The sequence below is a fragment of the Pseudomonas sivasensis genome (genome assembly GCF_013778505.1).
GTDB classification, from domain to species: domain Bacteria; phylum Pseudomonadota; class Gammaproteobacteria; order Pseudomonadales; family Pseudomonadaceae; genus Aquipseudomonas; species Aquipseudomonas sivasensis.
This window is the reverse complement of the sequence record NZ_JAAOWU010000001.1, coordinates 625,278-681,009: the sequence shown is the minus strand read 5'-3', so window position 1 is coordinate 681,009 and position 55,732 is coordinate 625,278. Positions and strand designations below refer to the sequence as shown.

Here is a 55,732-nt window from a genome sequence, read left to right as displayed (position 1 = left end):
AGCACCGTTGCCGGAATAACGCTGATGGATTGTGGGATATCGCGCAGGGCCGTGTCGGTTTTAGTCGCACTGGCTGAACGCGTGGCGCGGTAGCCCTTCACTGGGCCGGTTGCGGATTCATAGGCGTCGGTGGTGACGCTGATGGTATCGAGTTCGACGGTGGTTTCTTCGGCAAAAGCGGGATCAAGCAGCAAGCCCAAGGCCAGGCCAGCTAAGGGGGCAATTCTTCGAGACGGCATGATAGAGCGTTCCAATAGCGATATTGAAACAATATAACATGACCAATGAGAATGAATCGCTATGAAATGTTGGCTTGTAGGTGCCCGCGAACGGGCACCTGAGCGAAGCGGCTTATTCCTCTTCTTTAACCGGAGCCGGCGGCGGGCGCAGTCCGATTTCCGCCGACAACTTGATCTCTTTGCCGTTGCGCATCACCAGGATCGTCACCTTATCGGTCGGCTTGATCCGTGCCACCTGGTTCATCGATTTGCGACCATCACCCGCCGGTTCGCCGTTGATGCTCAGGATCACGTCACCCAATTGCAGCCCGGCTTTTTGTGCCGGACCGTCGCGGAAGATCCCGGCGACCACAATGCCTGGGCGCCCGGTCAGGCCAAACGACTCGGCCAGTTCCTTGGTCAGCGGCTGCACTTCGATCCCCAGCCAGCCGCGAATCACTTGGCCGTGCTCGATGATCGACTTCATCACTTCCATCGCCAGCTTCACCGGGATCGCAAAACCGATGCCCTGGGAACCGCCCGACTTGGAGAAAATCGCCGTGTTGATACCGGTCAAGTTGCCATTGGCATCCACCAGCGCGCCGCCGGAGTTGCCAGGGTTGATCGCCGCGTCGGTCTGGATGAAATCTTCGTAGCTGTTAAGCCCCAGCTGGTTGCGTCCGGTGGCGCTGATGATGCCCATGGTCACCGTCTGTCCCACCCCGAACGGGTTGCCGATGGCCAGTGCCACATCACCCACCCGCAGTCCATCGGAGCGGCCGAGAGTGATGGACGGCAGGCTTTTCAAATCGATCTTCAATACCGCCAGATCCGTTTCCGGGTCGCTGCCCACCACACGAGCCAGGGTCTCGCGACCATCACGCAGGGCCACCACAATCTGGTCGGCGCCGGTGGTCACGTGGTTGTTGGTGAGGATGTAGCCCTCGGGGCTCATGATCACCCCGGAACCCAGGCTGGATTCCATGCGCCGTTGCTTGGGCCCGTTGTCGCCGAAATAGCGGCGGAACTGTGGGTCTTCAAACAGCGGATGCGCTGGTTTGTTGATGACCTTGGTGGTGTACAGGTTGACCACTGCCGGAGCGGCAATGACCACTGCGTCCGCGTATGTCACCGGGCCTTGTACCACCGCGCTGGTTTGCGGTGCCTGTTGCAGGTTCACATCAAGGCTCGGTAAGCCCACCCATTGGGGGAAACGCTGAATAATCAGCATCGCGATCAGCACGCCAGCCAACAATGGCCATCCAAAAAAACGCAGTGCCTTGAGCATCAAGTAAGTCCTGACAGGTTGCAGGGGGCGGGAGAGCGCCCATAATGTCGCGCATTATACGAGGCTGCGAGCGCCTCGGAACGGGATATTTAGGAGTCTTTTATGGCCGTCCCCCTTACCACCCTCGTTGAGGAAGCAGACCGCTACCTCGGCAGTGCAAAAATCCCCGACTACTGCCCCAACGGCCTGCAAGTTGAAGGTCGCCCGCAGGTGATGCGCATCGTCAGCGGCGTGACCGCCAGCCAAGCCCTGCTGGACGCAGCCGTCGAAGCCCATGCCGATTTGATCCTGGTGCACCACGGTTATTTCTGGAAAGGCGAAAACCCCTGCATCACCGGCATGAAGCAACGGCGACTGAAAACCCTGCTCAAGCACGACATCAGTTTGCTGGCCTACCACCTGCCGCTGGACCTGCACCCTGACGTCGGCAACAACGTGCAGCTTGCCAAGCAGTTGGACATCACCGTCGAGGGCCCGCTGGACCCAAGCAACCCCAAGATCGTCGGCCTCGTCGGCTCCCTCGCCGAACCTTTGTCGCCCCGTGACTTCGCCCGCCGCGTACAGGACGTCATGGGCCGCGAACCGCTGCTGATCGAAGGCAGCGAGATGATCCGCCGCGTCGGCTGGTGCACCGGCGGTGGCCAAGGCTACATCGACCATGGGATTGCCGCCGGCGTCGATCTGTTCCTCAGCGGTGAAGCTTCCGAGCAAACCTTCCACAGTGCGCGGGAAAACGACATCAGCTTCATCGCCGCCGGGCACCACGCAACCGAGCGCTACGGTGTGCAGGCTTTGGGAGATTATTTAGCGCGACGTTTCGCCCTGGAGCATCTGTTTATCGATTGTCCCAACCCGATTTGAGCGCCAAACCTGGGGGCATATTCTTATATCGTTTCGATCTAGCTGGCTCCCTGAATAGAAGAAGGTGCTGTGCTAGCATGCCTCGCTCGAACACGGCCCGCTGGCCGTCCATAAGATCGTTTTTCCGTGAGTAGCCATGGTCGACAAACTGACGCATCTGAAACAGCTGGAGGCGGAAAGCATCCACATCATCCGCGAGGTCGCCGCCGAGTTCGACAACCCGGTGATGCTCTACTCGATCGGTAAAGACTCCGCCGTGATGTTGCATCTGGCACGCAAGGCCTTCTTCCCGGGCAAACTGCCGTTCCCGGTGATGCACGTCGATACCCGCTGGAAATTCCAGGAGATGTACGCGTTCCGCGACAAAATGGTCGAAGAACTGGGCCTGGACCTGATCACCCACGTCAACCCCGATGGTGTTGCGCAGGGCATCAACCCGTTCACCCACGGCAGCGCCAAACACACCGACATCATGAAGACCGAAGGCCTTAAGCAGGCATTGGACAAGCATGGTTTCGACGCTGCCTTCGGCGGTGCCCGTCGCGATGAAGAGAAATCCCGTGCCAAAGAGCGCGTGTACTCGTTCCGCGACAGCAAGCACCGCTGGGATCCGAAGAACCAGCGCCCCGAGCTGTGGAATGTCTACAACGGCAACGTCAACAAGGGTGAGTCGATCCGTGTGTTCCCGCTGTCCAACTGGACCGAGCTGGACATCTGGCAGTACATCTACCTTGAAGGCATCCCGATCGTGCCGCTGTACTTTGCCGCCGAACGCGATGTCATCGAGAAGAACGGCACGTTGATCATGATCGACGACGACCGCATCCTCGAGCACCTGTCCGACGAAGACAAAGCCCGTATCGTCAAAAAGAAAGTACGTTTCCGTACCCTTGGCTGCTACCCGTTGACGGGCGCGGTGGAGTCCGAAGCCGAGACGCTGACGGACATCATTCAGGAAATGCTCCTGACGCGAACTTCCGAGCGCCAGGGCCGTGTCATCGACCACGATGGTGCAGGCTCGATGGAAGATAAAAAACGTCAAGGCTATTTCTAAGGGGCTGTCATGTCGCATCAATCTGATTTGATCAGCGAGGACATCCTCGCCTACCTGGGCCAGCACGAGCGCAAAGAGATGTTGCGCTTCCTGACCTGCGGCAACGTCGACGACGGCAAAAGCACCCTGATCGGGCGCCTGCTGCACGACTCCAAGATGATCTACGAAGATCACCTGGAAGCCATTACCCGCGATTCGAAGAAGTCCGGCACCACCGGCGATGACATCGACCTGGCGTTGCTGGTCGACGGCCTGCAGGCCGAGCGTGAGCAGGGCATCACCATCGATGTTGCCTACCGCTACTTCTCCACCGCAAAGCGCAAATTCATCATCGCCGACACTCCTGGCCATGAGCAGTACACCCGCAACATGGCTACCGGTGCCTCCACCTGTGACCTGGCGATCATCCTGATCGATGCCCGCTACGGTGTGCAGACCCAGACCCGTCGCCACAGCTTCATCGCGTCGTTGCTGGGCATCAAGCACATCGTCGTTGCCATCAACAAGATGGACATCAATGGCTTTGACCAAAGCGTATTCGAGTCGATCAAGGCTGATTACCTGAAGTTCGCCGACGGTATCGCGTTCAAGCCGAGCACCCTGGCATTCGTGCCGATGTCGGCGCTCAAGGGTGACAACGTGGTGAACAAGAGCGAGCGTTCGCCTTGGTACACCGGCCAGTCGCTGATGGAAATCCTCGAAACCGTCGAGATCGCCAACGACCGCAACTACACCGACCTGCGTTTCCCGGTGCAGTACGTTAACCGTCCAAACCTTAACTTCCGCGGTTTCGCCGGCACCCTTGCCAGCGGCATCGTGCATAAGGGCGACGAAATCGTTGTTCTGCCATCGGGCAAGAGCAGCCGCGTCAAATCCATCGTCACCTTCGACGGTGAACTGGAGCACGCCGGCCCAGGTCAGGCCGTGACCCTGACCATGGAAGACGAGATCGACATCTCCCGTGGCGACCTGTTGGTGCATGCCGACAACGTGCCGCAAGTGACTGACGCCTTCGATGCCATGCTGGTGTGGATGGCCGAAGAACCGATGCTGCCGGGCAAGAAATACGACATCAAGCGCGCCACCAGCTATGTGCCGGGTTCCATCACCAGCATTGTGCACCGCGTGGACGTGAACACCCTGGCCGAAGGCCCGGCGAGTTCGTTGCAACTGAATGAGATTGGCCGGGTCAAGGTCAGCCTCGACGCCGCCATCGCGTTGGACGGTTACGACAGCAATCGCACCACGGGCGCGTTTATTGTCATCGACCGTTTGACCAACGGCACCGTCGCCGCGGGCATGATCATCGCGCCGCCTGTTACCCACGGCAGCGCGGCGCAGCACGGCAAGTTGGCTCATGTGGCCACTGAAGAACGTGCCCTGCGCTTTGGTCAGCAACCGGCCACCGTTCTGTTCAGCGGCCTCTCGGGCGCTGGCAAAAGCACCTTGGCCTACGCGGTTGAGCGCAAGCTGTTCGACATGGGCCGTGCCGTGTTCGTACTGGATGGTCAGAACCTACGCCACGACCTGAACAAAGGCTTGCCTCAGGATCGTGCCGGGCGTACCGAGAACTGGCGTCGTGCTGCTCACGTGGCGCGTCAGTTCAACGAGGCCGGCCTGCTGACCCTGGCGGCGTTCGTTGCCCCGGATGCCGAAGGCCGTGAACAGGCCAAGGCGCTGATTGGCAGCGACCGCCTGCTGACCGTCTACGTGCAAGCGTCGCCGTTGGTGTGCGCCGAGCGTGATCCGCAAGGTTTGTACGCTGCCGGAGGGGATAACATCCCTGGTGAGTCCTTCCCGTACGACGTGCCGTTGAATGCCGATCTGGTACTCGACACCCAGGCTCTGTCGTTGGAAGAGAGCGTCAAGCAAGTGCTGGAGCTGTTGCGTCAGCGCGGCGCGATCTAAACTTCGCGGCCACAAAAAAGCCCGCCACCGAGTGATCGGTGGCGGGCTTTTTCACATCTTCAAGATCGGGCGCGGTCAAATGTGGGAGGGAGCTTGCCCCCGATAGCGGTGGGTCAGCTACGGCTGCATCAACTGATACTCCCTCATCGGGGGCAAGCCCCCTCCCGCAGGTTGATCATCGCTTGCTTGGGAATTCGGTGTGAAGCTGCTCCAGCAACGCATCCTTGGTTTCCCACAGCTGGTTAATCCACCCCTGGAACGCCAGCCGATACTCCGCATCCTGCTCATAATTCCTGCCGACGAACTCGGCTGGAATCTGCACCTCTTCAAACTGCACCACCACGTCCTGCACCTTGCCGCAGAGCAAGTCCCAATACCCAGGGCGTCCGCCAGGGTAGTGAATGGTCACGTTGACCAGTGATTTCAGCTGTTCCCCCATGGCATCCAACACAAACGCGATTCCGCCCGCCTTGGGTTTGAGCAAGTAGCGAAACGGCGACTTCTGCTGGGCATGTTTGCCCGTCCTAAACCGAGTGCCTTCGGCAAAGTTGAAAATCCCTACCGGGTTTGCGCGAAACTTCGCACAGGTCTTACGGGTGGTTTCCAGGTCTTTGCCTTTCTTCTCCGGGTGCTTCTCCAAGTAGGCCTTGGTGTAGCGCTTCATGAACGGAAAGCCCAACGCCCACCACGCCAGACCAATCACCGGCACCCAGATCAATTCCTGCTTGAGGAAGAACTTCAGCGGGCGAATCCGTCGATTGAGCACGTATTGCAACACCATGATGTCGACCCAGCTCTGGTGGTTGCTGGTCACTAGGTACGAGTGCTGATAGTCCAGCCCTTCAAGGCCTTTGAGATGCCAACGCGTTCGCTGTACCAGGTTCATCCAGCCCTTGTTGTTGGTTACCCAGGCTTCGTGGGTGTGGTTCATCAGCCATTCGCTGAAGCGTTTGGCAAACGGTAGCGCCTTGAACAGCGCGACGATGAACAGGAATGAACACAGCAGTATCGTGTTCAGTGCCAGCAACAGCGAAGCGATGACCCCGCGCACGGCGGCAGGTAGAAAATCCAGCATTTAGATATCCATTGGTCGGTTGGCGGCTTGGATCGCAGTCAGTGCGATGGTGTACACGATGTCGTCGACCTGGGCACCACGGGGCAGGTCGTTGACCGGTTTGCGCAGGCCCTGCAGCATCGGGCCAAGGCTTACGCAGTCGGCGCTGCGTTGCACGGCTTTGTGGGTGGTGTTACCGGTGTTCAGATCGGGGAAGACGAACACCGTGGCTTTGCCGGCGACCTGGCTGTTGGGCGCCAATTGCCGCGCTACGTTTTCGTTGGCGGCGGCGTCGTATTGCAGCGGGCCGTCGATCAGCAGCGAGCTTTGCTGCTCGTGGGCGAGCAGGGTGGCCTCGCGGACTTTTTCCACTTCTTCTCCGCTGGCTGAATCACCGCTGGAATAACTGATCATCGCCACACGTGGGGTAATGCCGAATGCCGCCGCCGAATCGGCGCTTTGCAGGGCGATTTCCGCCAGCTCCGCAGCGCTTGGGTGCGGGTTCATCACGCAGTCGCCATAGACCAGCACCTGCTCGGGGAACAGCATGAAGAACACGGACGACACCAGGGTGCAGCCCGGCGCCGTTTTGATCAGCTGCAGGGCAGGGCGGATGGTGTTCGCGGTGGAGTGGATAACGCCAGAGACCAGGCCGTCCACTTCGTCCAGCGCGAGCATCATCGTGGCGATCACCACGGTGTCTTCCAATTGTTGCTCGGCCATTGGCGCGTTGAGGCTCTTACTTTTGCGCAGCGCGACCATCGGTTCGACGTAGCGTTGGCGGATTAGGTCCGGGTCGAGAATCTCAAGGCCTTCAGGCAATTCGATGCCTTGGGCGCGGGCGACGGCTTCCACGTCTGCCGGCTTGGCCAGAAGCACGCAGCGCGCGATGCCCCTTGCCTGGCAGATAGCGGCGGCTTGCACGGTCAGCGGCTCGCTGCCTTCGGGCAGCACAATGCGTTTGTTGGCAGCCTGGGCGCGTTGGATCAACTGGTAGCGGAACACCGCCGGTGATAGACGCATCTCCCGCGGCGTGCCGCAGCGCTGGTGCAGCCAGCGCGCGTCGAGGTGGCTGGCGACGAAATCGGTGATGATCTCCGCACGCTCGCGGTCATCAATGGGGATTTCCTTGTTGAGGTTGTTGAGCAGGTTAGCGGTCTCGTAGGAACCGGTACTCACCGACAAAACCGGCAGCCCAGCCTGGAAGGCGCCGCGGCACAGATCCATGATGCGCGGGTCGGGCAGGGTATCGCTGGTCAGCAGCAGGCCGGCCAGGGGTACGCCGTTGATCGCGGCCAGGCTGACGGCGAGGATGATGTCGTCACGGTCGCCGGGGGTCACCACCAGCACGCCGGGCTTGAGCAGCTCTACGGTGTTACGCATAGTGCGGGCGCAAATGATGATCTTGGTCATGCGCCGAGTTTCGTAGTCGCCGGCGTTGAGGATCTGCGCGCCCATCAGGTCGGCTACGTCGCGGGTGCGCGGCGCGTTGAGTTCCGGCTGGTACGGGATGCAGCCCAGCAGGCGGAAGTCACCGCTGCGCAACAGCGGCGAATGTTCTTTCAGGCGCGCCGAGAAAGCTTCCATGCTTTCGTCGGTGCGTACTTTGTTGAGGATTACGCCGAGTACCTTCGGGTCTTTCGGGCCGCCGAACAACTGGGCCTGCAATTCCACGCGGCCTGAGAGTTCGGTAAGCACTTCGTTTTCCGGAGCGGAGACTAGAATCACTTCAGCATCCAGGCTCTTGGCCAAGTGCAGGTTGACCCGCGCCGCGTAGCTGGCGTTGCGGGTCGGCACCATGCCTTCGACGATCAGCACATCCTTGCCCACCGCGGCCTGCTGATACAGCGTGATAATTTCTTCGAGCAGTTCATCCAGCTGGCCGTCGCCTAGCATCCGCTCTACATGGGCGAGGCCCAGGGGTTGTGGAGGCTTCAGGCCGTGGGTGCGTGCCACCAGTTCGGTGGAGCGTTCTGGGCCGGTGTCGCCAGGATGCGGTTGGGCAATCGGCTTGAAGAAGCCGACTTTCAGCCCGGCCCGTTCAAGGGTGCGCACCAGCCCTAGGCTGATGGAGGTCAGACCCACACCAAAATCGGTGGGCGCGATAAAAAAAGTCTGCATGCGAATTCTCTGGAGGTGCATGGCTTCGGTGGCGCTCTATGGCTGAGTGCCTACCGGGAATCAGGCGTCAAGGTTATCGTTATTCGGCGCTTGCGCACACCAGCCGCAGGCAAAGGGCTGGCCTATTTTTTCCAGGCGCTGTGCGGGGTCGAGTACCCACGCGCGGGATTGCCACGGCGGCTGGTGGCGCAGGTGCTGGGTATGGCCGCATGACAGCTCGGCCACCCAATGCCCTTCTTCGTCCGAATGAAAACCGATGATCATGACCGTTGATTGGTCCCGTCCGTCCGGGTTCCGTTCGCTTTCGGGCAAATCCTTGTTTAGACTTGTCCGTTCTTCATTCTTATGCAAAAGGTCTCGCCCCATGACGATCGCCGCTAACAAGGCTGTCTCCATCGACTATACCCTGACCAACGACGCTGGTGAGGTCATCGACAGCTCCGCCGGCGGCGCGCCGCTGGTCTACCTGCAAGGTGCAGGTAATATCATCCCAGGCCTGGAAAAGGCCCTGGAAGGCAAGGCAGTTGGTGATGAACTGACCGTAGCCGTAGAACCTGAAGATGCCTACGGCGAATACTCTGCTGAACTGGTCAGCACTTTGAGCCGCAGCATGTTCGAAGGCGTTGACGAGCTGGAAGTGGGCATGCAGTTCCACGCTTCCGCGCCGGACGGCCAAATGCAGATCGTGACCATCCGTGATCTGGACGGCGACGACGTAACCGTCGACGGCAACCACCCTCTGGCTGGTCAGCGCCTGAACTTCCAAGTAAAGATCGTTGCCATCCGCGACGCTTCCCAGGAAGAAGTTGCTCACGGCCACGTTCACGGTGAAGGCGGTCATCAGCACTGATTGATGCGTTAATCAGCTGATAGCAAAAACGCCCCGACTGGTTCGGGGCGTTTTTTTGTGCCTGAAATCATCACAGCTCCATCTGTGGCAAGGGGCAAGCTCGCTCTCGCATGTGTTTTCAGGCACAAACAAAAATGCCCCGGACCTTTCGGTACGGGGCATTTCCTAACTGTTTCGCAACCAAGGTTACGTAGCAGTTGTTACCACTTAGGCTGCAGCAGCAACGCTCAGAGCCTTGATGTGGCCATTCAGGCGGCTCTTATGGCGAGCGGCCTTGTTCTTGTGGATGATGCCTTTATCGGCCATACGGTCGATAACTGGCACAGCCAGAACGTAAGCTGCTTGAGCTTTTTCAGCGTCTTTGGTGTCGATGGCTTTAACTACATTCTTGATGTAGGTACGAACCATGGAACGCAGGCTGGCGTTGTGGCTGCGACGCTTCTCAGCCTGTTTTGCACGTTTTTTGGCGGAAGGTGTGTTGGCCACCGTCGAGCTCCTCGAAAGACTTTTTAGGAAATAGCAAACAAAATAGGCCGCGAATCATGCCGATGACTTGATGTGTTGTCAAGGGCGGCTGATGCGAACTGCTGAGTGGTCGATCTGAAGAGGCGGGTGATTTATTTCCGGCGCTTGACCTGTAAACTCGCGAGCTTTGGCTCTGTGCTGTTGCAGGCGCGCAGTATCGCATAAGTGGGCGCTTTGTTCGCCTGCTCTTTATCTATAGGCGCAAACTCTTTCAATGAATCTGCTCAAATCGTTGGCTGCCGTCAGCTCTATCACAATGATCTCCAGGGTTTTGGGGTTCGTGCGTGACACCCTGCTGGCGCGCATTTTTGGCGCCAGCATGGCCACGGATGCCTTCTTTATTGCCTTTAAGTTGCCCAATCTGCTGCGCAGGATCTTCGCTGAAGGCGCATTTTCCCAAGCGTTCGTGCCGATTCTGGCTGAATACAAGACTCAGCAGGGCGAGGAAGCTACTCGTACCTTTATTGCCTACGTTTCGGGCCTGCTGACCCTGGTTTTAATGCTGGTGACCCTCCTCGGAATGCTCGCCGCTCCCTGGGTGATCTGGGCGACGGCCCCCGGTTTTGCTAATACGCCGGAAAAGTTCGCGCTGACCACTGATCTGCTGAGAGTGACCTTTCCTTATATATTGCTGATTTCCCTGTCATCCCTGGCCGGGGCGATCCTCAATACTTGGAACCGGTTTTCGGTGCCGGCGTTCGTGCCAACGTTGCTAAACGTCAGCATGATTATTTTCGCGCTGTTTCTCACGCCGTACTTCGATCCGCCGGTCATGGCCTTGGGTTGGGCGGTGCTGGCCGGTGGTCTGGCGCAATTGCTCTACCAACTGCCGCACCTGAAAAAGATCGGCATGCTCGTGCTGCCTCGCCTGAATCTGAAAGACACCGGCGTCTGGCGCGTGATGCGCAATATGCTGCCGGCGATTCTCGGCGTGTCGGTCAGTCAAATTTCCCTGATTATCAACACGGCCTTTGCCTCGCTGCTGGTATCGGGCTCGGTGTCGTGGATGTATTACGCCGATCGTCTGATGGAGTTGCCTTCCGGCGTGCTCGGCGTGGCCTTGGGCACAATTCTGCTGCCGACCCTGGCGCGTACCTACGCAAGCAAAGACCGCCAGGAGTACTCGCGCATCCTCGATTGGGGCCTGCGCCTGTGTTTCGTCCTGGTGTTGCCGTGCGCCCTTGCGCTGGGAATCCTGGCCGAGCCGCTAACGGTCTCACTGTTCCAATACGGACAGTTCGACGCCCATGACGCCTTGATGACGCAGCACGCGCTGGTTGCTTACTCCGTTGGCCTGCTCGGCATCATCGTGATCAAAGTGCTGGCGCCTGGCTTCTACGCCCAGCAGAACATCCGCACCCCGGTCAAAATCGCGATTTTCACGCTGATCGTCACGCAACTGCTCAACCTTGTGTTTATCGGCCCGTTGGCTCACGCCGGCCTGGCCCTGGCCATCAGTGCGGGCGCCTGCATCAACGCTGGACTGCTGTTTTATCAGCTGCGCAAACAGCAGATGTTCCAGCCGCAGCCGGGCTGGGGCATGTTTGCCCTGAAATTGCTGGTGGCGGTGGCAATGATGTCGGCGGTTCTGCTTGGGTTGATGCACTTTATGCCAGCGTGGGACCAAGGCCATATGTTAGATCGCTTCATGCGCCTGGGTGCGCTGGTGGTCGCCGGTGTGGTGGTGTACTTCGGTATGTTGCTGCTGCAGGGTTTCCGCCTGCGCGATTTCAATCGCAAGTCGCTGAGCTAGAGAGTTTGCTGCGATAAAACAGGTGTTTTATCGATTCCATCCACCTTGCCCTGCGCTGTTGCCTGTCGTCCGGGGCTGGGTGTGGTTATAATCGACCACTTTATGAGCAAGAAGCGCGTTATGCAGCTGGTTCGAGGTCTCCACAACCTGCGCCCCCAGCATCGGGGCTGCGTCGCCACTATTGGCAACTTTGACGGTGTTCACCGTGGTCATCAGGCTATCCTGGCCCGGCTGCGCGAGCGTGCGGTCGAGTTGGGCGTGCCCAGCTGCGTGGTGATTTTTGAGCCACAGCCGCGGGAATATTTCACTCCGGAAACGGCGCCAGCCCGCTTGGCTCGCTTGCGGGACAAGCTGCAACTGCTAGCTGAAGAAGGTGTGGACCGCGTCCTCTGCCTGGCTTTCAATCAGCGCTTGCAAAGCCTCAGCGCTGCCGAGTTCGTTGACCGCATCCTCGTGGATGGCCTGGGCGTACAACATCTGGAGGTCGGCGACGACTTCCGTTTTGGTTGCGACCGGGTTGGGGATTTTGAATTCCTACAGCACGCCGGCGTCATCCAGGGCTTTACCGTCGAAGCCGCGCAAACCGTCGAATTAGATGGCCTGCGCGTGAGCAGTACCCAAGTGCGTAATGCGCTGGCGGCTGCCGACTTCGTCTTGGCTGAGCGTTTGCTCGGTCGCCCGTTCCGCATTGCCGGGCGGGTGCTGCACGGCCAGAAGCTGGCGCGCCAATTGGGCACGCCAACCGCCAACGTGCAACTCAAGCGCCGTCGTGTGCCGCTGACAGGGGTTTACCTGGTTAGCGTCGATATTGACGGCCAGTCGTGGCCGGGAGTCGCCAACATAGGCGTCAGGCCCACGGTTGCAGGTGATGGCAAGGCCCACCTGGAGGTTCACCTTTTGGATTTTGCCGGTGATTTATACGACCGGCGTTTGACGGTGGTTTTCCACCAGAAGCTGCGTGAAGAGCAGCGTTTCGCCTCCCTTGAGGCGTTGAAAACGGCGATCAATGCGGATGTCGCCGCCGCCCGTGCACTAGCCGCACCTAGCGCCCATCGCTAACCGAAGAGCCTTAAATGACCGACTATAAAGCCACGCTAAACCTTCCGGACACCGCCTTCCCAATGAAGGCCGGCCTGCCACAGCGCGAACCGCAGATCCTGCAGCGCTGGGACAGTATTGGCCTGTACGGAAAGTTGCGCGAGATTGGCAAGGATCGTCCGAAATTCGTCCTGCACGATGGCCCTCCTTACGCCAACGGCACGATTCATATCGGTCATGCGCTGAACAAAATTCTCAAGGACATGATCCTGCGCTCGAAAACCCTGTCGGGCTTCGACGCGCCGTATGTGCCGGGTTGGGACTGCCACGGCCTGCCGATCGAACACAAGGTCGAAGTGACCTACGGTAAGAACCTGGGTGCCGATAAAACCCGCGAACTGTGCCGTGCCTACGCCGCCGAGCAGATCGAAGGGCAGAAGTCCGAGTTCATCCGCCTGGGTGTGCTGGGCGAGTGGGACAACCCGTACAAAACCATGAACTTCAAGAACGAGGCCGGTGAAATCCGTGCCTTGGCCGAAATCGTCAAAGGCGGTTTCGTGTTCAAGGGCCTCAAACCCGTGAACTGGTGCTTCGATTGCGGCTCGGCCCTGGCTGAAGCTGAAGTCGAATACGAAGACAAGAAGTCCTCGACCATCGACGTAGCCTTCCCGATTGCTGACGACGCCAAGCTGGCCCAGGCGTTTGGCCTGGCTAGCCTGAGCAAACCGGCTGCCATCGTGATCTGGACCACCACCCCGTGGACCATTCCCGCGAACCAGGCGCTGAACGTGCACCCGGAATTCACCTATGCCCTGGTGGACGTCGGTGATCGCCTGCTGGTACTCGCCGAGGAAATGGTCGAAGCGTGCCTGGCTCGCTACGAACTGCAAGGTTCGGTGATCGCCACCACCACCGGTTCCGCGCTGGAGCTGATTAACTTCCGTCACCCGTTCTATGACCGTCTGTCGCCGGTGTACCTGGCTGACTACGTCGAGTTGGGTTCGGGTACCGGTGTGGTTCACTGCTCGCCCGCCTATGGCGTGGACGACTTCGTGATCTGCAAGAAGTACGGCATGGTCAACGATGAGATCATCAACCCGGTGCAAAGCAACGGTGTTTACGTGCCTTCGCTGGAGTTCTTCGGCGGCCAGTTCATCTTCAAGGCCGATCAGCCGATCATCGATAAGCTGCGTGAAGTCGGTGCGCTGATGCAAACCGACACCATCAAGCACAGCTACATGCACTGCTGGCGTCACAAGACCCCGCTGATCTACCGCGCCACCGCGCAATGGTTTATCGGCATGGACAAAGAGCCGACCAGCGGCGACACCTTGCGTGTGCGCTCGCTCAAGGCCATCGAAGACACCACGTTCGTCCCGGCGTGGGGCCAGGCGCGCCTGCATTCGATGATCGCCAACCGTCCGGACTGGTGCATCTCCCGTCAACGCAACTGGGGTGTGCCGATCCCGTTCTTCTTGAACAAGGAAAGCGGTGAGTTGCATCCGCGTACCGTCGAACTGATGGAAGTGGTGGCCCAGCGTGTTGAACAGGAAGGCATCGAAGCCTGGTTCAAGCTGGACGCCGCCGAACTGCTGGGCGAAGAAGCGCCGCAGTACGACAAAATCAGCGACACCCTCGACGTATGGTTCGACTCGGGCACCACCCACTGGCACGTGCTGCGCGGTTCGCACCCGATGGGCCACGAGACCGGTCCGCGTGCCGACCTGTACCTGGAAGGCTCGGACCAACACCGTGGCTGGTTCCACTCGTCATTGCTGACCGGTTGCGCCATCGACGATCACGCCCCGTATCGCGAGCTGCTGACCCACGGTTTCACCGTCGACGAGACGGGCCGCAAGATGTCCAAGTCGCTGAAAAACGTGATCGAACCGAAAAAGATCAACGACACCCTGGGCGCCGACATCATGCGTCTGTGGGTTGCGTCTACTGACTACTCGGGCGAGATCGCCGTATCGGACCAGATCCTGGCCCGCAGCGCCGATGCCTACCGTCGTATCCGTAATACCGCGCGCTTCCTGCTGTCGAACCTGACCGGCTTCAACCCGGCCACCGATATCCTGCCGGCCGAGGACATGCTCGCCCTGGACCGTTGGGCTGTGGACCGTACCCTGTTGCTGCAGCGCGAGTTGCAGGAGCACTACGGCGAATACCGCTTCTGGAACGTGTATTCGAAGATCCACAACTTCTGCGTGCAGGAGTTGGGTGGTTTCTACCTCGACATCATCAAGGACCGCCAGTACACCACCGGCGCCAACAGCAAGGCACGCCGCTCGGCGCAGACCGCTCTGTATCACATCTCCGAAGCGCTGGTGCGCTGGATCGCACCGATCCTGGCCTTCACCGCCGACGAGCTGTGGGAATACCTGCCGGGTGAGCGTAACGAGTCCGTGATGCTCAACACCTGGTACGAAGGCCTGACCGAACTGCCGGCCGATTTCGAACTGGGTCGCGAGTACTGGGAAGGCGTGATGGCCGTCAAAGTAGCAGTGAACAAGGAGTTGGAAGTGCAGCGTGCGGCCAAGGCCGTCGGCGGCAACCTGCAGGCCGAAGTCACCCTGTTTGCCGAGGAAGGCCTGACCGCCGACTTGACCAAGCTGAGCAACGAACTGCGCTTTGTACTGATCACCTCGACTGCAAGCTTGGCGCCATTCGCCCAGGCCCCAGCGGACGCCGTGGCCACCGAAGTACCGGGCCTCAAGCTCAAAGTGGTCAAGTCGGCCTTTGCCAAGTGCGCTCGTTGCTGGCATTGCCGTGAAGACGTCGGCGTGAACCCTGAGCATCCAGAAATCTGTGGTCGTTGCGTCGACAACATCTCGGGTGAAGGCGAGGTTCGCCATTATGCCTAATACCAGTCGTTTCGGACGTCTGGGCTGGCTCGTACTGAGTTTGTTGGTCCTGGTCATTGACCAGGTCAGCAAGGCTCATTTCGAAGGCTCCCTGGAAATGTTCCAGCAAATCGTGGTGATCCCGGATTACTTCAGCTGGACCCTCGCCTACAACACCGGCGCCGCTTTCAGCTTCCTGGCTGACGGTGGCGGCTGGCAGCGCTGGTTGTTCGCGCTGATCGCCGTGGTGGTCAGTGCGGTGCTCGTGGTCTGGCTCAAGCGCCTGGGCCGCGATGACACCTGGCTGGCCGTCGCCTTGGCCTTGGTTCTGGGCGGCGCGCTGGGTAACCTGTACGACCGCATTGCCCTGGGCCATGTGATCGACTTTATCCTGGTGCATTGGCAGAACCGTCATTATTTCCCTGCGTTCAACTTTGCCGACAGCGCCATCACCGTTGGTGCAATCATGCTGGCGCTGGATATGTTCAAAAGTAAGAAAACCGGAGAGACCGTCAATGACTGATCAGGTATTGGCTGAGCAACGCATCGGCCAGAACACGGAAGTCACTTTGCATTTCGCATTGCGCCTGGAGAATGGCGACACGGTCGACAGCACGTTCGACAAGGCCCCGGCGACCTTCAAGGTCGGCGACGGCAATCTGCTGCCGGGTTTCGAAGCGGCTCTATTCGGTTTCAAGGCTGGCGACAAGCGCACCCTGCAGATCCTGCCGGAAAACGCTTTTGGTCAGCCTAACCCGCAAAACGTGCAGATCATCCCGCGTTCGCAGTTTCAGGACATGGACCTGTCGGAAGGCCTGCTGGTGATCTTTAACGACGCCGCGAATACTGAGCTGCCTGGCGTGGTGAAAGCGTTCGATGACGCGCAAGTGACCATCGACTTCAACCACCCGTTGGCCGGTAAAACCTTGACGTTTGACGTTGAAATCATCGACGTTAAAGCGCTCTAACTGACGAAACACACTAAATGTGTGGATCGGACTTGTGTGAGGGGGCTTGCCCCCGATAGCGGGGTATCAGTCAAAGTTTTTTACTGACCCATCACTATCGGGGGCAAGCCCCCTCCCACCTTTGATCTTCATTGTCAGTTGAGTAGCTTCAATACTGACCCATAGTAGCTGCAAGACACGAGGCACAGCATGCAAATCAAACTCGCCAACCCCCGTGGCTTCTGCGCCGGCGTGGACCGTGCGATCGAAATCGTCAATCGTGCCCTGGAAGTTTTCGGTCCGCCGATCTACGTGCGTCATGAAGTCGTCCACAACAAGTTTGTGGTCGAAGACCTGCGCGCACGTGGCGCCATCTTTGTCGAAGAACTGGAGCAGGTGCCGGACGACGTGATCGTCATCTTCAGTGCTCATGGTGTTTCCCAGGCCGTGCGTACCGAAGCGGCGGGCCGGGGCCTGAAAGTGTTCGACGCGACTTGCCCGCTGGTTACCAAGGTGCACATCGAAGTCGCGCGCTACAGCCGTGATGGTCGGGAATGCATTCTGATCGGTCATGCCGGTCACCCGGAAGTCGAAGGCACCATGGGCCAATACGACGCCAGCAACGGCGGCGCCATCTACTTGGTGGAGGACGAGAATGACGTCGCCAGCCTTCAGGTACACAACCCTGATCGTTTGGCCTTCGTGACCCAGACAACCTTGTCCATGGACGACACCAGCCGTGTGATCGACGCGCTACGCAGCCGCTTCCCGGCCATTGGCGGCCCGCGCAAGGATGACATCTGCTACGCCACCCAAAACCGCCAGGACGCGGTCAAACAATTGGCTGACGAGTGCGATGTGGTTCTGGTGGTCGGCAGTCCTAACAGCTCCAATTCCAACCGCCTGCGTGAGCTGGCTGAGCGGATGGCGACACCGGCGTACCTGATCGACGGTGCCGAAGACATGCAACGCAGTTGGTTCGATGGCGTCGAGCGTATTGGCATCACTGCGGGTGCTTCTGCCCCTGAAGTGCTGGTGCGCGGTGTTATCCAGCAACTGCACGCCTGGGGCGCTACCGGCGCTGATGAGCTGGCAGGACGTGAAGAGAACATCACTTTCTCCATGCCCAAGGAGCTGCGCGTTCGCTCATTGCTTTGAACGTCAGGGTGCCGGATTAACTTCGGCACAACGCCTGTTCGGCTTTATCGCTACGCAGGCTGATACGCCCACTAGGCGCCAGCACCAACTGGTGCAGGCTTTGCGCCGAGTCCCTGGCGCATACGTGCACAGTGCCAGCACGAAAACCTCCCCCTGAAAACACCGGCTCGCCTGAACTGCTGAAGCGCACCTGGCTTTTGACCGGCCCATTCCCGACTATCGGCACGCGCCCGCTGTCTTGGCGCTCCAAGAGCACGGGGTTGTCGTCGTCCTGATGGCCGTGTCCGCTCACATCCAATATCACCCGCCAACCCTTGCTCCAGTCCTCGTCCAGTGCGTGGATGACCACCGCACGGTTACGCGCGATGGCTTCAGTGCGTGCGAAGCGAAGCCCGCTGGTAAGTGATTGTGCCGCGCTTTGTCGCAGCTGTGACTCCAGCAGGCCCATGAAATTAGGTGCTGCCAGATGCAGCAGAGTGCCGCTCACAAGGAGTCCAAGCAGCAGTTCGATCAGGGTAAAACCTCGCTGTTCCATCGGCTTTCTCTCCGTGGGCGTGTTTAGGAAACAGGTCTAGGCATAGGTATAGCGTCCGTTTCTGGGAGGCGAATGATGGCCTATAGGTCCAAAGTATTTCCCTTTGTGCCGTGGGCAGCACGGGCGAAAAACCGACGCTAGTCTTGGATCGCACAGCGGGATTTCCTGCTTTCTTCGGCCTTCGACACGGATGACGACGGTAATGCTTTCCTGCCTTAACACCTGTTTTCCCCATGCTTTTGCGCGATGCCAGACCGGCATGACGTTGATCGAGGTACTGGTGGCGATGCTGATTCTCACCGTGGGCCTGTTAGGCGCAGTGGTGCTTCAACTAAATGCCCTCAAGTACACCGAAAGTTCGAGGATGACCAGTCAGGCCAGTTTTATTGCCTACGATATGCTCGACCGAGTCCGCGCCAATTCCGGTGCGGACTACTCATTGCGCCACGGAGTGCGGGCCCCCAGTACTGGGAACGTCAGCGTGCGTGATTTGGACCTCCATGATTTCGAATCCAATATTCGCGCCTTTGCCGGGGAGGGTGCCAAAGGTTCAGTGGCGGTCAGCACAAATGAAGTGACTGTCAGTATCAGTTGGGATGGCAGCCGAAGTGAGAACACGCCTGGCGCGCGGGAAACCTTGTCCCTGACCAGTCGCATCGACAATGAACCAGGGGTAATGCAATGAGGCCTCTGGTTAGCGGTTTCAGCCTGGTGGAATTGTTGCTGGCACTGGCCGTCGGTTTGGTACTGGTGATTGGAGGGAGCCAAGTGGTGATCAGCTCCCGAGTTACCTACGCCAGCCAGCAGGCTTCCATGTTGTTGCAGGATGACGCGCGGTTTGCGCTGGGCAAGATGATTCAGGACATTCGTCAGGCTGGGATGTTTGGCTGTTTGGCCACGGAAGTTATTGATAACGCGCCGCCAGCCTTTGAACAGCCCGTGCGCTGGACTGCCGGGGGTAGCTCAAAGTCGCTAACGCTGGTCACCACTGATGTCGGCCGAGGGGTTGGCAGGCCAGACTGGACGGTGCTGTCCGACTGCACGACTAACGCTCAAGCCTATGCAGGGAATCCACCTGCCCCTGATCCTGGACAGATTCGTTTTGCGATTCGACAGCTGACTTACACCTTCGAGACCAGCCAGTTAAAGGTCAGCACGCTCGCAGCGCCGGCCAAGGCGGTGCTGGTGGATAACGTGCGGGATTTCGATATCAGTTTCGGCGTGGCTGCCAGGGCGTCATCACCGCGGGTTGTGGGCTACGACGCCATGCCATCCGATGAGGCCTTGATCCGCAGCGTGCGCATCCGCATGACGCTGCAGGACCCCACTGGGAAGGTGAGAGATCAAACCTACAGCGTGGTGGTGGCTCTGCGAAACCGTGTGGGGTAGGGCAGCCATGAAGAGTGCTGGAGGTATTTCTTTACGACAAAGAGGGATAGTCCTGCTGATAAGCCTGGTGTTTCTGCTGTTGTTGGCGTTGATCGGGTTGTCGTCCATGCAGGGGGCAGTCACCCAGCAAAAAATTGCCGGCAGCCTGTGGCATCGCAACCAATCGTTTCAAGCAGCAGAAAGTGGCTTAAGGCTGGGGGAGGAAGTTGTGAGGCGAAAGGGTGCGGATTTGCCGCAGTGCCATTCGATTGTTGCCTGTGGGCCTCCGGATGAGGCGTTGTCGGTGGTCGCGGCCGGTACCAGTCCTGTTTCATCAGTTAACTGGGTTGCCATCAAAGGGGGGCTCTACGGTATTCAATCCCTTGGTCCGAGCGTAGGGCTGGCGAATTTGCCACCGCAAACCCCAGCAACGTTGTACCGGGTGACGGCGATTGGGATCAGTGGTCAGTCACGCACGGTATTGGAGACCGTGTACGCGCGAGTGGACGAAGCCAGTGGCTCGCGTTTTAGGCGAGTGTCTTGGCGACAACTTCAATAAGGAGCAATGGAATGGGCATGGACAGCCAGGGATTTACCCTGATCGAGTTACTGATCGCTGTGGCGATTATCGCGTTTCTGGCCGGGATCGCTTACCCCGGGTACACCGGCCATGTGAAAAAAGTCTATCGCGCGGAAATTGTCGCGCTGCTGACTGAGCAAGCTCAGCTACTGGAGCGCTTTTATACGAGGAACGGCACTTTTATTGACGCAAGCGGCGTCAGCACGGGCAATGATCGCTATAGAATCACCGCTGCGTTGAACCCTCAGGATTTCTACTTGGTCGCTACGCCGGGCGCCGATTCGTTGATGGCTGGTGACCCTTGCGGTGGCTTCAGCCTCAGCAGCACCGGTCTACGGGCCAATCCGGGTGCTGCTCCTGAAATGTCGCGCCAGACATGCTGGGGGCAATGATGAGGTGGCTGGATGATTGGGCGCCGGGCGCGTCTGTTCCTATTTTATCGGCTGGATCAAATGATGGCTAAGCAACAGCAAGTGGTGATTGTCGGGGGCGGAGTCATTGGCCTGCTGACGGCGTACAACCTGGCGAGCCAGGGGCAGGCGGTGGTCCTGTTGGAGCGCGCCGGCGTTGGGCAGGAGTCTTCATGGGCGGGCGGTGGCATTGTTTCGCCGCTGTATCCGTGGCGCTACAGCCCGGCGGTCACTGCTTTGGCCCATTGGTCCCAGGATTTTTATCCACAACTGGGTGAGCGCCTGTTTGCCGCCACCGGCGTGGATCCGGAGGTTCATGTCACCGGCTTGTACTGGTTGGACTTGGACGACGAGGCTGAAGCGCTGGCGTGGGCGATCCGTGAAGGTCGGCCCCTGACCAAAGTGGATGTTTCGGCCGCCCATGATGCGGTGCCGGTGCTGGGCGACGGATATTGCCAGGCAATCTATATGGCGAATGTGGCCAATGTGCGAAACCCTCGCTTGGTTAAATCCCTTAAAGCCGCGTTATTGGCGATGCCTGGCGTAATCGTTCACGAACAGTGCGAAGTCACCGGATTTGTTCTGGAAGGCGACAATGTGGTGGGCGTAAATACGGCAGAGGGGCCGATTGTGGGCGCGCATGTAGTGTTGGCGGCAGGAGCGTGGAGCGGTGAGTTGCTTGGCACGCTGGGCTTGGCGCTTCCGGTGGAGCCGGTCAAGGGGCAGATGATTTTGTACAAGTGCGCCTCGGACTTCCTGTCGAGCATGGTCCTGGCCAAGGGGCGTTACGCCATCCCCCGGCGCGACGGACACATTCTCATCGGAAGTACCCTTGAACATGAGGGCTTCGACAAGACACCCACCGAAACTGCGCTGGAAAGTCTCAAGGCCTCGGCTGTGGAACTGATTCCCGCTCTTGCGGATGCCGAGGTGGTTGGGCATTGGGCCGGTTTGCGCCCCGGTTCACCGGAAGGCATTCCCTATATTGGCCAGGTGCCCGGCTTCAAAGGGCTGTGGCTCAACTGCGGGCACTACCGCAACGGCCTGGTTCTGGCGCCGGCGTCCTGTCAGTTGTTTGCAGACTTGTTGCTGGGGCATACGCCGATTATCGACCCCGCACCTTACGCGCCTGAAGGTCGGATCAGCGCTGGATAGACTTCGGTCCCTGCTCCAGATGCGCCTGGGTGCAATACCACTCCTGGCGTGAGCTTAGGGCGCGATCCTGTGGCAGGTGCACGCCGCAGTGGGCGCAGCGCACCATCAACGCAGCGCTTGGCTCGCTTGTGCGTCGCTGCTTGGTGGCCGGGCTTTTGAATTTGCGCCAGAACCATACCGCTGCAGCAATAACGGCAATCCAGAACAGAAGACGAAGCATGATGGGCGGTTTCTCGATAAGGAATGCGCCAGTTTAGCCAAGGACGTGGCAAGCGCACAGCGCAATAATACTGCCCAATAAAAAAGGAGCCCCGAGGGGCTCCTTTTTGCGTTGCGTCGACAGATCAGTCGAACACACCGAAGGTCATGTAGCTGAACCAGGAGCGGTCCTGATTGTTGCCCAGGGCCTCTGGCTCTTCTTCTTCGATCACGTCGCCGTTCTCGTCGTGCGGCTTGAGCTCCGAAGGAATGGCTTCCTTGGCGTCCTGGTACTGCTTGATCACGTCCTGATTGGCGCGGGTTTCGCCCGGCGGCAACGGTGGGCGCGACTCGATCAGGCCCAGGGTGTATTTGCTCAGCCACGAACGGTTGTCCGCTTCTGCAACCTGAGGCACGAACTGGCCGTCTTTCAGGCTCGGGTGATCCGGGTAGTTGAGCTTCAGGGTTTCCAGGCTGGTGTTGGCCAGTTCGTCCAAGTGCAGACGTTGGTAGGCCTCGGTCATCACTGCCAGGCCGTCACCCACGGAAGGGGTCTCCTGGAAGTTTTCTACTACATAGCGGCCACGGTTGGCAGCAGCGACATACGCCTGACGGGTCAGGTAGTAGTGAGCTACGTGGATCTCGTAAGACGCCAGCAGGTTGCGCAGGTAGATCATGCGCTGCTTGGCGTCCGGGGCGTAGCGGCTGTTCGGGTAGCGGCTGGTCAGCTGGGCGAACTCATTGTAGGAGTCGCGGGCCGCACCTGGGTCACGCTTGGTCATGTCCAGCGGCAGGAAGCGCGCCAGCAGGCCAACATCCTGGTCGAACGAGGTCAGGCCCTTGAGGTAGTAGGCGTAGTCCACGTTCGGGTGTTGCGGGTGCAAACGGATGAAACGCTCGGCGGCGGACTTGGCGGCTTCCGGTTCGGCGTTCTTGTAGTTGGCATAGATCAGCTCAAGCTGAGCCTGGTCGGCATAGCGCCCGAACGGATAACGCGACTCCAGTGCCTTCAGCTTCGCTGTGGCGCTGGTGTAGCTATTATTGTCCAAGTCTTTCTGTGCCAGTTGGTACAGCTCGACTTCGCTCAGGTTTTCGTCGACGACTTCCTTTGTTGACGAGCAAGCAGCAGTCATGGCGAGGATGGCGATCAGCAGCAGGTGTTTCACTTGCATGGCGGCTTGCGTCCCTATGACGGCCGCTGTCTTGGGCGGGGCCGTCCTGTTATGATGAGCGCCCCGTTGAAAGCCTCGGGGCAAAAGACGCCGTATTTAACCACAAGCGCGCAGCCGAAACCAAAGGCTGTGCCACGCCTAGTCTGAGCATGTCCGATAAAATTGAACTTCGCGCAGAGGTGCCGTCCGAATTGGGCGGCCAACGCCTCGATCAAGTCGCCGCACAATTATTCGCTGAGCACTCGCGCTCGCGCCTTTCCGCCTGGATCAAAGACGGCCGCCTGACTGTGGATGGAGCGGTTATCCGCCCGCGAGACATAGTCCATGGCGGTGCGATTCTTGAGCTGACTGCCGAGCAGGAAGCCCAGGGAGAATGGGTCGCCCAAGACATTGAGCTGGATATCGTCTATGAAGACGACGACATCCTCGTCATCAACAAACCCGCAGGCCTGGTGGTTCACCCGGCGGCCGGGCACGCTGATGGCACCTTGCTCAATGCCCTGTTGCACCATATCCCGGACATCATCAACGTGCCGCGCTGCGGTATCGTGCACCGTCTGGACAAGGACACCACCGGCCTGATGGTGGTTGCCAAGACCATTCAGGCGCAGACGCAGCTGGTTACGCAGTTGCAGAGCCGTAGCGTCAGCCGGATCTATGAGTGCATCGTGATCGGCGTGGTCGTCGCGGGTGGCAAGATCAACGCCCCTATCGGTCGCCACGGCCAGCAGCGCCAGCGCATGGCGGTAATGGAGGGCGGCAAGCAGGCCGTAAGCCACTACCGTGTATTGGAGCGTTTCCGTTCCCACACCCACGTTCGGGTCAAGCTGGAAACCGGTCGTACTCACCAGATTCGCGTGCACATGGCCCACATCAACTTCCCGTTGGTCGGCGATCCTGCCTACGGTGGTCGCTTCCGCATTCCGCCTGCGGCCAGTCAGACAATGGTTGAATCGCTCAAGACGTTCCCGCGCCAGGCACTGCATGCACGCTTCCTGGAACTGGATCATCCGACGAGTGGTAAGCGCATGAGCTGGGAATCGCCACTGCCGGACGATTTTGTCTGGTTGCTGTCACTGCTCAAGCAGGACCGTGAGGCGTTTGTTGGATGAGTGACTGGCTGATACCTGACTGGCCCGCGCCGGCTCGGGTAAAGGCCTGCGTTACCACCCGTGCGGGCGGCGTCAGCCTGGCGCCGTTCGACAGCCTCAACTTGGGCGATCATGTAGAGGACAGCCTGGAGGCCGTTCTTGAAAATCGCCGTCGTCTTAGCGACGCTTTTGATATTCAGCCGGCCTGGCTGCGCCAAGTTCACGGGGTGACCGTGGTTGAGGCTGATCCTGGCCGCACGGCTGAAGCCGATGGCTGTTGGACCAGCAACCCAGGCATCGCTTGTACCTCTATGACTGCCGATTGCCTGCCCGCGTTATTCTGCAACCGCGCAGGGACTCGTGTCGCAGCGGCCCATGCCGGTTGGCGCGGGTTGGCGGCTGGCGTGTTGGAAGCGGCTTTCGAAAGTCTGGATACCGCTCCTGCCGACGTATTGGTCTGGTTGGGTCCGGCAATCGGTCCTCGATCCTTTGAAGTCGGTCCGGAGGTGCGTGAAGCCTTCATGCAGCAACTGCCGACCACTGCCCAAGCCTTTGTGCCGAGCCGTAATCCTGGCAAGTTCATGGCCGACATCTATCAACTGGCTCGCCTGCGCCTTGCCGCACGGGGTGTCACGGCTGTTTACGGTGGTGGTTTGTGCACCGTGACCGATCCGCGCTTCTTTTCTTACCGGCGCAGTCCGCGCACCGGTCGATTTGCCTCCCTTATCTGGCTCGAACGCTAGACTCTCCTGACTTACGTCAACTGTCCGTAGCTTGAATCTTCCAGAATCCACCCCATCTATAAGGGTATCTGGCAGGTTTCTTCATTCAGGAATGTTTTATAGCTCCGGCCTGCTCAAAAGGAAGGTGACTAATGCGTATTGATCGTTTAACCAGCAAATTACAGTTGGCGTTATCGGACTCCCAGTCGTTGGCGGTGGGTCTCGACCACCCGGCCATTGAGCCTGCACACTTGATGCAGGCTCTTCTGGAACAGCAAGGTGGTTCTATCAAGCCCTTGCTGATGCAGGTGGGCTTTGATGTCAGCAGCCTGCGCAAGGAGTTGAGCAAAGAGCTCGACCAGCTGCCAAAAATCCAAAATCCAACCGGCGACGTGAACATGTCGCAGGATCTGGCGCGCCTGCTTAACCAGGCCGACCGCCTGGCCCAGCAAAAGGGCGACCAGTTCATCTCCAGCGAACTGGTGCTGCTCGCCGCCATGGACGAGAACAGCAAGCTCGGCAAGTTGTTGCTGGGCCAGGGCGTGAGCAAGAAAGCCCTGGAAAATGCCATCAACAACCTGCGTGGTGGCGACGCGGTGAATGATCCTAACCACGAGGAGTCGCGCCAGGCCCTGGACAAGTACACCGTCGATCTGACGAAGCGCGCCGAAGAAGGCAAGCTTGACCCGGTCATCGGCCGCGACGACGAGATTCGTCGCACCATTCAGGTCCTGCAGCGTCGCACCAAGAATAATCCTGTGCTGATCGGTGAGCCTGGTGTGGGTAAAACCGCGATTGCCGAGGGTTTGGCCCAGCGCATCATCAATGGTGAAGTGCCGGACGGCCTTAAAGGCAAACGCCTGCTGTCCTTGGACATGGGGTCGTTGATCGCCGGTGCTAAGTTCCGCGGCGAGTTTGAAGAGCGCCTGAAATCTCTGCTTAATGAACTGTCGAAGCAGGAAGGGCAGATCATTCTGTTTATCGACGAACTGCACACCATGGTCGGCGCCGGTAAAGGCGAGGGGTCGATGGATGCTGGCAACATGCTCAAGCCAGCTTTGGCTCGCGGCGAGTTGCACTGCGTAGGTGCAACGACGCTCAACGAGTACCGTCAATATATAGAGAAGGATGCAGCCCTTGAGCGTCGCTTCCAGAAAGTGCTGGTGGAAGAACCGAGCGAAGAGGACACCATCGCCATCCTGCGCGGTTTGAAAGAACGCTATGAGGTCCACCACAAGGTGGCGATCACTGACGGTGCGATCATTGCTGCGGCCAAATTGAGCCATCGCTATATCACCGATCGTCAGTTGCCGGACAAGGCCATCGATTTGATCGACGAAGCGGCCAGCCGCATTCGTATGGAAATCGACTCCAAGCCGGAAGTGCTCGACCGCCTGGATCGGCGCCTGATTCAACTGAAAGTCGAATCCCAGGCTTTAAAGAAAGAAGAAGACGACGCTGCGAAGAAACGCCTGGAAAAACTCCAGGAAGAAATTTTGCGGCTTGAGCGCGAGTATTCGGACTTGGAAGAGATCTGGACCTCGGAAAAAGCCGAAGTGCAGGGCTCTGCGCAGATCCAGCAAAAGATCGAACAGTCCCGTCAGGAACTGGAGGCTGCACGCCGTAAGGGCGACCTGAACCGCATGGCCGAATTGCAGTACGGTGTCATCCCGGACCTGGAGCGCAGCTTGCAAATGGTCGACCAGCACGGCAAGAGCGAGAATCAGTTGCTGCGCAGCAAGGTGACCGAGGAAGAAATCGCCGAAGTCGTCTCGAAGTGGACCGGCATTCCTGTGTCGAAAATGCTCGAAGGCGAGCGCGACAAGCTGCTGAAGATGGAGCACCTATTGCACCAGCGCGTGATCGGCCAGGAAGAGGCGGTCGTAGCGGTGTCCAACGCGGTACGGCGTTCGCGGGCCGGCTTGTCCGACCCGAACCGCCCGAGCGGCTCGTTCATGTTTCTCGGCCCGACCGGCGTGGGTAAGACCGAGCTATGCAAGGCGCTGGCTGAGTTTCTCTTTGATACTGAAGAGGCCATGGTGCGGATCGATATGTCCGAGTTCATGGAAAAACACTCGGTGGCTCGCCTGATCGGTGCTCCACCAGGCTATGTGGGCTACGAGGAGGGCGGTTACCTGACCGAAGCCGTGCGGCGTAAGCCTTACTCGGTGATCCTGCTGGATGAGGTCGAGAAGGCGCATCCGGATGTATTCAACATCCTGCTGCAAGTGCTGGAAGATGGTCGGTTGACGGACAGTCACGGGCGTACCGTTGACTTCCGCAACACGGTGATCGTGATGACCTCCAACCTGGGTTCCTCCCAGATCCAGGAGTTGGTAGGTGATCGTGAGGCCCAGCGTGCTGCGGTAATGGATGCGCTGACCACACACTTCCGCCCGGAATTCATCAACCGGGTCGACGAAGTAGTGATCTTCGAGCCCTTGGCGCGTGATCAGATCGCGGGCATCACCGAGATCCAGTTGGGCCGCTTGCGCGGTCGTCTGGCAGAACGCGAGCTGTCGCTGGAGCTGAGCCGCGAGGCGTTAGACAAGCTGATCGCAGTCGGTTACGACCCGGTGTATGGTGCACGGCCTTTGAAACGTGCGATCCAGCGCTGGATCGAAAACCCGCTGGCGCAGTTGATCCTTTCAGGCAGCTTTATGCCAGGCACCAGCGTAGAGGCGACTGTGGAGAACGACGAAATCGTCTTCCATTAAGCCCGGATTGCAGCGTTATGAGAGAAGGTCCCGCATCGCGGGACCTTTTTTTTCGTTAGGGCGTTGAACTGTAAGGAAAAGGCTTGTAAAGTGCGCCCCGCAGCAACGTCAGCCCACGGGTTTCTTCTCCCCAAGAAGAAATCAGAAAGAAGCGCAAATCATTGTCTTAAAAGCAATTTAAAGGGTTGACAGGGGTTTTTAAGATTGTAGAATAGCGCGCCTCAGAGACGCTAACGTAGAGATACGGACAGGGTCGAAGAGGAGAGTTTCAAGCAGTAAAAGTTGTACTTTGAAATATGTAGTTCCGTGATAGCTCAGTCGGTAGAGCAAATGACTGTTAATCATTGGGTCCCAGGTTCGAGTCCTGGTCACGGAGCCAATTTCAAACCGGGGTATAGCGCAGTCCGGTAGCGCGCCTGCTTTGGGAGCAGGATGTCGGGAGTTCGAATCCCCCTACCCCGACCATTTTTGGGTCGTTAGCTCAGTTGGTAGAGCAGTTGGCTTTTAACCAATTGGTCGTAGGTTCGAATCCCACACGACCCACCATTTTTGAGACCAGTTAGCGCTGGGATCGAATCTTAAGATCAGAGGCCAAAAGCGCTGATCGAAGAAGGCGACTGAGAGGTCGCCTTTTTTTTACCGGGGTATAGCGCAGTCCGGTAGCGCGCCTGCTTTGGGAGCAGGATGTCGGGAGTTCGAATCCCCCTACCCCGACCATATTAAAAATCCTCGTATCGAAAGATACGGGGATTTTTTTTTGCGCACGCAAAACCTCAAAACACTGCGCATCAAACGTGAGAGGGGGCCTGGTCCCGACAGCAGTCTGTCAGCCAATGAAGACATAGCTGACCCACCGCCATCGGGAGCAGGCCCCCTCCAACATTATTTTATGTTGTTAGTGAAGTTTGAGTCGCGGCTCAGTACCACGCCCAATCCTGCTGCCCAGCATCAGCATCGCCGTGCGGAAGAAGCCATAGAGCGCCATCTGGTGCATCCGGTACAGCGACACGTAGAACATCCGCGCCAGCCAGCCTTCCAGCATCACACTGCCTGTCAGATTGCCCATCAAGTTACCCACCGCTGAAAAGCGTGACAGCGAGATCAGCGATCCATAGTCGGTGTACTTGTACGACGGCAGCTCCTTGCCCTCGATGCGTAGCTTCAGCGACTTAGCCAGCAACGATGCTTGCTGGTGGGCAGCCTGGGCCCGTGGTGGTACGTTGCGGTCGGTGCCCGGTTGCGGGCACGCGGCGCAGTCGCCGAACGCAAAGATATTTTCGTCGCGGGTGGTTTGCAGCGTCGGCAGCACTTGCAGCTGATTGATGCGGTTGGTTTCCAGGCCATCAATATCCTTGAGGAACCCTGGCGCGCGAATCCCCGCAGCCCACACTTTAAGACTGGCCGGAATCACCTGGCCGCTACTGGTAATCAGTGCATCGGCGGTGACTTCGCTGACGGCCGAGTTGGTCAGCACGGTCACGCCGAGCTTCTCCAGGGTTTTATGCACAGGCCCGCCAATACGCTCCGGTAGGGCGGGCAGTACGCGTGGGCCGGCTTCGATCAGGGTGATGTGCATGTTTTCCGGCTTGATTCGGTCCAGGCCGTAGGCAGCCAGCTCATGGGCAGCGTTATGCAGCTCGGCGGCGAGTTCGACGCCGGTGGCGCCGGCGCCGACGATGGCGACACTGATCTGCTCGACGACATCGGTCTGTCCGGCATGTGCGCGCAGGTAGTGGTTGAGCAGTTGCTGGTGAAAACGTTCGGCCTGTTTGCGGGTGTCGAGAAACAGGCAGTGTTGCGCCGCGCCCTCGGTGCCGAAGTCGTTAGTGGTGCTGCCTACCGCAATCACTAGGCTGTCGTAGCTCAGAACGCGCGCAGGCACCAGTTCGCGGCCCTCTTCGTCGAGGGTGGCGGCCAACTGAATCTTCTTCTGCTCTCGGTCAAGCCCGCTCATGCGCCCCAGTTGGAACTCGAAGTGGTTCCATTTGGCCTGGGCGACGTAGTTGAGTTCGTCTTCCGAAGAGTTCAGCGACCCGGCGGCCACTTCGTGCAGCAGCGGCTTCCAGATATGGGTCAGGTTGGTGTCCACCAGCGTGATGCTGGCAGTGCCACGCTTGCCCAGAGTCTTACCCAGGCGGGTAGCCAACTCCAGACCGCCGGCGCCGCCGCCGACGATAATAATACGATGGGTCATAGGGATATCTCGCAAGGCTAAAAGAAATCGGAGCAGTTACCCTCGCGAGCGCCAGGCAGCTCATAGCGTTAGGTAACTCAAAAGGCGGCTCAGCAGACCGAGCCCGATCACCACCACCAGCACCACACCAAGGAGCAGCCACGGCCGGAAAGGCTTGCGCTCGACTCGGTTTTGGGAGAGTTGCAGATACTCTTCGACATGCTTTTGGTCGTCGGGGTTCAGGCGACTGGTCATATAAGGCCTCGTCAGGTAGACGTTGCAAAAGGGCGCCACGTTACAGTCGGGGTGGGATCAGAGGCTGATCCCCACGTCGAACACTATGCTGCGCCCCAGGTTGTTGCGCAAGAAATCCGGGGCGTCCGGGTGAGCGAACAGCACTCGCGCGAACGTTGGCCCCACCAGAGACAGCGAGCGCCAGCCTTGGCGCAAGTATTCGGTGGGGGGGGGGAAGTGGCTGTTGAGGTCGAGCACTTCGCGCTTGAGGCTGGTGAACGCGACAAGATCCAGTTCGCCCAGGTCCATCCCGCGCTCTTTGTAGTTGTGGGCCTTCTTGCGCAACGTGGGCGCCAGGCGCAGCAGGAATTCATGAGCGGGGATTCGCCGAGGCTTGGCTTCGCGCCGCACCAGTTGGCTGAGGGAGAATGCGCTACGCCGGCGCAGCAGTTCGTCTCGCCATTCGTCGTTCAGTCGCCGCCCTTCATCAAGTACGAAAAACACCTCGAAACTGGCATCGCGAAACAGCACATCCGGTGGTTCTTGACCTGCGGCATGAAACTCTTCGGCGCGGTAAGGCACGTTCAAACCTTGCAGCAGGCGCTGGCAGACCCAACGCTCACGCTCCCATTTGCGGGCATTGGACAGGAACGCATTGGCTTGTTCGGCTGCTACGGTGAGCAGGCGCAAATAATCTGAGTCATCCATGCATGCAGCTTAGCGTCCAAATGATGACCGCAGGAAGTCCTGCCGCAAAAGCCAGGGTGTAGACTGGCCTTTCAAGCGTAATTCCCCCGAATGAGGAGCGTGCAGTGAAGTTTCTGGTGGTGTTGTTGCTAAGTCTTTTACCGGTATGGGCGCAGGCTGTTGAAGTGGGCGAGCGCCTTACTCCCTGGACCTTGCTCGATCAATTCGACCAAGCCTATACCCTCGATAACCATGCGCAGATTCTGCTGGTGGCGCGCAGCATGGACGCAGCGAAGCTGGTAGATGCTGCGCTGCTAGGCCAACCTAAAGGCTACTTAGAAGCACGGCACGCAGTGTTCGTCGCCGATATCCAGCGCATGCCTCGACTGATCGCCAAACTGTTCGCGGTACCCGCCATGCAATCCTACAACTACCGGGTCATGCTGGACCGTGACGCGCGTATCGCGCCGCGTTATCCCGCAGCGGCGGATAAAGTGCTGTGGCTGCAGCTGGAAAACGGTGCGTTGGTTTCTCAGCACGAATACGGCACTGCTGCCGAATTGCGCCAGGCCCTGGAGCAGGTGAGGCCGTGATCAGCGCCGCAGTGCTGGCGCCCACAACCCTGGGCATCGGCTGGCTGTTGTACGCGCCGGTGCTGCTATGGGCGATCCTGCGCTCGCCCTGGGTCGAGTTGTTTGCCGACCGGCGGCGCCAGCATTTGCTGTTCGGTACGGTGTTCGCACTGTTCATGTTGTGGCTGGTGCGGCGGGATTTCGACACTGGTGTGTCCTACCACTTTATTGGTATGACCGCCGTAACCCTGCTGCTGGATTGGCCCCTGGCCATCGTCGGTGGTTTTGCCGCCCAGTTCGGGTTAATGCTGCTTGGGCGCCAGGACCTGGCGGCCCTTGGCGTCAACGGCCTGCTGCTGGTCGTGCTGCCGGTGCTGATCACCGAAGGCTGTGCGCTTGTGGTCGAGCGGGCGCAGCCGCGCAATCCTTTCGTGTATATCTTTTGCTGCGGTTTTTTTGCTGCCGCGCTGTCGGCCTTGCTCTGCCTGTTACTGGGGTTGGGTTTGCTATGGTTTGACGGCCGTTTTGCCATGCCGGAATGGCTGGAAGATTTCGTCGGCTACCTGTGGCTGATCATCTTCCCAGAGGCCTTTATCAACGGCATGGTCATCAGCGCTCTGGTGGTGTTTTGCCCCGAATGGCTGGAGACCTTCAACCGCACCCGCTACCTCTCTGCGCCTTGGAAGGATGACGATTCGCAGCGTTGATCCAGATCAAACCCAGGGCGAGCGAGCAGGCCCATGCTCTGCCAAATTTTAGATAAGCAGGCGGGGAGCACGGATCATGGGTGTGTATGAGTGGGCACGGCAGGAGTTGCGAAAAAGCCAGGATGCGGCGCAGGAAATCGGTTTCGACCCAGGCCTGACCCTGCGGGCCATGCTCAGTGCGGTTGTGCAGCAGAGCAAGGGCGTGCGCAGTTTTGAAGACCTGGCCGACGAGCTGCAATACCTTGCAGAAAACCTCGACGACCAGAAGGAATATGCCTTTATGCGGCCTTAATGGCGAGGCGGCAGATCTTCGGAAAACAGCTCGTCTTCTGCGTCCGGGGCTACGGGGATCTTGTGTTCTTCAGCGGCCCAGGCGCCCAGATCGATGAGTTTGCAACGGTCCGAGCAAAACGGCCGGTTGAGATTGTCGGTTTTCCATTCCACGGGGGCGCCGCAGGTTGGGCAGTCGACGGTCAAGGGTTGGCTCATGATCGGCCTCCACGCAAAGTAAGGTAAAAGTGATGCAGTCGCTCGACCTCGCTGTGCAGCCAGGCGAGGTCCTGGTCATTGACCAGTACGTCATCGGCATGGTTCAGGCGGTCTTCACGGCTGGACTGAGCCTCTAGAATCGCCTGTACTTGCTGTTCGCTGATGCCGTCGCGCTGCAGGGTACGCTGAATCTGCACCGATTGCGGCACGTCGATCACCAGGATGCGCTGGGTCATGCTGTACTGGCCGGACTCGATCAGCAACGGCGACACCAGAATCGCGTAAGGCGAGCGCGCGCGCGCCAGGTGGCTGCGAATCTCCTCGCCGATCAGCGGGTGTAGCAAGCCTTCCAGCCATAGGCGCTCTTCAGGTACTTCAAAGATCAGCTTGCGCAACGCGGCGCGGTCCAGTTGACCGTCGGGCTGCAGCACGTGTGCACCAAAGTGCTCGGCGATGCGTGCCAGTGCCGGCCGGCCAGGCTCGACCACCCAGCGCGCGGCGTGGTCGGCGTCGACCAGGTCCACGCCCAGGTCGATAAAGTGCTGGGCCGCCGCGCTTTTACCGCTGCCGATGCCGCCGGTGAGGCCAAGAATCCAGGGTGTTGCAACAGAAGTGGTCATCTGAAACCGACAGACTGCAAATAGAAGTCGGTTATTTGACCACCCCAGAGCAATGCAATCCAGCCGGCAATTGCCAGATACGGACCAAACGGCATCGGGGCCGAAGCCTGAGTCTTGCGCACGCGCATCAGGATCAGCCCGATAACCACTCCCACCAGCGACGACATCAACAGTGTCATCGGCAAAATCTGCCAACCACCCCAGGCGCCTAGCAGTGCCAGTAACTTGAAGTCGCCGTGGCCCATGCCGTCCTTACCGGTGACCAATTTGAACAGCCAGAACACGCTCCATAAGCTCATGTAGCCGATCACTGTGCCCCAAAGGGCGTCGGGTAAAGTCGTCAGTAATTCAAAGCTGTTGACGATCAACCCCAGCCACAGCAATGGCAGCACCAGCACATCCGGCAGTAATTGGTGGTCCGCGTCGATCAGGCTCATTGCTAGCAACCCCCAACTCAATATCAGCACTGCTGCGGCTTGCCAGCCAAAGCCGAAATGTAGGGCGACCCAGGCCGAGATCAGCCCGCACGCAAGCTCGGTGAAGGGGTAGCGTGTGCTGATGGTTGCCTGGCAGTGGGCGCAGCGGCCTCGGAGTATCAGGTAACTGAGCACCGGGATGTTTTCCCACGGCCGGATCGGATGATCACAGTGCGGGCAGCACGAGTTGGGGTGCATCAGGTTGTAGGTCGGCCCGGCAGGCTCAGCAGGTAAACCGAGCACTTCGTGGGCCTGAGCACGCCATTCCCGTTCGAGCATTTTTGGCAGGCGCCACACGAGCACATTGAGAAAACTGCCGACGATCAGCCCCAGTACCGACGCTATCGCCACAAAGGCCCATGGGTGCTCACTCAACAGCAAATTCAAAATGCGCTCCCCAGTTGGAAGACCGGCAGGTACATGGCGATGACCAGCGTCGCGACAATCCCCCCCAGAACCACCATGATCAGCGGTTCCATCAGGCTGGTGAGGCTGTCGACTTGGTTGTCCACGTCGTTCTCATAGTGGTTGGCGACTTTTTCCAGCATCTGTTCCAGCATGCCCGATTCTTCGCCGATTGCTGTCATCTGAATCGCCATACTGGGAAACAGGCCGCTGTTGCCCATGGAGTGATTCAACTGCATGCCAGTGGATACATCGTGACGCATATGTTCGATTGCCTGTTTGAACGGGGCATTGCCCACGGCGCCGGCGACTGAGTCCAAAGCCTGTACCAGTGGAACACCGGCTGCAAAGGTGGTGGACAACGTACGGGCGTAGCGGGCCACTGCGGATTGTGTCAGCAGTTTGCCTGCCAAGGGCGCATTCAACAAACCGGCGTCGAGCCAGTAGCGAAAACGCGGCGAGCTCCGATAGGCCTTACGCAACCCCATGATTCCGGCGGCAATGCCCAACACCAGCATCCACCAGGCTTGCTGCACGAATGCCGACAAGGCGATCACCTGCAAGGTAAGCGTTGGCAGCTTACCGTCAACCCCGGCGAACAGGGTCTGGAACTGCGGAACTACGTGAACCAGCAGTATGCCGGTGACCAGGCTGGCAACCACCAGGACCGCAACGGGGTAGGTCATGGCCTTTTTAATCCTGGCATTGAGTTGCTCGCTCTTTTCGCGGTGGATCGCTACCCGGTCCAGCAGGGTCTCCAGCGCACCCGCTTGTTCGCCCGCGGCCACAAGGGTGCAGTACAGCTCATCGAAGTAGCGCGGTTGTTTACGCAACGCCTCGGCCAGACTGGTGCCGGCTGCGATGTGCTGTTTCAGGTCTTGTACCAGCTCACGCACCGCGCGGTTGTCGAAGCCTTCGTTGATGATATCGAAGGCTTGCAAAAGGGGGATTCCGGCTCTGAGCAGCGTGGCCAGTTGGCGAGTGAACAGCGTGATGTCAGTGGCTTTAACCGAATGAGTAAGGCTTGGCAGCATCGGGGAGTGCTTGCGCACACGGCCAGGGCTGATGCCTTGCTGGCGTAGTTGCGCCTTGACCAGGGCAGGGTTGTGAGCCTTGGTTTGCCCGGACACCCTGCGCCCTTTTCGGTTGATGCCTTCCCAAGCATAAATCGTTGAAGCGTTGTTCATGTCGCGGTTCCGCATATAAACCTTCGAAGATTTATAGCGTAGTCAGGTGACGGATTCGGGCGTGTCGAGGGCGCAGGATAAAATGTCAGAATGTGCGTCTTGTGCGCGATTGACCGCTTACGGGTGAGTACACTGGCGCCGCTGAAAAAAACGGGGTGCAGGACGCGCCTTGTCATGAGTTCTATTCTGGAGAGTGAATGTGATGAGTCAAAAAGGCTTTACCTTGATCGAGTTGTTGATCGTCGTGGCAATCATCGGCATTTTGGCCACCATCGGCCTCCCGATGTACACCACACACCAGGCCAAGGCCAAGTTCACTGCCGGCCTGGCTGAAATTACTGCCTTGAAGGCCGGCTACGAAGACACCTTCAATCAGGGCACCGTACCCACCTTGGCCTTGATTGGCGGCACGACCCCAACCGCCAACTGCAAGATCGATGTTGCAGGCGACGTCACGACGGGCGTGGGCTCCATCAGTTGCGAAATACTTGATGCGCCAGCGCCTGTGCTGGGCAAGACCATCAGCCTGACGCGCAGCGCCACCGGCTGGAAATGCACTACAACTGCTGAAGAGAAATATGCCGGCAAGGGTTGCGGCGCATAACTGCTAAACCATCCACAGGGAAGTAGAGGTGGCCGATGGCGTTATCCGTACAGCAGCGAGGCGGTGTGTTCCTGGTAGCAGTGGTGTGCTTGCTGACGATTGGGATCTGCGCACCGTTCAGTGGGCACGATCTGCAGCGCGTAGTGCAGATTGCCATCGGGGTCTGTGCGGTGCTGTATGGGCTGTCGGTTACCAGGCTTGAACCCTTGGTGGATAGGTTTACGGGCTGGGGCCTGGCGCTGGTTCTGGTGATGGGCATGGTGTCTTCGGTACTGGCCCATCAGCCGCTCTGGGCCTTCACCGAGGTGGCATTGTTTTTCAGTTGCGCTGCGATTGCCGTAGCGTTTGCCTTACTCCGGCGCCACGGCGGTGAGCCGATGGATCGTGTGCTGATACTGGTTGTGGTGCTGCTGTGCCTGATCAAAACCATCCAATATCTGTATGCCGGTGCGCTCGCATTCACCAGTGGTGCACGCACGCTGGATCCAGACCTGTTGCTGTCAGGCTTTTCCAACAAGCGCTTCTACGGTCAGTTCCAGACATTCACCCTGCCGTTACTGGTGCTTCCCCTGCTGATACCCAATATCTCCCGCGCCCTGCGAGGTGCGGCGTTTGCTTTGTTGTGCGTCTGGTGGCTGATTGCGATAAGCGGTGGTACGCGCGGTACATGGCTAGGGATGGGCGCGGCGGGTTTACTGCTGGCGCTGCTGGGGCCCTGGGGGCGACGCTGGATGGGGTGGCAGTTGGCCGCTGTCGCAGGCGGCCTGTTGTTGTACTGGCTGGTATTTACGGCGCTGGCCGACCACTTGGGGATTGTGCTTTCCAGTGGAGCCGGTGATCGCCTCACCACCTCGCTGTCTGGGCGTGGTCCAATCTGGTGGCAGGCATGGCATATGCTTGTCGAGCGGCCATGGCTCGGGTTCGGGCCGATGCATTTTGCTGATATTGCCAACGAGATCGCCGCCCATCCGCATCAGTCCGTTTTGCAATGGGCCAGCGAATGGGGTGTGCCGTCGGCACTCTGCGTGGCGGTGTTGGCGTGGCGTTCCGGATGGGCCACGCTTGGTGTGCTGCGTGAGAGGGCGCTGTCTGCCGAGCGCGTTGATCTGTTGCGCTTATGTCTGTTTGCAGCGTTGGTCGGCGCCTTGGTGCAGTCCATGGTCGACGGCGTGATCGTGATGCCCATTTCCCAAGTCTGGCTGGCACTGACAATCGGCTGGCTAATGGCGCTGCATGTGTGGGGCGCCTCGGCAACGGTTGCGCTACCGCTGGTTGGGTGGGCTTGGAAAGTACTGAGTGTGCTGGCCGTTGGTCTGTTGATTGCGATTGCACTTCGCGATGTCCCTCACATCGCGCAAGCCCAGCAGCAATACCTGAGTGACCATGGAAATCACCTGCAACCACGTTTCTGGGCCCAGGGGGTCATTGCTCGCTGAGGGGTGTAAGTTGCCGGACGCCCGATGCGGTGCTAGCTTTAGCCCATCGCCCGTGTAGCTCAGTTGGTAGAGCAGCGCACTCGTAACGCGAAGGTCGCAGGTTCGATTCCTGTCTCGGGCATAAAGGCGCTACTGTTTTAGATGCAGTGTTTAAACGGCAACGTTTTCAGATGATCCCAGAATGGTTCTGAAGGCCAGACGAGTCGGCATTCATGCCCGCTCTTTTGTATCTGCGCAACCTTGATGACCCAGATGCATCCCCATTCCTCGATCTAAGAGAACAACATGACCACGACTGAAATGACCCAGGAAGTTCGACATCAAGCAGCCCTCGAAAAATACATCGGGGAATCGCCGCAGCTCAAAGAAGAGATCAAGGACCTGAGCGCCGATGATCAGCGCGACCAGATCCAGTGGGCATTCGAGGACGAGGCCGAGAGCCAGGGCCTCCAGCCTTGGGAGTTGACCCTCAAGTACACCTCGACACCGGAAGAGTTCGAAGCCGCACGGCTGGCCTTGCACAAAGAGGCGGCCGAGGTGCTGGGTGTTGATTGGGAAGAGTATTGCGAGATGAATAACCTGGTCGTCTGACGCCGACGTACTTGTGTGGTGTGCGGGGCAGCCCGCTCACCACAATCAAGCATCAAATATTGACCTCAGATGCTCAGTCGCATAGACAAGTCCACCGCCTTAACATCCTTGGTCATCGCGCCGATGGAGATGTAGTCCACTCCGGTTTCAGCGATGGGCAGCAGGGTGCTTTCATTGATCCCGCCACTGGCTTCCAGCTTCGCCTTGCCGCCGTTCAGGCGCACGGCTTCACGCATATCTTCCAGGCTCAATTCATCCAGCATGATGATGTCGGCGCCCGCTGCCAGTGCTTCGCGTAGTTCGTCCAAGCTTTCCACTTCGATTTCCACCGGCTTGCCGGGCGCGATTTTGTGGGCGGCGGTAATGGCTTGGGCGATACCACCGCAGGCCGCGATGTGGTTTTCCTTGATCAGGAACGCGTCATACAAGCCAATCCGGTGGTTGTGGCAGCCACCACAGGTCACGGCGTATTTCTGCGCCAGGCGCAGGCCGGGCAGGGTTTTTCGGGTATCCAGCAGCTTGACCTGGGTGCTGGCGACAAAATCTGCGAGGAACCGGGCGCGTGTGGCGACCCCGGACAGCAACTGCAGGAAGTTCAGGGCAGAGCGTTCGCCGGTGAGCAACGAGCGCGCCGGGCCTTCGAGGTGGAACAGGGCTTGGTTGGGGCTGACGCGCTCGCCGTCGGCCACTTGCCAGTGCACGGCGACCCTTGGGTCCAGTTGGCGGAAGACTGCGTCTACCCAGGCCGTACCGGCAATCACAGCGATATCGCGGGTAATGATGGTGGCGGTGGCCAGCCGTTCGGTCGGGATCAACTGCGCGGTGATGTCGCCGCTGCCGATGTCTTCCAGCAGTGCACGGCGCACGTTGGCTTCGATTTCGGCGGTGAGGTCGGCAAGACGGAGGTTCGGCATAACAGGCTCCACAAACAAAGTGCCCCGATTATAGGGGTAGCGTGCATTCGAACCCAGAGTCACCGCTGATTTACCACGCAATGTCAGAGGGTGCTGGCGCAACGGCCCTCATTTGCAAGATAATCCTGCGCCTTGCAATTGGCGTCATAGCTTTGACGTCCTGGTGATGAGCGGTTTCCACAGCGCCCAACGGGCCTGTACCCGATCTTTCCCCAACTCAATACCGCCGTTTCAGGAGGCCAGGATGCACAATGACGGAAAGGTGGTGCCAATCAACAGGGCACACGCCACGCCATCGCCGCTCGCGCGCCTGCCGGTGGTACTGCTGCAGGTTCGCGACAGAGCCGCGCAACAGTTGCAGCAGGGGCTGCAGGAATTGTTCGATAACGCCGACGACACGTTGTTCGAGATGGCCGACAAGGCCCGCAGCAACGTGGATCACCATATTTTCTTTGAAGCGATGCGCGACCTGCGCCTCAAGCGCAAGAATTTCGAGCGCGTGTTCATGGAGCGGTTATTCCAAGCCTTTGGCGGCCTGGGTCAGGCGGGGAGGGGCGAGCTTCAGATGGTGCCGGTGATGTCCTATGACACGGCGCCAAGTTCATCCAAGGATGAATTGGAAAAAGCCGTGGCACTTGAGGCCATGGTCGGCCGGGTGCGCAACCGAGACGGCCTGGCGCTTGGGCAGTTGACCGCGCGCTTGAGTGCCTTGCTGGGCAATAACCTGGATGATCGTGAAAACCCTTTGGGCCCGGCGCTACTGTGCGAGTTTTTCCTGCGTGCGGGGCGCAGTTTGGGTGTGGAGATCCGCGTCAAACTGATCATGCTCAAACTGTTTGAAAAATACGTGCTCAGTGACGCCGACCAACTCTACGGGGAAGCCAACCAGTTGCTGGGCGCCACCGGCGTATTGCCGGAACTCAAGGCTGTACCCTCCCGTCGTCCCGGCGAGCGCGCCGCTCGTGATTACCAGCGTGAAGCAGCATTACCCAGCGCGGAGCAACCCGTCGACGAGAATGGCCAGCAAGCCTTCGCCGCTTTGCAGGCGCTGTTGGCCCCCGTGCGCGGTAGCGTGTCGCCTACGCTTGAGGCCAGCGCAGAACCCCAGCCCATCGCCACCCGCGACCTGTTGCGGCTGTTGTCCCATTTGCAGCAGTACGTGCCGGAACCGGAAGTCGAAGATGATTTCGACCTGCGTAACCAGCTTGAGCAATTGCTCACCCGTGTCAGCGTCAAAAGTGGCAAGTCGCGGGTCGTGGAGGATGCGGACGAAGATGTAATCAACCTGATCGCCTTGCTGTTCGAATTTATCCTCAACGACCGCGCCGTGCCGGACGCCTTCAAGGCTTTGATCGGCCGACTGCAGATCCCACTGCTGAAAGTGGCGGTGCTGGACAAGAGTTTTTTCAGCCGTGCCAGCCACCCAGCGCGGCGCCTGTTGAATGAAATTGCCACGACCGCCATGGGCTGGAGCCCGGTCGCTGACTACCAGCGCGACAGTCTGTATCTGCGCATCGAGCAGGTGGTTCAGCGTTTGCTCAATGAGTATGTCGAAGACCCGGCGATTTTTTCCCTGTTGCTGACTGAGTTCAATGCGTTTACCGCTGATGAGCGTCGGCGCTGCGAGTTGCTTGAGCAGCACACTCGCGACGCCGAAGAAGGGCGCGTGCGCACTGACGCGGCGCGAGCACGGGTGGCCGAGGTGCTCAATCGACGGCTATTGGGCAAGGTTTTACCGCGAGCTGTGGTGCTGTTTCTGCAACAGGCCTGGAGTCAGGTGCTGTTGCTGGCCAGCCTCAAGTACGGCGAGCAGTCGGTGCAATGGCAAGCAGCGCTGCGCACCATGGATGAGCTGATCTGGAGTGTGAGCCTGCCGCAAGACACCGAAGCCGGGGGCCATTTAGTAGAGCAGTTGCCGGGCTTGCTCAAGGCCCTACGCGACGGGTTGACCAGCGTAGCCTTCGACCCCTTCAGCACCCGTGATTTTTTTGTTCGTTTGCAGGCCCTGCATGTCCAGCCGACCGAGGGTGTCGATGGGTTGATCGAAGTGCGCGAACCTTTAGTGCTCAGCACAACGCCGCCTGGTTCAGTTGAAGATCTCCCGGCGGATGATCCGGACCTGCTCAAGGTTTACAAATTGCGGATCGGTGACTGGGTCGTGTTCCAGCCAGGGCAGCCCAGCGCTCTGCGGTGCAAGCTGATGGCGATCATGGCACCGGCCAATACCTACGTTTTTGTTGGCCGCACCGGGCTCAAAGTCCTGGATAAAAGTGCAGGCCAACTGGCGCTGGCGTTCAAGCGTGGGGCGCTGTACATCCTGGATGATGGGCCGCTGTTCGAGCGAGCACTGGCGGCAGTGGTGGGGCAACTGCGTCAACTCAATCGCGGCAAGTGATCGCAACCACGGGGTCGAACGCGGCATACTGGTCACACTTAGTCACGTTCAAGGATCCTGTATGCAGTTGGACCCCGCCAGCGGTTGGTGCCAGGGCATTCGCCATTGCCCTTCGCCCAACTTCAACGAGCGCCCCACAGGCGAAATCTCACTGTTGGTGGTGCATAACATCAGCCTGCCACCGGCGCAGTTCGCCACTGGCAAGGTGCAGGAGTTTTTCCAGAATCGCCTGGATGTCACGGAACATCCCTACTTTGAAGGGATTGCAGAGCTACGGGTGTCTGCGCATTTTCTGATTGAGCGCGACGGCGCGGTGACGCAGTTTGTGTCCTGCATCGACCGCGCCTGGCATGCAGGGGTTTCATGCTACGAAGGGCGTGAAACCTGTAATGACTTTTCCTTGGGTATAGAGCTGGAAGGCACGGATGACCTGCCCTTCACCGACGCCCAATATAGGTCGCTGATCGACCTTACCCTTCAGTTGCTGGCAGCCTATCCCGGTATTACGCCGCAGCGCATATGCGGTCACAGCGATATCGCCCCGGGGCGCAAGACCGATCCCGGCCCCGCTTTTGATTGGACGCGCTTTCGCAGCGCTCTGCAGGATGGAGGACACGCACGATGAGTTTTCTGGTATTGGTGCTGGCGGTGTGGATCGAGAAGTTCTCGGCCATGCGCCAGCGATTGCAGCGTGACGGCGGCTGGTTGCGTGAATTGGCCAAGTTGGAGTCGAGCCCGCGCCTGGGCAAGCAACCTTGGTTGATTCTGGTCCTGTTGGTGTTGCTGCCGGTGGCGTTGCTGGCGTTGTTGCTGCTGGTGCTGGAACCGGTGGCCTATGGCTTGTTGGCGCTGCCGGTGCACCTGCTGGTGGTGATCTACAGCTTGGGCCGTGGTGATCTGTTGGCCGGGCTTGGGCCGTTTCGCGACGCCTGGCGCCGGGGTGATCTGCAAGCTTCCGAGCACGTGGCCGAGCGCGACCTGAAGCTGGGTGCCGACAGCGGTGAGCAACTGCTGGAACGCGTTCAGGGCCATTTGTTGTGGCAGGCTTACCAGAGCTTTTTCGCAGTGATTTTCTGGTACTTCCTGTTGGGGCCGGTCGCCGCACTGGCCTATCGGCTTTTGGCCCTGGCCAGTGAGCACAGCCAGAACCCACTGGTGGCCGAACGCGCCGGGCAATTGCGTCATGCGTTTGACTGGTTGCCGGTGCGCCTGCTGGCGGCCAGCTTTGCCTTGGTGGGCAATTTCGTCGCGGTCAGTCGTGTCATGCTTCACGAGCTGTTGAACTGGGACATCAGCGCCGCGCAACTGGTGGAAAAAGTCGGCCTGGTCGCTGCTGAAATCCCGCCGCCGGTGGTAGGTGCAGACGGCATCAATAGCCTGGATCGGCTTTGGGAGCTGCTGCTGCGCGCGGCTGTGCTGTGGTATGCCGGTTTCGCCATTTGGACTGTGCTGCCTTGACCCTCCGACAGGAGCGAGTCCTTCGCTCCTGTCGTTAACCTTAAGTTACAAAACTCCCTTTCAAATTGAGCTATATAGACAGAGCGCCAAATAGTGGCTTTCTGCCGCCGCCCTGCGCCTCAATAAAAATAAAAGAAAAGGGAGTTCACCTGTGAAGAGCTTGCTCTATCCCGCCATCGCGCTGATGAATCGCCTGAGCTTCGGCATGAAGTTCAGCCTGATCAGCGTGCTGTTCCTGCTGCCGATGCTCGCGACCAACTATTACCTGGTGCGTGATTCCTGGCGCGAATTCCAGGGCACCCGTGTCGAACTGCAAAGCCTTGATCTGCTCGGCAGCAGCCTGGCCCTGCGCCGAGATCTGGAGACCCTGAATAACCAGGTGCAGATCAACGCAACCCTCGGCCAGTCCGGCAAAGCCGGTGACCTTGAGGCCAAGATCGACGCCTTGGAGCAGAGCGTGCTCACCCGTTTGCAAGGCCTCAACCCGATGGCCACCGAGCCCGAGCAAATCACCGTGTTTGAAGGCAAGCGCGACGAACTGATCGCCGCCTTCAAGGCCCAGCAACAGGAAACTTCGTTGCTGAGCAAAAGTGCGCTGATCGGCAAGTTGCTGAATAAAGCGCAGATGCTCAGCCAGATCATTGCCAGCCAATCCGGCTTGAGCCGTGACCCGCAGAGCGATTTACGACAACTCAGCGAACTGATCACCAGTGTCACCCCCCAAGTCACTCAAACCCTGGGAGAGGGGCGGGCGATGGGCGCTTACTCTCTGGGACAGGGCTTCCTCAATTCCTCCTCAAGCACCCGTTTTGACGAACTGCTGCAACAGCTGGAAAAACTCCAGGCCGAATACGGCTTAAAATTGCAGGACGCCCTGGGCTCCAGCAAAGCCGCTCACGCTGCGCTTGATGGCTTGGCGAAGGCCAGCAACGCCAGCCTCAAGCAAGGCAGCGAGTTGTTTGAAGAGCAGGTGGTCATGGCTGAAACCCTCGAAGCTCCTTGGCAGGCTTTCTACGACAGCGTCAGCCAATTGATGGCCAAGACCTATCAGCTCGATGACGCCACCCTGAGTTTTCTCGGGCAGCAACTGGATCAGCGCCTGGCGCAAAACCGTACACACATGGTGGTACTGGTCTCGGCACTGACAGCGGTATTTCTGCTGATCTTCTATCTGTACGCAGGCTTCTACGCCTCGACGCGCACCACCCTGCGACGCCTGGGGGCGATGATGGACAAGGTGGCGGCCGGCGACATGACCGTCACGTTTGTTGCCCAAAGCCGCGACGAGCTGGGCGATCTCGGCCAGGTGTTCAACGGCACCGTGGCGAAAATCCATGACTTGATCGAACGCGTCGGTCACACCGTCAGCCAGGTCGAACTGCAGGCCGGACAAGTGGAAACAGTTTCGGCCCGCAGCAATCAAGCGGTCTCTGGCCAGCGCACGCAAATCGAACAAGTGGCGACGGCCATGAACCAGATGTCGGCCACCGCCCAGGAAGTGGCGCGCAGTGCGGCCGCGGCGGTCAGCAGTGCTCACAGCGTTAACGATGAAACCGTAAGTGGCCGTGGCCTGGTGCAATCCCAGCAGAGCAGCATTGCGCGGCTGGCCTCAGAGATAGATTTGTCAGTGGGGGTCATCAACCAACTGGCCACTGACAGCCAGTCGATCAGCAGCGTGTTGGAAGTCATTAAAAGCATCGCCGAGCAAACTAACCTGCTGGCGCTCAACGCGGCGATTGAGGCCGCGCGGGCTGGTGAGCAGGGACGCGGTTTTGCGGTGGTGGCCGATGAAGTGCGCACGCTGGCTCGGCGCACTCAGCATTCCACCGAAGAAATCGAACAGATGATCAGCCGCCTGCACAGCGGTGTCGGCGCGGCAGTGAAGGCCATGGGCACCAGCCATGAAATGGCCAGCGGTACCGTCGGCCAATCGGAAAAGGTCCAGCAGGCGCTGGAAAATATCCTCGGCGCCGTCGGCATGATCGTCGACCAGAACCAGCAAATCGCTGCCGCCGTGGAACAACAGACTGCCGTCGCCCACGATATCGACCAGAACATCGTCGAAATCAATCGGGCCGGCGAACATGCGGCCCAAGGCGCACATCAGACCGAGGCGGCAAGCCGGCAGCTCTCATTGCAGGTGATCGAGTTGAAGCAATTGATCGGGGCCTTTCGCGTGTAAGGGGGCGGAGTAGGATTGGTCTTCTGGTGATGTAGTTCTCGTCTGGATTTCTCTGGGTGCCTTTTTTGTTCGCGGGAATGAGTGAGAATTTATTTCACTCAATCCCGCTTAAGGGGAGGCACGACGATGACCACCGCCGCTGGCATCAAGGGGCACTGCGCCCATTGCGACATCACGTTTGAACTCAAGCCCTGGCAACTGAATGCCATCGCCATCGAAGAACCCTTCGACTGCCCCTACTGTCAGCATGTGTTGGAACTGAACTGCCCACGGCAATTGCGCCACTTCAAAGCGCTGGACCACTGGGCGCTGGTACGCCCGAGCATGGCGATATTGACCAGCGTGGTGCTGATCGTGGCACTTGTGACTGAATGGGTGGGGCTGATCAGCGTGATCGGCCAGCTCAACGTGTCACTGTTGGTGCTGTTGGTGCATTTCCTGGTGCTGCGCTACGCCCGCCATCGGCAGCGAATGACCCTTAACCTGCAAGCAGTGATCCCGGCCTTACCACTTGAACAGCTCCCACGCATTGCGTGTGCTCGCCTCGGCCAGCAATAGCGGGCTGGTGCCCATGCGTTCGGCGAGGGCGGTGCAGATCTCGGGCAGGTGCTCAGGGCTATTGCGCTGGCCTGGGTACATGGCCGGTGCCATGTCGGGGGCGTCGGTTTCCAGTACCACCGCGTCCAGCGGCAATTGCGCCAGCACCTTGTGCATGCGCAAAGCCTGGGGCCACGTGGCGGCACCGCCGAGGCCGAGCTTGAAGCCCAGCTTGATGTACTCGTGGGCTTCCTCCCGGCTTCCGGCGAACGCGTGGATGATGCCACCTCGTGGCAGGCGGATGCGCTTGAGGGTGGCGATCACGGCTGCGTGGCTGCGGCGTACGTGCAGCAGCGCCGGCAGTTGGAAGTCCACGGCCAGTTTGAGCTGGGCTTCGAACAGGCTCTGCTGGCGTTCGCGGTCCAGGTGTTCAAGGAAGTAATCCAGGCCAATTTCGCCCACCGCACACAGTTGCCGGTGGCCGTGCAGGCGGCTCAGCCAGTCGCCCAATGCCGTGAGGTCGGCGGGACGGTGGTCGTCCAGGTACACCGGGTGCAAGCCGAAAGCCGCGAACAATCCTTCATCCGCCTGCACCAGATCCCACAGTCGCTGCCAATTTTGCTGATACACCCCCAACACCACCATGCGTTGCACCCCGAGTGTACGGCTGCGGGCGAGGACTTGCGGGCGATCGTTGTCGAAGTCCGGGAAGTCCAAGTGGGTATGGGTGTCGATCAGCTCCACGCTCAGGCCTCGTGGATCCGCTGTTTGAAGGTCCGGCCGATCGCATGCACGCCCGGTTGGTACTGTTCTTCTTCAATCGCGGCCAAGGCCAGGCGCAAGGCAGCGTCGGCAATCAGTTGATGTTGCTGGGCCATGGCGTTGACCGGCAGCGGCAGAAAATCCAGCAGTTGGGTGTCACCAAAGGTGCCCAAGCGCAGCGGGCGCGACTTGAGTGGGAAGTCATGCAGCGCGTCAAACACACCCTGCAAGAGCACGTAGGACGTGGTCACCAGTGCGTCAGGCAAATGCCCCAGTCGTTGCAGTAGTTGTTCCATCAACTGTCTGCCGCAATCACGGCTGAAGGATTCGCCGTGTTCGACGATCACCTCGCCTGTGAAGCCTTGCAGCGCTTCACGAAAACCATCGGCACGCTCCTGGCTGATGTTCAGCTCAGGCCGTGCGCCGATCAGCACGATCTGTTTGGGCAGTGGTTGCAGCAGGCTGCTGGTCAGTTGTTGGCACGCCTGGCGGTCGTCGCTGACCACTGAGCAGAACTGGTCTGGTTCCATCACCCGGTCGATAGCGATCACCGGTAAACCTTTGGCTTGCAGCTCGCGGTAGCTGTTATCGCTGGCGGGCAGGCAACTGGCCACGAACAACGCATCGCAACGCCGCGCGCGGAACAGTTGCAGCAGTTGGCGCTCGCTGTCCGCCTCATCGTCGGAACTGGCGATCAGCAACTGGTAGCCGCGCGCGCGGGCGCCTTGTTCCAATAGCTTGGCGATTCGTGCGTAACTGGGGTTTTCCAAGTCGGGCAGAATAAAGCCCAAGGTGCGCGTGTGCCGACTTCGCAGCCCGGCGGCTTGGGGGTTGGGCGTAAAACCATGGGCTTCGACCACGGCACGCACTCGCTCAACGGTGGCGTTGCTGATGCGTTGCTGTTCGGCCTTGCCATTGATGACGTAGCTGGCGGTGGTCACGGACACACCGGCTAGACGCGCGATATCACTGAGTTTCAAACCGGGATTTCCTTGTTTTTTGGAGCTTGCCCCGACATTTTTTCCAATCGTAACCGATTCCAGCCTACGACCCATGTTCCAGCTCAAGTGCCGAGTGGTCCTTCAAGGATGCACAATTAACGCGTAATCTGCCTTAAATTCTAGATTAAACGTTTCAGCCAGCGTATTTTTACGACGTTCGCTACTGAGTGCCTACTGCCAATTGACTACTCAGTCAGTTATTACCGAACGCCTCTACACTGTTTTATTCAAAACAATACCTAGTGCACCCATTGCACTAACTAGGAGAACGGCATGCTTGAGCTCACTGTAGAGCAGATATCCATGGGCCAAGTGGCTGCGGATAAATCTGCTGCCTTGCACCTGCTCGCTGACAAACTGGTGGCTGATGGCCTGGTCGCCGAGGGATACCTCAGCGGCTTGCAAGCCCGTGAAGCCCAAGGCTCGACCTTTCTCGGCCAGGGTATTGCCATCCCCCACGGCACTCCCGAAACCCGCGACCAAGTGTTTTCCACCGGCGTGCGCCTGTTGCAGTTCCCCGAAGGGGTGGACTGGGGCGACGGTCAGATTGTCTACCTGGCCATCGGCATTGCCGCCAAGTCCGATGAACACCTACGCCTGCTGCAACTGCTCACCCGCGCCCTCGGTGAAACCGATCTGGGCCAGGCCTTGCGCCGTGCTGGCAGCGCTGAAGCGTTGCTGAAACTGCTGCAAGGCGCCCCGCAGGAGCTGGCGCTGGACGCGCAGATGATCAGCCTGGGCGTGTCCGCCGATGACTTCGAAGAGCTTGTCTGGAGAGGCGCACGCCTGTTGCGCCAGGCCGATTGTGTGAGCAATGGTTTCGCCGCTGTGTTGCAGCAGGTCGATGCGTTGCCCCTGGGCGATGGCTTGTGGTGGTTGCACAGCGAGCAGACGGTCAAGCGCCCTGGTCTGGCGTTCGTCACGCCCGACAAACCCATGCGCTATCTCGGTCAGCCGCTCAATGGCCTGTTCTGCCTGGCCAGCCTGGGCGAAGCCCATCAGGCGTTGCTTGAACGCCTGTGCGCGCTGTTGATCGAAGGCCGGGGGCAGGAATTGGGTCGCGCCACCAGCAGCCGTGCGGTACTCGAAGTGCTGGGCGGTGAACTGCCGCCGGACTGGCCGAGCGCCCGCATCACCCTGGCCAACGCCCATGGCCTGCACGCGCGGCCGGCGAAGATCCTCGCGCAATTGGCAAAAAGTTTTGAAGGCGACATCCGTGTGCGCATCGTCGATGGCCCCGTGGGCGCCGTGTCGGTGAAGAGCCTGAGCAAGTTGCTCAGCCTGGGCGCCCGTCGCGGCCAGGTGCTGGAGTTTGTCGCCGAGCCGACCATTGCTGGTGATGCGCTGCCCGCGCTGTTGGCGGCAGTAGAAGAGGGCCTGGGTGAAGAGGTCGAGCCATTGCCGACCGCGAGCGCCCAGCCTGCCATCGTTGAGGCCGAACCCACGCTCAGCGCACCGCTGGCCGGCAGCCAGGTCCAGGCCATCGCCGCTGCGCCCGGCATTGCCATCGGCCCTGCGCATGTGCAGATCCAGCAAGTGTTCGATTACCCGCTGCGCGGTGAGTCCTCGGCCATTGAGCGCCAGCGCCTGCAAGATGCACTCGCTGAGGTACGCCGCGATATCCATGGCCTGATCGAGCGCAGCCAATCCAAGGCGATTCGCGAGATTTTTATCACCCACCAGGAAATGCTCGACGACCCGGAACTCACCGATGAAGTCGACACCCGTCTCAAGCAAGGCGAAAGCGCCGAAGCCGCCTGGATGAGCGTGATCGAAGCCGCCGCCAAGCAGCAGGAGTCGTTGCAGGATGCTCTTCTCGCTGAACGCGCCGCCGATCTGCGTGATATTGGTCGGCGGGTGCTGGCCCAACTGTGCGGTGTCGAAACCGCCCAAGAGCCTACCGAGCCCTACATCCTGGTGATGGACGAAGTCGGCCCTTCAGACGTTGCCCGTCTGGACCCGGCTCGCGTTGCCGGCATTCTCACCGCCCGTGGTGGCGCTACGGCCCACAGCGCTATCGTCGCCCGTGCCCTTGGCATCCCCGCGCTGGTCGGCGCCGGTCCGGCCGTGTTGCTGCTGGCTTCCGGCACGCCGCTGTTGCTGGATGGCCAGCGCGGTCGCCTGCACGTGGACGCCGACGCCGCCACCCTGCAACGCGCTACCGTCGAGCGCGACACCCGCGAACAACGCTTGCAAGCCGCCTCGGCCCAGCGTCACGAGCCAGCTGTCACCCGTGACGGCCACGCCGTGGAAGTGTTTGCCAATATTGGCGAGAGCGCAGGTGTTGCCAAAGCGGTCGAGCAGGGCGCCGAAGGCATTGGCCTGTTGCGCACCGAACTGATCTTCATGGCCCACCCGCAAGCCCCGGACGAAGCCACCCAGGAAGCCGAATACCGCCGCGTTCTCGACGGCCTCGACGGGCGCCCGCTGGTGGTGCGCACCCTTGATGTGGGCGGCGATAAACCGTTGCCTTACTGGCCGATTGCCGAGGAAGAAAACCCCTTCCTTGGTGTGCGTGGCATTCGCCTAACGCTGCAACGCCCGCAGATCATGGAGGCGCAATTGCGCGCGCTGTTGCGCTCGGCGGATAACCGTCCCCTTCGCATCATGTTTCCCATGGTCGGCAGCGTGGATGAATGGCGCGCAGCCCGGGACATGACCGAGCGCCTGCGCCTGGAAATCCCGGTGGCCGACCTGCAACTGGGCATCATGATCGAAGTGCCATCCGCTGCGTTGTTGGCGCCGGTGCTGGCCAAAGAGGTCGACTTCTTCAGCGTTGGCACCAACGACCTGACCCAGTACACCCTGGCCATCGACCGTGGCCACCCGACCTTGTCGGCCCAGGCCGATGGCCTGCACCCGGCAGTACTGCAACTGATCGATATCACCGTGCGTGCGGCCCATGCCCATGGCAAATGGGTCGGCGTATGCGGCGAGCTGGCGGCAGACCCGCTGGCGGTGCCGGTGCTGGTCGGGCTGGGTGTGGATGAGTTGAGTGTGTCCGCCCGCAGCATTCCTGAAGTGAAGGCGCGGGTGCGTGAATTCAGTCTGAGCGAGGCCCAGGGCCTGGCGCAAAAAGCACTGGCGGTGGGTTCTCCTGCTGAAGTGCGTGCCCTTGTGGAGGCCGTGTAAATGGCAAGGATTCTAAGCCTGACGCTGAACCCGGCGTTGGACCTTACGGTGCGCCTGCCGCGCCTGGAACCCGGTGAAGTCAACCGCAGCGACACCGTGCTCACCCATGCCGCCGGCAAGGGTGTGAATGTGGCGCAAGTGTTGGCAGATCTTGGGCATCAGGTGACCGTGGGCGGCTTTCTGGGGGAGGACAATCCTCAAGCTTTTGAGGCCCTGATCGCGCGCCGTGGTTTTGCTGACGCGTTTATCCGCGTCCCCGGCGAAACCCGCAGCAATATCAAGATTGCCGAGCAGGACGGCCGGGTCACCGACATCAACGCGCCAGGGCCGCTGGTCAGTGAGCAGGCGCAACAGGCGTTGCTCGATCAACTCACGCGAATTGCCCCCGGGCATGACGCGGTGGTGGTCGCCGGCAGCTTGCCTCGCGGCGTCACCCCGCAGTGGTTGCATGGGGTGTTGGTGCAGTTGAAACACCTCGGTTTGAAAGTCGCGCTGGACACCAGCGGCGAAGCGTTGCGCGCCGGTTTGCAGGCGGGCCCATGGTTGGTCAAACCCAATACTGAGGAACTCGCCGACGCTCTGGATAACGCTGCGGATGCCATCAGCCAACTGCATCAACAAGGTGTGGAACATGTGGTGGTCTCCGACGGTGCCGCAGGCGTGAGCTGGTACAGCTCGGGCGCCACACTGCATGCGACGCCGCCCAAGGTCGCGGTGGCCAGCACCGTAGGCGCCGGCGACTCGCTGCTGGCCGGCATGCTCCACGGTCTGCTCAGCGGCGAAGCCCCCGAGCACACCCTGCGCCGCGCCACTGCGATTGCTGCGATGGCGGTGACGCAGATCGGTTTTGGCATCAGCGATGACGCGCAGTTGGCGCACCTCGAAAGCGGCGTCCTCGTACGCCCGCTGACAGAACAATAAGAGGGTTTGTGATGAAGTTAGCCATTGTTACTGCCTGCCCGAACGGCATGGTCACCAGTGTGCTGTGTGCCCGCTTGTTGGACGCTGCCGCGCAACGCCAGGGTTGGAGCACCAGCGTTGAAGTGGTGGATGTGCAGCACCCGGAACGCGCGCTGTCCCAGGCGACCATCGACGCTGCCGAGTGGGTGTTGCTGGTCAGCAGCACGCCGGTGGATATGCAGCGCTTTGTTGGCAAGCGCGTGTTCCAGAGCACGCCGGCCCAAGCGCTGGCGGATGTTGAAGCGGTATTGCGGCGGGGCGCTGAAGAAGCACTGGTGCATGTCGCCAGCCAAGCGCCAGCGGCGTCGAAGCAGGCACCGCGTATCGTCGCGGTTACCGCTTGCCCCACTGGCGTGGCCCATACCTTCATGGCCGCCGAAGCCTTGCAGCAGACGGCCAAGCGCCTGGGCTATGACTTGCAGGTCGAGACCCAAGGCTCGGTCGGCGCACGCACGCCGCTGAGCCCGGAGGCTATCGCCAACGCGGACGTGGTGTTGCTCGCGGCGGACATTGAAGTCGCCACCGAGCGCTTCGCCGGCAAGAAGATCTACCGCTGCGGCACCGGCATTGCCCTCAAGCAATCCGAAGCGACCCTTAACAAGGCCTTGGCCGAAGGCGCCGTGGAAAACGCGGGCAACGCTGCCGTGGCCAAGAAAGAAAAAACCGGCGTGTACAAACACCTGCTCACCGGGGTGTCGTTCATGTTGCCGATGGTGGTGGCGGGCGGCTTGTTGATCGCTTTGTCGTTTGCCTTTGGCATTCACGCGTTCGAGCAGGAAGGTACTTTGGCGGCCGCGTTGAAAACCGTCGGCAACAGCGCCTTTACGCTGATGGTGCCGCTGTTGGCGGGTTATATCGCGTACTCGATTGCCGACCGTCCGGGTATCGCACCGGGTATGATCGGCGGCCTGTTGGCCGGCACGTTGGGGGCGGGGTTTATCGGCGGCATCCTTGCCGGTTTCCTGGCGGGTTACTGCGTCAAGTTGATCACCCGTGCTGTGCAATTACCGCAAAGCATGGAGGCGCTCAAGCCGATCCTGATCATCCCGTTGCTGGCGAGCCTGATTACCGGCCTGGCGATGATCTATCTGGTGGGCCCGCCTGTGGCGCGCATGCTGACCAGTCTCACGGATTTCCTCAGCACCATGGGCACCACCAATGCGGTGCTGTTGGGCATCCTGCTGGGCGGCATGATGTGCGTGGATCTGGGCGGGCCGATCAACAAGGCAGCCTATGCGTTTTCGGTGGGTTTGCTGGCAGCGTCCAGTGGGGCGCCGATGGCCGCGACCATGGCGGCCGGCATGGTGCCGCCGATTGGCATGGGCATCGCAACGTTCCTGGCGCGTCGTAAATTTGCCCAGACCGAGCGCGAAGCCGGCAAGGCCGCGATGATCCTTGGCCTGTGCTTTATCTCTGAAGGCGCGATCCCGTTTGCGGCTAAAGACCCGCTGCGGGTGATCCCGGCCAGCATCGCCGGTGGCGCGTTGACTGGCGCTTTGTCGATGTATTTCGGCTGCAAACTCGCCGCGCCCCATGGTGGGCTGTTTGTGCTGGTGATCCCGGGTGCGATCAACCACGCGCTCTTTTACCTGTTGGCGATTGTCGCGGGTAGCCTGTTGACCGGTTTGGTCTATGCCGTGATCAAACGTCCTGAAACGGTGGAACTGGCTGTCGCACCGGTGTCATAAGCGCGTGCTTAAGTGGCCCTTTTGATACTCAAGAGGGCACCTGCATGAGCCATTTCGATCTGGGCCGGCGCCGTGTGATGCAAGTCGTCGGCGCCGGCCTTTTGCTGCCGGGTCTGGCGCCGGCGGTGATTGCTTCGGTGAAGGACCGGCCGCAACTCACCGACGGCGTACAGTCCGGCGACCTACTGGGCGACCGCGCCCTGATCTGGAGCCGCAGCGACCGCCCGGCGAGGATGGTGGTGGAGTGGGACACCCGCAGCGTGTTCAGCAACCCACGCCGATTCATCTCGCCTTTGGCCGACAACCGCAGCGACTTCACCGCCCGCGTCGAACTCACCGGGCTGCCCGCCGACCAGGCGATCTTCTACCGTGTGCACTTCGAAGACGCGCAAACCGGTGTCGCCAGCGAGCCGTGGTTCGGCCACCTGCGCAGCGTGCCGCAACAGCGTCGCGACATCCGGTTTGTGTGGAGTGGCGACACCGTCGGCCAAGGCTTCGGCATCAACCCGGACATCGGCGGCATGCGCATCTACGAAGCCATGCGCCTGCGCTTGCCGGACTTCTTTATCCACAGCGGCGACACCATCTACGCCGACGGCCCGGTGCCGGCGCAACTGCCCACCGAAGGCGGACGCATCTGGCGCAATATCACCACCGAGGCCAAGAGCAAAGTTGCTGAAACCCTCGACGAATACCGCGGCAACTACCGCTATAACCTGCTGGATGAAAACGTACGCCGCTTCAATGCTGAAGTGCCGCAGATCTGGCAGTGGGACGACCACGAGGTTGTGAACAACTGGTCGCCCAGCAAGCAACTCGATGAGCGTTACCAGACCAAGGACATCAACACCCTGGTCGGTCGTGCGCGCCAGGCCTGGTTGGAATATGCGCCGATGCGTTTGCAGGGCGCCGATGGCGGCGGGCGGATTTATCGCAAGCTAAGCTACGGGCCGCTGCTGGATGTGTTTGTGCTGGATATGCGCAGCTATCGCGGCGGCAACGATGACAATCTGGGCGGTGAAAAACCCTTCCTTGGCCGCGAACAGCTGGACTGGCTCAAGCGCGAACTCAAGGCTTCGACGGCGCAATGGAAAGTGATCGCCGCCGACATGCCCATTGGCCTGGGTGTGCCCGACGGTGAAGTCAGCCCCGGCGTGCCGCGCTGGGAGGCGATTGCCAATGGTGACCCCGGCCCGGCGCAAGGGCGCGAGCTGGAAATCGCCGAACTGTTGGCATTTCTGCGCGCGCAGAAGGTACGTAATCATGTGTGGCTGACGGCGGATGTGCACTACTGCGCGGCGCATCACTATCACCCGGATCGGGCGGCGTTTCAGGATTTTGAGCCGTTCTGGGAGTTTGTTGCCGGGCCTTTGAATGCGGGCAGCTTCGGCCCGAACCCCTTGGATAAAACCTTTGGCCCTGAGGTGGTGTTCGAGAAGGCCCCACCCGCGCAGAACACCTCGCCGTTTGCCGGGTTTCAGTTTTTTGGCGAAGTGCAGATTGATGGGCAGACAGCGGAGTTGACTGTGACTTTGCGCGACCTGGATGGGGTCTCGGTATTCCAGCAAAAACTGCAACCGGTCTGACTTGAAATGCACTCTAAATGAGGGAGGAGGCTTGCCCCCTCCCTCATTGGATCACATCAGTAGACATCCCGGCGGTAGCGGCCTTGTTCGATCAAGCGCTCCACCGCTTCACTTCCCAGTATGTCGACCAGCGCCTGATCCACCCCGGCCGCCATCCCCTGCAAACTTCCGCACACGTAAATCGCTGCGCCATCGGCCAGCCATTTGCGCAGCACATCGGCCGATTCGCGCAGGCGGTCCTGCACGTAAATCTTCTCTTCCTGATCGCGGGAGAATGCCAGGTCCAGCAACGCCAAATCACCGCTGGCCAGCCAGCCTTGCAGTTCGTCCTGGCACAGGTAGTCGTGGGCGATATTGCGTTCGCCGAACAGCAGCCAGTTGCGCTGCTGGCCATCGGCAATCCGCGCCTTGAGCAAGCTGCGCAAGCCCGCCAGGCCGGTGCCATTGCCCAGCAGGATCAGCGGCACTGGGACGTTCGGCAGGTGGAAGCCACTGTTACGCCGCAGGCGCAGGCTGATGCCCGTGCCGAGGGCTGCGTGTTCGGTGAGCCAGCCGGAACCCAGGCCCAGGCTGCCGTCGGGGTGGCGTTCCTGGCGCACGATCAACTCCAGCACGCCGTCGCTGGCAATCGAGGCGATGGAGTATTCGCGCATGCCCAAGGGCGCCAATGCGTTCACCAGCGCCTGGGCATGCATGCCCACCAGATGCGCACGGTTTCCCGGCAGTTGGCGCGTGGCCAGGGCTTGAGCGAGTGGAGTGGACAAACCGTCGATCAACACGCCATCGGTGCCGGTAAGGCCAAGCCCACTCAGGAAGTGCTCAATGGCCCATGGGCAGTTGCGGGGCAGCACTTCTACCAAATCGCCGGCTTGCCAGCTTTGTGGCGAAGGCGGGGTGAGGCCGAGCAGGTAAACGTCCGAGCCCGTGCTGTTGCGGTTGAGCAGGCTGCGTTGGGTGAGTGTCCAGTGTTCGTACTGGGCCGTCGGCCATGCAGCGGCCGGTGCCTGACCGGTTAACTGTCCGAGCTCTTGTTGCCAATGCAGCAGCGCGGCCGTGTCGCCGCTGTCCACTTCCACCGGGGCGAACAGCGGGTTGCCGCCCTGGTTGGTCAGCCAGAAATGCAGGCGCCGGGCAAAGCCGCAGAAGTGTTCGTACTGACGATCACCCAGGGCCAGCACCGAGTAATTCAGGCCCTTGAGGGACAGGTCCTGGCCGAGCACTGAGCGTTCAAAACCACGGGCGTTGTCCGGGGCTTCGCCGTCGCCGAAGGTGCTGACCACGAACAGCGCATTTTCTGATTGGCGCAGGTCGTCCTGGCTCACACTGCCCAAGGACTGCACTTTCACTGGCAGGCCAGCTGCCTGCAA

General features: G+C 59.9%; 53 protein-coding genes and 5 tRNA genes (2 of these 58 only partly in view). 38 read left to right on the top strand and 20 right to left on the bottom strand.

The genetic code is table 11. The features are described 5' to 3' along the window. Both G9Q84_RS03085 and algW read right to left on the bottom strand, forming a co-directional pair. Positions 1-239, bottom strand: partial view of a TonB-dependent siderophore receptor gene (locus G9Q84_RS03085; RefSeq protein ID WP_181642870.1) — the start only. The gene continues 1,867 nt to the left of window position 1, outside the view; only the first 239 of its 2,106 coding nucleotides appear in the window; the start codon lies at positions 237-239; its stop codon lies off the left edge, out of view. 112 nt (positions 240-351) lie between these two features. After that, entirely contained in the window at positions 352-1,506 is a 1,155-nt protein-coding gene (gene algW, locus G9Q84_RS03080) for a Do family serine endopeptidase AlgW (RefSeq protein WP_032886161.1), read from the bottom strand. A gap of 102 nt (positions 1,507-1,608) precedes the next feature. Between algW and G9Q84_RS03075 the strand changes: the two genes are divergently transcribed. From G9Q84_RS03075 to cysN, 3 genes are all read left to right on the top strand, one after another. Further along, complete coding sequence (locus G9Q84_RS03075; protein WP_181642869.1) at positions 1,609-2,367, top strand: Nif3-like dinuclear metal center hexameric protein; 759 nt, start codon at positions 1,609-1,611, stop codon at positions 2,365-2,367. A 136-nt stretch (positions 2,368-2,503) separates the two neighbouring features. Then, positions 2,504-3,421 carry a sulfate adenylyltransferase subunit CysD gene (cysD, locus tag G9Q84_RS03070; RefSeq protein ID WP_032886164.1) on the top strand — a complete coding sequence of 306 codons (918 nt, stop codon included), beginning with the start codon at positions 2,504-2,506 and terminating at the stop codon, positions 3,419-3,421. A gap of 9 nt (positions 3,422-3,430) precedes the next feature. Continuing rightward, positions 3,431-5,329 (top strand): sulfate adenylyltransferase subunit CysN, encoded by a 1,899-nt coding sequence (gene cysN, locus G9Q84_RS03065; RefSeq protein WP_122680396.1) that lies wholly within the window; start codon positions 3,431-3,433, stop codon positions 5,327-5,329. A 175-nt stretch (positions 5,330-5,504) separates the two neighbouring features. Here the strand turns inward: cysN and G9Q84_RS03060 are convergent, their stop codons facing one another. From G9Q84_RS03060 to G9Q84_RS03050, 3 genes are read right to left on the bottom strand one after another with little or no spacing between them, the layout of a single operon-like run. Beyond that, on the bottom strand, positions 5,505-6,404 hold the full coding sequence (locus G9Q84_RS03060) for an acyltransferase (RefSeq protein WP_181642868.1): 900 nt from the start codon (positions 6,402-6,404) through the stop codon (positions 5,505-5,507). Next, entirely contained in the window at positions 6,405-8,504 is a 2,100-nt protein-coding gene (pta, locus tag G9Q84_RS03055) for a phosphate acetyltransferase (RefSeq protein ID WP_099601957.1), read from the bottom strand. A gap of 60 nt (positions 8,505-8,564) precedes the next feature. Further along, positions 8,565-8,900 carry a DUF3565 domain-containing protein gene (locus tag G9Q84_RS03050; protein WP_032886171.1) on the bottom strand — a complete coding sequence of 112 codons (336 nt, stop codon included), beginning with the start codon at positions 8,898-8,900 and terminating at the stop codon, positions 8,565-8,567. Here G9Q84_RS03050 and G9Q84_RS03045 point away from each other — a divergent pair. Beyond that, positions 8,869-9,354 (top strand): FKBP-type peptidyl-prolyl cis-trans isomerase, encoded by a 486-nt coding sequence (locus G9Q84_RS03045; RefSeq protein WP_032886172.1) that lies wholly within the window; start codon positions 8,869-8,871, stop codon positions 9,352-9,354. The genes G9Q84_RS03050 and G9Q84_RS03045 overlap by 32 nt on opposite strands. A 207-nt stretch (positions 9,355-9,561) precedes the next feature. On the opposite strand, the gene rpsT is transcribed toward G9Q84_RS03045, so the two are convergent. Then, the gene (gene rpsT / locus G9Q84_RS03040; protein WP_016976313.1) at positions 9,562-9,840 is read right to left on the bottom strand and encodes a 30S ribosomal protein S20; all 279 of its coding nucleotides are present in this window, start codon (positions 9,838-9,840) and stop codon (positions 9,562-9,564) included. Positions 9,841-10,093: 253 nt separating this feature from the next. Between rpsT and murJ the strand changes: the two genes are divergently transcribed. The 6 genes from murJ to ispH all read left to right on the top strand — a co-directional run bounded on the left by murJ (position 10,094) and on the right by ispH (position 17,621). After that, positions 10,094-11,632: a murein biosynthesis integral membrane protein MurJ gene (gene murJ / locus G9Q84_RS03035; protein WP_032886173.1), complete on the top strand. Its 1,539-nt coding sequence runs from the start codon at positions 10,094-10,096 to the stop codon at positions 11,630-11,632. A 120-nt stretch (positions 11,633-11,752) separates the two neighbouring features. Continuing rightward, positions 11,753-12,691, top strand: coding sequence for a bifunctional riboflavin kinase/FAD synthetase (ribF, locus tag G9Q84_RS03030; protein WP_181639228.1), 939 nt, complete (start codon positions 11,753-11,755; stop codon positions 12,689-12,691). A gap of 14 nt (positions 12,692-12,705) precedes the next feature. Beyond that, positions 12,706-15,537, top strand: coding sequence for an isoleucine--tRNA ligase (ileS, locus tag G9Q84_RS03025; RefSeq protein ID WP_181642867.1), 2,832 nt, complete (start codon positions 12,706-12,708; stop codon positions 15,535-15,537). After that, entirely contained in the window at positions 15,530-16,039 is a 510-nt protein-coding gene (gene lspA, locus G9Q84_RS03020) for a signal peptidase II (RefSeq protein WP_095183789.1), read from the top strand. The genes ileS and lspA overlap by 8 nt, the downstream gene beginning before the upstream one ends. A 7-nt stretch (positions 16,040-16,046) precedes the next feature. Then, entirely contained in the window at positions 16,047-16,484 is a 438-nt protein-coding gene (fkpB, locus tag G9Q84_RS03015; protein ID WP_174562729.1) for an FKBP-type peptidyl-prolyl cis-trans isomerase, read from the top strand. 189 nt (positions 16,485-16,673) lie between these two features. Next, positions 16,674-17,621: a 4-hydroxy-3-methylbut-2-enyl diphosphate reductase gene (gene ispH, locus G9Q84_RS03010; protein ID WP_032886178.1), complete on the top strand. Its 948-nt coding sequence runs from the start codon at positions 16,674-16,676 to the stop codon at positions 17,619-17,621. Positions 17,622-17,637: 16 nt separating this feature from the next. Here ispH and G9Q84_RS03005 read toward each other — a convergent pair whose 3' ends face one another. Then, on the bottom strand, positions 17,638-18,156 hold the full coding sequence (locus tag G9Q84_RS03005; RefSeq protein WP_050442823.1) for a GspH/FimT family pseudopilin: 519 nt from the start codon (positions 18,154-18,156) through the stop codon (positions 17,638-17,640). Between the two features lie 202 nt (positions 18,157-18,358). On the opposite strand from G9Q84_RS03005, the gene pilV reads away from it, so the two are divergent. The 5 genes from pilV to thiO all read left to right on the top strand — a co-directional run bounded on the left by pilV (position 18,359) and on the right by thiO (position 21,669). Then, positions 18,359-18,841 carry a type IV pilus modification protein PilV gene (gene pilV, locus G9Q84_RS03000; protein ID WP_099601959.1) on the top strand — a complete coding sequence of 161 codons (483 nt, stop codon included), beginning with the start codon at positions 18,359-18,361 and terminating at the stop codon, positions 18,839-18,841. Then, on the top strand, positions 18,838-19,545 hold the full coding sequence (locus tag G9Q84_RS02995) for a prepilin-type N-terminal cleavage/methylation domain-containing protein (RefSeq protein ID WP_179179535.1): 708 nt from the start codon (positions 18,838-18,840) through the stop codon (positions 19,543-19,545). Before pilV ends, G9Q84_RS02995 begins: the two co-directional genes overlap by 4 nt. Before the next feature lie 7 nt (positions 19,546-19,552). Further along, the gene (locus G9Q84_RS02990) at positions 19,553-20,083 is read left to right on the top strand and encodes a pilus assembly PilX family protein (protein ID WP_122752393.1); all 531 of its coding nucleotides are present in this window, start codon (positions 19,553-19,555) and stop codon (positions 20,081-20,083) included. An 11-nt stretch (positions 20,084-20,094) separates the two neighbouring features. Next, a complete protein-coding gene (locus tag G9Q84_RS02985; RefSeq protein ID WP_099601962.1) occupies positions 20,095-20,496 on the top strand; it encodes a type IV pilin protein in 402 nt (133 codons plus the stop codon). A 63-nt stretch (positions 20,497-20,559) separates the two neighbouring features. Next, positions 20,560-21,669, top strand: a complete 1,110-nt coding sequence (thiO, locus tag G9Q84_RS02980) for a glycine oxidase ThiO (protein WP_181642866.1) — start codon at positions 20,560-20,562, stop codon at positions 21,667-21,669. Here thiO and G9Q84_RS02975 read toward each other — a convergent pair. Both G9Q84_RS02975 and G9Q84_RS02970 read right to left on the bottom strand, forming a co-directional pair. Further along, complete coding sequence (locus G9Q84_RS02975) at positions 21,656-21,889, bottom strand: PP0621 family protein (protein WP_032886182.1); 234 nt, start codon at positions 21,887-21,889, stop codon at positions 21,656-21,658. The two genes, thiO and G9Q84_RS02975, sit on opposite strands and share 14 nt — an antisense overlap. A 124-nt stretch (positions 21,890-22,013) precedes the next feature. Then, complete coding sequence (locus tag G9Q84_RS02970) at positions 22,014-23,039, bottom strand: outer membrane protein assembly factor BamD (protein WP_032886183.1); 1,026 nt, start codon at positions 23,037-23,039, stop codon at positions 22,014-22,016. Positions 23,040-23,188: 149 nt separating this feature from the next. On the opposite strand from G9Q84_RS02970, the gene rluD reads away from it, so the two are divergent. From rluD to G9Q84_RS02935, 7 genes are all read left to right on the top strand, one after another. Then, positions 23,189-24,151: a 23S rRNA pseudouridine(1911/1915/1917) synthase RluD gene (rluD, locus tag G9Q84_RS02965; RefSeq protein WP_032886184.1), complete on the top strand. Its 963-nt coding sequence runs from the start codon at positions 23,189-23,191 to the stop codon at positions 24,149-24,151. Next, a complete protein-coding gene (pgeF, locus tag G9Q84_RS02960) occupies positions 24,148-24,873 on the top strand; it encodes a peptidoglycan editing factor PgeF (protein WP_181642865.1) in 726 nt (241 codons plus the stop codon). Before rluD ends, pgeF begins: the two co-directional genes overlap by 4 nt. A gap of 131 nt (positions 24,874-25,004) precedes the next feature. Then, positions 25,005-27,569, top strand: a complete 2,565-nt coding sequence (clpB, locus tag G9Q84_RS02955; protein ID WP_032886186.1) for an ATP-dependent chaperone ClpB — start codon at positions 25,005-25,007, stop codon at positions 27,567-27,569. A 303-nt stretch (positions 27,570-27,872) separates the two neighbouring features. Further along, positions 27,873-27,948 (top strand) — tRNA-Asn (locus G9Q84_RS02950). Positions 27,949-27,957: 9 nt separating this feature from the next. Further along, positions 27,958-28,034: transfer RNA gene (locus tag G9Q84_RS02945), tRNA-Pro, on the top strand. Between the two features lie 5 nt (positions 28,035-28,039). Beyond that, a tRNA-Lys gene (locus G9Q84_RS02940) sits at positions 28,040-28,115 on the top strand. Between the two features lie 94 nt (positions 28,116-28,209). Further along, a tRNA-Pro gene (locus G9Q84_RS02935) sits at positions 28,210-28,286 on the top strand. Positions 28,287-28,464: 178 nt separating this feature from the next. Here the strand turns inward: G9Q84_RS02935 and G9Q84_RS02930 are convergent. Genes G9Q84_RS02930 through G9Q84_RS02920 form a run of 3 tightly spaced genes read right to left on the bottom strand, consistent with a single transcriptional unit; the run spans position 28,465 to position 30,684 of the window. Further along, positions 28,465-29,763 (bottom strand): NAD(P)/FAD-dependent oxidoreductase, encoded by a 1,299-nt coding sequence (locus G9Q84_RS02930; protein WP_032886187.1) that lies wholly within the window; start codon positions 29,761-29,763, stop codon positions 28,465-28,467. A gap of 60 nt (positions 29,764-29,823) precedes the next feature. After that, complete coding sequence (locus G9Q84_RS02925) at positions 29,824-29,997, bottom strand: DUF3094 family protein (protein ID WP_032886188.1); 174 nt, start codon at positions 29,995-29,997, stop codon at positions 29,824-29,826. A gap of 57 nt (positions 29,998-30,054) precedes the next feature. Then, positions 30,055-30,684, bottom strand: a complete 630-nt coding sequence (locus G9Q84_RS02920; RefSeq protein WP_032886189.1) for a DUF1780 domain-containing protein — start codon at positions 30,682-30,684, stop codon at positions 30,055-30,057. A 104-nt stretch (positions 30,685-30,788) separates the two neighbouring features. Here G9Q84_RS02920 and G9Q84_RS02915 point away from each other — a divergent pair, with 104 nt between their 5' ends. The 3 genes from G9Q84_RS02915 to G9Q84_RS02905 all read left to right on the top strand — a co-directional run bounded on the left by G9Q84_RS02915 (position 30,789) and on the right by G9Q84_RS02905 (position 32,234). Then, positions 30,789-31,256, top strand: a complete 468-nt coding sequence (locus G9Q84_RS02915) for an FAD/FMN-containing dehydrogenase (RefSeq protein ID WP_099601096.1) — start codon at positions 30,789-30,791, stop codon at positions 31,254-31,256. Next, positions 31,253-31,942: an energy-coupling factor ABC transporter permease gene (locus G9Q84_RS02910; protein ID WP_122752395.1), complete on the top strand. Its 690-nt coding sequence runs from the start codon at positions 31,253-31,255 to the stop codon at positions 31,940-31,942. Before G9Q84_RS02915 ends, G9Q84_RS02910 begins: the two co-directional genes overlap by 4 nt. Before the next feature lie 76 nt (positions 31,943-32,018). Next, on the top strand, positions 32,019-32,234 hold the full coding sequence (locus G9Q84_RS02905; RefSeq protein WP_181642864.1) for a hypothetical protein: 216 nt from the start codon (positions 32,019-32,021) through the stop codon (positions 32,232-32,234). Here G9Q84_RS02905 and yacG read toward each other — a convergent pair. The 4 genes from yacG to G9Q84_RS02885 are packed head-to-tail and all read right to left on the bottom strand — an operon-like array spanning position 32,231 to position 35,119. Further along, the gene (yacG, locus tag G9Q84_RS02900; protein ID WP_032886193.1) at positions 32,231-32,431 is read right to left on the bottom strand and encodes a DNA gyrase inhibitor YacG; all 201 of its coding nucleotides are present in this window, start codon (positions 32,429-32,431) and stop codon (positions 32,231-32,233) included. The genes G9Q84_RS02905 and yacG overlap by 4 nt on opposite strands. Next, the gene (gene coaE, locus G9Q84_RS02895; protein WP_181642863.1) at positions 32,428-33,051 is read right to left on the bottom strand and encodes a dephospho-CoA kinase; all 624 of its coding nucleotides are present in this window, start codon (positions 33,049-33,051) and stop codon (positions 32,428-32,430) included. The genes yacG and coaE overlap by 4 nt, the downstream gene beginning before the upstream one ends. Continuing rightward, positions 33,048-33,914: a prepilin peptidase gene (locus G9Q84_RS02890; protein ID WP_032886195.1), complete on the bottom strand. Its 867-nt coding sequence runs from the start codon at positions 33,912-33,914 to the stop codon at positions 33,048-33,050. The genes coaE and G9Q84_RS02890 overlap by 4 nt, the downstream gene beginning before the upstream one ends. Further along, entirely contained in the window at positions 33,911-35,119 is a 1,209-nt protein-coding gene (locus G9Q84_RS02885; RefSeq protein ID WP_181642862.1) for a type II secretion system F family protein, read from the bottom strand. The genes G9Q84_RS02890 and G9Q84_RS02885 overlap by 4 nt, the downstream gene beginning before the upstream one ends. Positions 35,120-35,321: 202 nt before the next feature. Between G9Q84_RS02885 and G9Q84_RS02880 the strand changes: the two genes are divergently transcribed. The 4 genes from G9Q84_RS02880 to G9Q84_RS02865 all read left to right on the top strand — a co-directional run bounded on the left by G9Q84_RS02880 (position 35,322) and on the right by G9Q84_RS02865 (position 37,750). Beyond that, positions 35,322-35,723, top strand: coding sequence for a pilin (locus G9Q84_RS02880; RefSeq protein ID WP_032886197.1), 402 nt, complete (start codon positions 35,322-35,324; stop codon positions 35,721-35,723). Positions 35,724-35,758: 35 nt separating this feature from the next. After that, positions 35,759-37,159: an O-antigen ligase family protein gene (locus G9Q84_RS02875; RefSeq protein WP_122755575.1), complete on the top strand. Its 1,401-nt coding sequence runs from the start codon at positions 35,759-35,761 to the stop codon at positions 37,157-37,159. 48 nt (positions 37,160-37,207) lie between these two features. After that, positions 37,208-37,280 (top strand) — tRNA-Thr (locus tag G9Q84_RS02870). A gap of 164 nt (positions 37,281-37,444) precedes the next feature. After that, entirely contained in the window at positions 37,445-37,750 is a 306-nt protein-coding gene (locus G9Q84_RS02865) for a DUF6388 family protein (protein WP_032886199.1), read from the top strand. Positions 37,751-37,815: 65 nt separating this feature from the next. Here the strand turns inward: G9Q84_RS02865 and nadC are convergent, their stop codons facing one another. Continuing rightward, positions 37,816-38,664, bottom strand: a complete 849-nt coding sequence (nadC, locus tag G9Q84_RS02860; protein ID WP_032886200.1) for a carboxylating nicotinate-nucleotide diphosphorylase — start codon at positions 38,662-38,664, stop codon at positions 37,816-37,818. 244 nt (positions 38,665-38,908) lie between these two features. On the opposite strand from nadC, the gene G9Q84_RS02855 reads away from it, so the two are divergent. The 5 genes from G9Q84_RS02855 to G9Q84_RS02835 all read left to right on the top strand — a co-directional run bounded on the left by G9Q84_RS02855 (position 38,909) and on the right by G9Q84_RS02835 (position 45,257). Further along, the gene (locus G9Q84_RS02855; RefSeq protein WP_181642861.1) at positions 38,909-41,059 is read left to right on the top strand and encodes a DUF1631 domain-containing protein; all 2,151 of its coding nucleotides are present in this window, start codon (positions 38,909-38,911) and stop codon (positions 41,057-41,059) included. Between the two features lie 61 nt (positions 41,060-41,120). Beyond that, entirely contained in the window at positions 41,121-41,684 is a 564-nt protein-coding gene (ampD, locus tag G9Q84_RS02850) for a 1,6-anhydro-N-acetylmuramyl-L-alanine amidase AmpD (RefSeq protein ID WP_099601103.1), read from the top strand. Continuing rightward, on the top strand, positions 41,681-42,517 hold the full coding sequence (gene ampE, locus G9Q84_RS02845) for a regulatory signaling modulator protein AmpE (protein ID WP_095183802.1): 837 nt from the start codon (positions 41,681-41,683) through the stop codon (positions 42,515-42,517). Before ampD ends, ampE begins: the two co-directional genes overlap by 4 nt. Positions 42,518-42,668: 151 nt before the next feature. After that, the gene (locus G9Q84_RS02840) at positions 42,669-44,699 is read left to right on the top strand and encodes a methyl-accepting chemotaxis protein (RefSeq protein ID WP_181642860.1); all 2,031 of its coding nucleotides are present in this window, start codon (positions 42,669-42,671) and stop codon (positions 44,697-44,699) included. A 126-nt stretch (positions 44,700-44,825) separates the two neighbouring features. Further along, positions 44,826-45,257, top strand: a complete 432-nt coding sequence (locus tag G9Q84_RS02835; RefSeq protein ID WP_032886205.1) for a hypothetical protein — start codon at positions 44,826-44,828, stop codon at positions 45,255-45,257. On the opposite strand, the gene G9Q84_RS02830 is transcribed toward G9Q84_RS02835, so the two are convergent. Beyond that, positions 45,204-45,980 carry a TatD family hydrolase gene (locus tag G9Q84_RS02830; RefSeq protein ID WP_099601105.1) on the bottom strand — a complete coding sequence of 259 codons (777 nt, stop codon included), beginning with the start codon at positions 45,978-45,980 and terminating at the stop codon, positions 45,204-45,206. The genes G9Q84_RS02835 and G9Q84_RS02830 overlap by 54 nt on opposite strands. A gap of 2 nt (positions 45,981-45,982) precedes the next feature. After that, positions 45,983-46,978, bottom strand: a complete 996-nt coding sequence (gene cra, locus G9Q84_RS02825) for a catabolite repressor/activator (protein ID WP_095183806.1) — start codon at positions 46,976-46,978, stop codon at positions 45,983-45,985. Between the two features lie 294 nt (positions 46,979-47,272). Between cra and ptsP the strand changes: the two genes are divergently transcribed. From ptsP to G9Q84_RS02805, 4 genes are read left to right on the top strand one after another with little or no spacing between them, the layout of a single operon-like run. Further along, positions 47,273-50,131 carry a phosphoenolpyruvate--protein phosphotransferase gene (gene ptsP, locus G9Q84_RS02820; RefSeq protein WP_122680383.1) on the top strand — a complete coding sequence of 953 codons (2,859 nt, stop codon included), beginning with the start codon at positions 47,273-47,275 and terminating at the stop codon, positions 50,129-50,131. Continuing rightward, the gene (gene pfkB / locus G9Q84_RS02815; RefSeq protein WP_032886209.1) at positions 50,132-51,052 is read left to right on the top strand and encodes a 1-phosphofructokinase; all 921 of its coding nucleotides are present in this window, start codon (positions 50,132-50,134) and stop codon (positions 51,050-51,052) included. It abuts the gene before it with no gap. Positions 51,053-51,063: 11 nt separating this feature from the next. Further along, a complete protein-coding gene (locus G9Q84_RS02810; RefSeq protein WP_095183809.1) occupies positions 51,064-52,779 on the top strand; it encodes a PTS fructose-like transporter subunit IIB in 1,716 nt (571 codons plus the stop codon). A 44-nt stretch (positions 52,780-52,823) separates the two neighbouring features. Continuing rightward, positions 52,824-54,365 (top strand): alkaline phosphatase D family protein, encoded by a 1,542-nt coding sequence (locus tag G9Q84_RS02805; RefSeq protein ID WP_032886211.1) that lies wholly within the window; start codon positions 52,824-52,826, stop codon positions 54,363-54,365. A 56-nt stretch (positions 54,366-54,421) separates the two neighbouring features. Here the strand turns inward: G9Q84_RS02805 and G9Q84_RS02800 are convergent, their stop codons facing one another. After that, positions 54,422-55,732 carry the 3' portion of a PepSY domain-containing protein gene (locus G9Q84_RS02800; RefSeq protein WP_181642859.1) on the bottom strand. It continues 1,215 nt past the right edge of the window, so only the last 1,311 of its 2,526 coding nucleotides appear in the window; its start codon lies beyond the right edge, outside the window — the gene reads right to left on this strand; it ends in the stop codon at positions 54,422-54,424.

What these genes read in the sequence shown, in the direction of transcription:
- algW (WP_032886161.1), bottom strand. Translation starts at nt 1,506, where the DNA reads ATGCTCAAGGCACTGCGTTTTTTTGGATGGCCATTGTTGGCTGGCGTG.
- G9Q84_RS02835 (WP_032886205.1), top strand. Translation starts at nt 44,826, where the DNA reads ATGACCACCGCCGCTGGCATCAAGGGGCACTGCGCCCATTGCGACATC.
- thiO (WP_181642866.1), top strand. Translation starts at nt 20,560, where the DNA reads ATGGCTAAGCAACAGCAAGTGGTGATTGTCGGGGGCGGAGTCATTGGC.
- G9Q84_RS03005 (WP_050442823.1), bottom strand. Translation starts at nt 18,156, where the DNA reads ATGGAACAGCGAGGTTTTACCCTGATCGAACTGCTGCTTGGACTCCTT.
- G9Q84_RS02990 (WP_122752393.1), top strand. Translation starts at nt 19,553, where the DNA reads ATGAAGAGTGCTGGAGGTATTTCTTTACGACAAAGAGGGATAGTCCTG.
- G9Q84_RS02925 (WP_032886188.1), bottom strand. Translation starts at nt 29,997, where the DNA reads ATGACCAGTCGCCTGAACCCCGACGACCAAAAGCATGTCGAAGAGTAT.
- G9Q84_RS02985 (WP_099601962.1), top strand. Translation starts at nt 20,095, where the DNA reads ATGGGCATGGACAGCCAGGGATTTACCCTGATCGAGTTACTGATCGCT.
- G9Q84_RS02885 (WP_181642862.1), bottom strand. Translation starts at nt 35,119, where the DNA reads ATGAACAACGCTTCAACGATTTATGCTTGGGAAGGCATCAACCGAAAA.
- ampE (WP_095183802.1), top strand. Translation starts at nt 41,681, where the DNA reads ATGAGTTTTCTGGTATTGGTGCTGGCGGTGTGGATCGAGAAGTTCTCG.
- murJ (WP_032886173.1), top strand. Translation starts at nt 10,094, where the DNA reads ATGAATCTGCTCAAATCGTTGGCTGCCGTCAGCTCTATCACAATGATC.
- G9Q84_RS02920 (WP_032886189.1), bottom strand. Translation starts at nt 30,684, where the DNA reads ATGGATGACTCAGATTATTTGCGCCTGCTCACCGTAGCAGCCGAACAA.
- G9Q84_RS03050 (WP_032886171.1), bottom strand. Translation starts at nt 8,900, where the DNA reads ATGGAGACAGCCTTGTTAGCGGCGATCGTCATGGGGCGAGACCTTTTG.
- cysD (WP_032886164.1), top strand. Translation starts at nt 2,504, where the DNA reads ATGGTCGACAAACTGACGCATCTGAAACAGCTGGAGGCGGAAAGCATC.
- G9Q84_RS02865 (WP_032886199.1), top strand. Translation starts at nt 37,445, where the DNA reads ATGACCACGACTGAAATGACCCAGGAAGTTCGACATCAAGCAGCCCTC.
- coaE (WP_181642863.1), bottom strand. Translation starts at nt 33,051, where the DNA reads ATGACCACTTCTGTTGCAACACCCTGGATTCTTGGCCTCACCGGCGGC.
- ispH (WP_032886178.1), top strand. Translation starts at nt 16,674, where the DNA reads ATGCAAATCAAACTCGCCAACCCCCGTGGCTTCTGCGCCGGCGTGGAC.
- lspA (WP_095183789.1), top strand. Translation starts at nt 15,530, where the DNA reads ATGCCTAATACCAGTCGTTTCGGACGTCTGGGCTGGCTCGTACTGAGT.
- G9Q84_RS02995 (WP_179179535.1), top strand. Translation starts at nt 18,838, where the DNA reads ATGAGGCCTCTGGTTAGCGGTTTCAGCCTGGTGGAATTGTTGCTGGCA.
- ribF (WP_181639228.1), top strand. Translation starts at nt 11,753, where the DNA reads ATGCAGCTGGTTCGAGGTCTCCACAACCTGCGCCCCCAGCATCGGGGC.
- yacG (WP_032886193.1), bottom strand. Translation starts at nt 32,431, where the DNA reads ATGAGCCAACCCTTGACCGTCGACTGCCCAACCTGCGGCGCCCCCGTG.
- G9Q84_RS02905 (WP_181642864.1), top strand. Translation starts at nt 32,019, where the DNA reads ATGGGTGTGTATGAGTGGGCACGGCAGGAGTTGCGAAAAAGCCAGGAT.
- G9Q84_RS03045 (WP_032886172.1), top strand. Translation starts at nt 8,869, where the DNA reads ATGACGATCGCCGCTAACAAGGCTGTCTCCATCGACTATACCCTGACC.
- G9Q84_RS02810 (WP_095183809.1), top strand. Translation starts at nt 51,064, where the DNA reads ATGAAGTTAGCCATTGTTACTGCCTGCCCGAACGGCATGGTCACCAGT.
- G9Q84_RS02970 (WP_032886183.1), bottom strand. Translation starts at nt 23,039, where the DNA reads ATGCAAGTGAAACACCTGCTGCTGATCGCCATCCTCGCCATGACTGCT.
- G9Q84_RS02880 (WP_032886197.1), top strand. Translation starts at nt 35,322, where the DNA reads ATGAGTCAAAAAGGCTTTACCTTGATCGAGTTGTTGATCGTCGTGGCA.
- cysN (WP_122680396.1), top strand. Translation starts at nt 3,431, where the DNA reads ATGTCGCATCAATCTGATTTGATCAGCGAGGACATCCTCGCCTACCTG.
- pgeF (WP_181642865.1), top strand. Translation starts at nt 24,148, where the DNA reads ATGAGTGACTGGCTGATACCTGACTGGCCCGCGCCGGCTCGGGTAAAG.
- clpB (WP_032886186.1), top strand. Translation starts at nt 25,005, where the DNA reads ATGCGTATTGATCGTTTAACCAGCAAATTACAGTTGGCGTTATCGGAC.
- pilV (WP_099601959.1), top strand. Translation starts at nt 18,359, where the DNA reads ATGCTTTCCTGCCTTAACACCTGTTTTCCCCATGCTTTTGCGCGATGC.
- rluD (WP_032886184.1), top strand. Translation starts at nt 23,189, where the DNA reads ATGTCCGATAAAATTGAACTTCGCGCAGAGGTGCCGTCCGAATTGGGC.
- G9Q84_RS02875 (WP_122755575.1), top strand. Translation starts at nt 35,759, where the DNA reads ATGGCGTTATCCGTACAGCAGCGAGGCGGTGTGTTCCTGGTAGCAGTG.
- nadC (WP_032886200.1), bottom strand. Translation starts at nt 38,664, where the DNA reads ATGCCGAACCTCCGTCTTGCCGACCTCACCGCCGAAATCGAAGCCAAC.
- G9Q84_RS02855 (WP_181642861.1), top strand. Translation starts at nt 38,909, where the DNA reads ATGCACAATGACGGAAAGGTGGTGCCAATCAACAGGGCACACGCCACG.
- ampD (WP_099601103.1), top strand. Translation starts at nt 41,121, where the DNA reads ATGCAGTTGGACCCCGCCAGCGGTTGGTGCCAGGGCATTCGCCATTGC.
- G9Q84_RS03075 (WP_181642869.1), top strand. Translation starts at nt 1,609, where the DNA reads ATGGCCGTCCCCCTTACCACCCTCGTTGAGGAAGCAGACCGCTACCTC.
- G9Q84_RS02930 (WP_032886187.1), bottom strand. Translation starts at nt 29,763, where the DNA reads ATGACCCATCGTATTATTATCGTCGGCGGCGGCGCCGGCGGTCTGGAG.
- G9Q84_RS02805 (WP_032886211.1), top strand. Translation starts at nt 52,824, where the DNA reads ATGAGCCATTTCGATCTGGGCCGGCGCCGTGTGATGCAAGTCGTCGGC.
- pta (WP_099601957.1), bottom strand. Translation starts at nt 8,504, where the DNA reads ATGCAGACTTTTTTTATCGCGCCCACCGATTTTGGTGTGGGTCTGACC.
- pfkB (WP_032886209.1), top strand. Translation starts at nt 50,132, where the DNA reads ATGGCAAGGATTCTAAGCCTGACGCTGAACCCGGCGTTGGACCTTACG.
- ptsP (WP_122680383.1), top strand. Translation starts at nt 47,273, where the DNA reads ATGCTTGAGCTCACTGTAGAGCAGATATCCATGGGCCAAGTGGCTGCG.
- G9Q84_RS02975 (WP_032886182.1), bottom strand. Translation starts at nt 21,889, where the DNA reads ATGCTTCGTCTTCTGTTCTGGATTGCCGTTATTGCTGCAGCGGTATGG.
- G9Q84_RS03060 (WP_181642868.1), bottom strand. Translation starts at nt 6,404, where the DNA reads ATGCTGGATTTTCTACCTGCCGCCGTGCGCGGGGTCATCGCTTCGCTG.
- ileS (WP_181642867.1), top strand. Translation starts at nt 12,706, where the DNA reads ATGACCGACTATAAAGCCACGCTAAACCTTCCGGACACCGCCTTCCCA.